Below are 53,886 nucleotides of genomic sequence, written 5' to 3'. Positions count from 1 at the left end.
CCAAGAGCCTGCAAAGCACGGTCGGCACCGACGTTGCCGCCCAGCCTTCGCGTCGCCAGGACATCGAGTTCATCTTCCTGGCGGTCACCCCGCAACTGGCCCAGCAGATCAAGCCGACCCTGAACTTCCAGTACGCCGGCGATGTGCCGGTCTACGCCACGTCCCATGTCTTCAGTGCCAGCGGCGACCGCAACCAGTACCTGGACATGACCAACGTGATGTTCTGCGAAACCCCTTGGCTGCTTGACACCACCGACCCGCTGCGCAACCAGGTCGCCGCGCAATGGCCGCAAGCCAATGGCAGCCTGGGCCGCCTGTACGCGATGGGCGTCGACGCCTACCGCCTGGCGCCGCGCCTGGGCCAACTCAAGGCATTGCCGGACACCCGTGTCGACGGTCTCTCGGGCAACCTGGGCATCAGCGCCAACCAGCGCGTTGACCGCCAGATGCCATGGGCGAAATTCGTCGGCGGCGCCATTCAGCGCCTGCCCGATACCCCACGCTGATGCCCGAGCGGTCCAGCGCACAAAGCGGCAAGGATGCCGAACTTCAAGCGCTGAAATATCTGCAACAACAGGGTCTGCGTCTTCTGGCGCAGAACTGGTTATGTAAACGCGGCGAGCTTGATCTGGTCATGCTTGACGGCGATACAGTAGTATTCGTCGAAGTCCGCTACAGAAAACACGCACAATGGGGTGGCGCGCTCGCCAGTATCGACGGGCGCAAGCGTCAGAAACTGATACTCGCCGCGCAGTTTTTTCTGCTAAAAGAGCATCGCTGGGCTGACAGCCCCTGCCGTTTCGATGTGGTCGCCATAGAAAGCACACCGTCGGGTCCTGCTGATCTGAACTGGCTCAAAGATGCCTTCGACAGCTGACGCACCCGGCACCTTCACCACACACTTTTGCTCTTTGCATTGCGGGCTGCACATTACCTGTGCCAAACAGCCGCGCTACTTAAGGTCACACAGATGGACATGCAATCCCGAATTCGCCAGCTTTTCCAGGCCAGCATCGACACCAAGCAACAGGCGATGGACGTACTTGCACCGCACATCGAGCAAGCCAGCCAGGTCATGGTCCACACCTTGCTCAACGGAGGCAAAATGCTTTCGTGCGGCAACGGTGGTTCGGCTGGCGATGCCCAGCATTTTTCTTCCGAACTGCTCAACCGCTTTGAGCGTGAACGCCCGAGCCTGCCGGCCATTGCCTTGACCACCGACTCATCGACGATCACCTCGATCGCCAACGACTACAGCTACAACGAAATATTCTCCAAGCAGATCCGCGCCCTCGGCCATTCGGGCGACGTGTTGCTGGCGATTTCCACCAGCGGCAACTCAGCGAATATTATTCAAGCGATCCAGGCCGCACATGATCGTGAAATGATTGTCGTAGCCTTGACCGGTCGCGATGGTGGCGGCATGGCTTCGCTGCTGCTGCCTGAGGACGTGGAGATTCGCGTCCCGGCCAATGTCACTGCACGTATTCAGGAAGTCCACCTGCTGGCGATCCACTGCCTGTGCGATCTGATCGACAGCCAACTGTTCGGGAGTGAAGAATGACCGTTAACCGCCTCAGCCTTTTGGCCATCACGCTGTGCCTTGCCATCAGCGGCTGCAGCTCGGCAATCACCGCTACACGGGACACCCCCATCCAGGACGACCGCGGCACACGTACTTTCGGCAGCACCATTGATGATTCGCTGATCGAAACCAAGGTCAAGGTCAATGTCGCCAAGGCCGCCACAGACCTGGGCAACGGCGCCTCGCGCATCGTGGTGACCAGCTTCAACGGCGTCGTCCTGCTGGCAGGGCAAACCCCACGTGCCGACCTCAAGGCCCAGGCTGAACAAGCCGCTGCGGGCGTGCAACGAGTCAAAAAGGTCCACAACGAATTGCAGGTCATGGACCCGATCACCCTGCTGGCCATCAGCAACGATGCGCTGCTGACCACCAAGATCAAGGCGCAGATGCTCACCGACAGCGCGGTGCCGGGCTCGCGCATCAAGATCGTTACCGATAACGGCATCGTCTACATGATGGGCCTGCTGACCCAGGCCGAAGCGACCCGCGCCGCCAACCTGGTGCAGGGCGTGTCGGGCGTACAGAAGATCGTGAAGGTGTTCGAATACATCGACTGATGTAGACACACAGCCACAAAAAAGGGCGCCGTGCATTGACTGCACGGCGCCCTTTTTAGTGCCTAGCGTTTACTGGTATTGCTGGTACGGATTGCCTTGGAACTGGTTGTTCTGCTGTGGCGCCTGCTGCTGACCAGGCTGGCCGTATTGCTGGCCAGGGATCGGGCCGAGGTTGACCTCGACACGACGGTTCTGGGCGCGGCCATTCACGTCGGCGTTGCTGGCAATCGGGTTATCCGGGCCGGCACCGCGCGCGCTCAGGTTGGCACCATTGACGCCTTGGGACGTCAGGTAGTTGGCCACGCTCTGCGCACGGCGCTGGGACAGGTCCATGTTCAGTTGGCGGCTGCCGGTGCTGTCGGTGTAGCCGACGATCTGAATAGTGTTCTGGTTGAACTGCTTGAGGGAGTTGGCCAGGTTGTTCAGCGGCTGGTAGAAGCTGCTGGAGATCGCATCGGAGTTGGTGGCGAAGGTGATGTTGCCCGGCATGATCAGCTTGATCTGGTCACCCTGGCGCTGCACTTCCACACCGGTGTTGGCCATGCTTTCACGCAGTTTTTTCTCTTGCTGGTCGGCGTAGTAGCCATAGCCTGCAGCACCGGCACCCGCAACGACGGCGCCAATCAGCGCGCCCTTGCCACGGTTGTTATGATCGATGGCCGCACCGGCCAATGCACCGGCCAGCGCGCCGAGGCCGCCGTACTTGGCAGTCTTGCTCATACCGCTTTCAGAACCATTGCCGGCCTGTCCCTGGCTGCCGTCATAAGGATTAGGTGAGGCACAGCCAGACAACAGGGCTACGGCGGTAGCGACAACAAGCAGACGACGCGGAGTAAACATGAAGGGAGCTCCTACTTTTGCATTCTGTGATGCAGAGGACATTGGCAATGGACCTGTGCCGAGTTTGGAACGCGACAAGCGGCAAAAATTCCGTGGGCACGCAAAGCATAGCTGTCTTTGGCTCGAGCCTGTGCCTGCGTGTCTGTACCGACTTGTATCAGAGCCGACAACCCATCACGCACGCACGAAAGGGTTCTCTCGCATCTCATCGCCCAGCAACGTATCCGGCCCATGCCCTGTCACCACTGTCGCGCGCTCATCCAGCGTGTATAAGCGCTGCTTGATCGACCGCACGATCGTCGCCTGGTCGCCGCCCCACAAATCCGTGCGCCCAACGCCGCGCCGGAACAAGGTGTCACCGGCAATCAGCAGCTGGGCATCAGCAAACCAGAAGCTCATCGAACCCGGCGTATGCCCAGGGGTGTGCAAGGCAACACCGCATCCACAGGCCAATTCTTCATCATGTTCCAGCCAGCGATCCGGCGACGGCACTGGCACATAGGGCACGCGAAACATCTGGCATTGCATTTCCAGGTTGTCCCATAGAAATTGATCATCTTTGTGCAGGTGCAGCGTGGCTCCGGTTTTTTCTTTCAATTGGCCAGAGGCCAGGAAGTGATCCAGGTGAGCATGGGTGTGGATAATGCTCACCACCTTCAGACCCAACGCATCAAGACGCGCCAGGATCAATTCGTGATTGCCGCCGGGGTCGACTACGATGGCTTTTTTCGTGATCGGGTCGCCAATGATGGTGCAGTTGCACTGCAACGGGCCGACGGGGAAGGTTTCGCGAATCAGTGGTGGTTTTTCGGTAGTCATGAGTGTCCTGCAAGCTCTCTGGCGCGTTCCAAGTGCAGTATGGTGGAGGTGCCCCCACTCTGGAAGGGATCGATTCGGCGGTGTATCCGCTGCTAAGCTACACAAGCGCCATCCCCCGCTGCAGTCAGTCGCATTTGGAGCAACACCCATGGCGAATCAACAGATCATCTGCGAGCACTGCGACTGCGTGTACGAAAAGGTCACGCTCGCCAAACATCAAAAAGCCCTGTGTGTGCGGTGTTCGGGTGTGCTGCAGCGCTATAACGGCCTGTCGGTGCAACAACGCCTCGCGCTGACGGTGACCGCAGCAGTGCTGTGGACCTTTGCCAACTTTTATCCGGTGATGAGCATCAGCCTGCAGGGCTTGAAAAACAGTGCGACGCTGTGGGATTCGGTGGTGGCGCTGAGTCTGGGGCCGATCACGTTCATTGCGTTGGTGGCGGCGATCTCCATCATCATCGCGCCGGTGTTTCAGCTGGTCTTGCTGATCTGGGTTTTGAGTTTTGCCTTGGCCGGCCAGCGTTCGCCGGCGTTCAAACTGTGCATGCGCTGGCTGGAAGCGCTCAGGCCCTGGAGTATGCTGGAAGTCTGCCTGCTGGGCGCCATGGTTGCCGTGTTCAAACTGGCGGGTATGCTGGATGTAATCCCCGGTACCGGCCTGTTTGCCTTGGCCGCCCTCAGCCTGTTGCTGATCCGCATTGCCGGGCGCGATGTCCGCGACCTGTGGGACACCGTATGAATTCACCGCCCACCGCCCGCGAGCTCAACCTGTGCCTGTGCCATACCTGCGGCCAGGCCTGCGACATGCGCCTGGAGCCCACTGAATGCGAGCGCTGCGGCGCGCCCTTGCACCGGCGCAAAACGCAATCGCTGACACGCACCTGGGCCTACTTGCTCACCGCCCTCGCCTTTTACATACCGGCCAATTTGCTGCCGGTGATGAACACCACCATGCTCGGCTCCGGCGCAGACAGCACCATCATGAGCGGCGTGCTGGAGTTCTGGCAGCATGGCGCCTGGGACATCGCCCTGATCATTTTCATCGCCAGCATTGCCGTGCCGGGCATCAAGTTCTTGTCACTGGGGTTGCTGCTGATCACCGTGCAGCGCAACAGCCAGTGGGCGCGCAAGGAACGCTCAAAGCTGTTTCGGTTTATCGAGCTGATCGGCTATTGGTCGATGCTGGACGTCATCGTGGTCGCACTGGTGGCCGCGCTGGTTAAGTTTCAAGCCCTGGGCACGATCGAACCGCGCCTGGGCATTCTGTTTTTTGGCTTGGTGGTGGTATTTACCATGCTCGCGGCCATGAGTTTTGATCCCCGGCTAATCTGGGAAAACCCACATAACGAGGAGACCTCGGATGAGCGCATCCAAGGCTGACACCCCTGCGGGGCAACCCGCGATCAAGACGCGTCGCTTCAGTGTCTCACTGGTCTGGATCGTGCCGATTGTCGCAGTGCTGGTGGGGATCTCGCTGGTGATTCACAGCGTCATGCAACAAGGGCCGACCATCGTCCTCAACTTCAAGACCGGCAGCGGGCTGGTCGCCAACAAGACCGAGGTCAAATACCGCAATGTGGTGATCGGCCAGGTGACCGCCGTGGCCTTGAGCGGTGACCAGAAAAGTGTCAACGCCACCATCGAGCTGTCCAAACAGGCCGAAAGCTTCACCCGCGAAGACTCCAAATTCTGGGTGGTGCGCCCACGTATCGGCGCAGGCGGCGTATCCGGTATCGACACGCTGCTGTCCGGCGACTACATCGGCGCGGATATCGGCCAGTCCGAAACCCGCGCCAAACATTTCACCGGCCTGGAAAACCCGCCACCCATCACCTATGGCGAGCCTGGCAAGCGTTTCACCCTGCACACGCAGACGCTCGGCTCCCTGGACATCGGCTCGCCGGTCTATTACCGCAAAATCCCGGTAGGCCAGGTGGTGGCTTATGAGTTGGACAGCGAAGGCAAGGGCGTGAATGTCGAAGTGTTCATACACGCACCCAATGATGGGTATGTGACCGAGAACACGCGGTTCTGGAATGCCAGTGGTGTCGATCTGAGCGTCGGCGCCAATGGCTTTGCACTGAAGACCGAATCGGTGTCGTCCATGCTGATGGGCGGGATCTCCTTCCAGGCCCCACCCTACAACCCCAACGACAAGCCGGCTGAGGAAAATCGCGGCTTTGAATTGTTCGAAGACCAGCAAAGCGCCCTCGCCCCGCCCAATGGCAAAGGGCAATACATGGTCCTGCGCTTTGATCAGGCCCTGCGTGGGCTGAAAGTCGACGCACCGGTGGAGTTCCTCGGCGTCGAGTTCGGCAAGGTGGTGTCGATCAATCTGGATTTCGATGCGAAGAAACGCAGCTTCCCGGTCAATGTCGGCATCGTGATCTACCCGCAACTGCTCGGCGCGGCCCACACCAAGCTGCTCAAGGCCATGCACAACAACCCTGACGATGAGGCGGCCGGCGTGCGCCTGATCGGCAGCTTCATTGAAAACGGCCTGCGCGCCCAGGCCCGCAGCGGTAACCTGCTGACCGGCCAGTTGTACATCGCCCTGGACTTCTACCCCAAGGCCGAGAAAGTGGCGTTCGATCCGAACCAGCGCCCCGTGGGTATTCCCACCATCCCGGGCAACCTGGAACAACTGCAGGAGAAGTTCGAAGGTATCGTCAACAAGCTCAGCCAACTGCCGGTCGAGCGGATTGCCGGCAACCTCGACGCCAGCCTGGTCGAACTGCGCAAGGGCCTGGCGCAATTCAACGCCAAGACACTGCCGGGTGTGCAGACGACACTGGCCGACGTGAGCAAGACCCTGCAATCGGCCAGCTCAACCCTGGCAGAAGACTCACCCCAGCGTGAACAACTGACCCAGACCCTGGATGAACTGGCACGCATGTCGCGCTCCTTGCGCGAGCTGTCCGATTACCTGGGCCGGCATCCGGAGTCGCTGATTCGCGGTCGTCCTGATAACGCCGCGCCGAACGACCTGCAAGGGCCACCCCGCAAATGACCATTGGAGCCGCCATGACGTCGCCGTTGAAGATCACCCTGCTGACCACGATGCTGTTGCTCGCGGCCTGTCGCAGTGACCCCATCGCCTTCCACACCCTGACCCCGGCACATGCGAGCAACAGCTCACGCGCAGATGCCGGTGGTGTACGGATTGAAAGCCTCAGCGTGCCGCCCCAGGTAGACCGCGCGCAGATAGTGGTGCGCCAGGGTGACAGTGGGTTGGCGATTCTTGAAACCCAGTGGTGGGCCGCCAGCCTCGCTGACGAACTCAGGAGCGCGTTGGTGGATCAATTGGCCAATAGCGATCCACGCCACGCTGTGGCCCTGCGCCTTGAAGTGCAGCGCTTTGACTCGGTCCCCGGGCAGTACGCGCTGCTCGACGTGCGCTGGCGCCTGCGCCAGATCAATGGCGACCGCCCACCCCTGACTTGTCGCAGCACCTTGCAGTCACCCGCAGGGCCAGGCATCGACGATCTGGTGGTGGCGCATCAGAACAACCTCAAGCGGTTCGCGGCACTGATCAATCAAACCATCGGCACGTCACTCAAAGGCTGCCCTGCCGCGCCATAAACTGCGCTGGGCTCAGACCAGCAAGCCCATGGCCTTGGCTCGCGCCACTGCCTGGGTTCGGCGCTCCACGCCGAGCTTGCTGTTGATATGGCTGGCGTGGGTCTTGACGGTGTGCAAGGAAATAAACAGCTGGTTGCTGATTTCCTGGTTTGAACAGCCTTGGGCAATCAGTTGCAGCACCGCCAGCTCTCGCGTACTCAGGGTTTCTTGATGAGCCGGGGCCTGGACCACGCTGACCTGGGGCAGCAGCGCCAGCAAGCTCTGGTTCAGCAGACCATGGGGATCTTTGCCCAACTGCTCACGCATCCAGTCCGGGTAGCCCTCCAGCAACCGCTGGAACGGCTGCAACGCGCCGCCCGAGCCGGCTTCAAGTGCACGGGCCAATACCTGTCCGGCCTTGGCCTCCTGGCCGCCCGCCAACAGAAGCTGCGCCTGCTGGGTCAGCGCCATCAAGGCAATCATCTGTCGCCCACTGTTCTGGGACTGTTGCGCCAATGCTTCCAGACATTGCAACGCGGTGTCGGGCTGATGGCGTATGGCATCGAGCGCGGCTTGTTGCAGTTCGATATGTTGTGGCAGGTGTGGGTGGAACTCCGGCGCGGCAGCGGCGTGCTCGCCGTTGTAGGTCTGCCCCAGCCTGGTCAGCCAGGCGTCCGCCAGCTCGGTACGGCCCTGGGCCAGCCATAGCTCGCATTTGATCAACGTAATCATCGCCAGGTAATAGATCGGCGGTACGTCCCAGATGTGCATCAAGCGCTCGGCCTCGGCCAGCTCGGCAAAGGCATTGGAAAACTGGCCGCGCCGCCCTTCAAAGTTGGCGATCACGCAATGCCCGATCAGCACGCTGATATCCCGGCAGGCACGGGCTTCGGCCAAGCCGGCGCGCAAACGCACAAGGCCGGCTTCGGGCTGGTAACGCGCCAACAACAGGTAACCTTCGTAGAGCGACAACCGCGCACGCACCGCATACAGGCGCTGGGGCGCCAGGCCGTGCAAGCGTTCCAGGCCCTGGCGCACTTCGTCCAGGGCGCGCAGGATTTCGCCGCGTGACTGCAACACCCGCGCCCGGTCGTAATGGGCCAAGGCTTCAAACAACGGATTACCGACGCGCTGCGCCAGCTCCAGGGATTCGCGGTTCAAACCGCGGGCGCGCCACAGGTCGGCATCGACAATCGCCAGGTTGGACAGGGTCGACAGGCACATCAGGCGCTGGCCGTAGCGCTTTTGCGGCAGGCTTTCCAATGCCTCGTTGCAATAGCGCAGGGTCAATTCGCGATCCCCGCGCCCACGGGCAATAATCCCGCTCAACGCCAGCCACTGGGCCAACATCGACCTTTGCGCGGTCGCCGAGGGTGCCGGCAGGAAGCGACTGAGGTAGCTGGAAAGCTCCTGGGCCGCGTCCAATTGGCACGCCAGCCCCAATGCCCAACTGTAGAGCACGATCAAGCGCGGCGTGCTGATCAGCAGGCTGTCGGGCAAGTCCATCTTCCAGCGCAGCAACATGCCAACATTCTGCTCTGCCAACAGTTGCTCTTCGGACAGGTTCTGGACCAGGTTCGCCGCCACGTCCAGATGGCCGGCCCGCAGCGCCTGCTCTACTGCCTCGTCGATCAAACCCTGGGCGTTGAACCAGCGGCAGGCGCGCAAATGCAAGCTGGCCGGCGGCAATGTGGTGCTCTTCTCGCGGCGGGTACGCAGCAGGTCGGAAAACAAATGGTGATAGCGGTACCAGTGGCCCTGTTCATCCAGCGGCACCAGGAAAACCTGATGGGCCTGCAAATAATTCAGGATTTCGGCGCTGTCATGGGCTTCGCGGACCGCGTCGCACAACTCGCTGCAAAAACGCTCCTGGGGAGCAGTGTCGTACAGGAACGCTCGCACGTCGGCAGGCAGGCAGTCGATGACTTCTTCAAGCAGGTAATCACGAATCAGCCCTTCGCCACCGTGCAGGCTTTGGGGCAAGGCCCCCTCATTGCCACCGGCTTCGGACGCTGCCAACAACCAGAAGCGCAGGCCGGCGACCCAGCCCTCGCTGCGGCGGATCAGGTTTTCCAACGCTTCGCCGCCTAATGCGCTGCTGTGTCCATCCAGCACGGCAAGGGATTCGTCGTGGGTCAGGCGCAGGTCTTGTTCATGCAGCTCCAGCAGGTGCCGCGACAAACGCAAGCGCGCCAAGTGCCAATCCGGACGCTGCCGGCTGGTGACCAGTACCAACAGACCGTCGGGCAAATGATTGAGGAAAAATTGCAGGCAACGATCCAGCACCGGGCCTTGGGCCAGGTGGTAGTCATCCAGCACCAGCAATAGCGGCGAGCGCGTGGACAGATGCTCCGCCAGCTCATCGAGCAGGCCATCCAGCCATTCTTCAAAGGCAAAGGGTTGATGACGCTGACGCATTTTCAGCAAACCCAGGGATTGGGCGCCCAACTGCGGAAAATAGTGCTGCAAGCCGTCGAGCAATCGCTCCAGGAAGCGGCCGGGGTCATTGTCCCGTGGGCTCAGGCCCAGCCACAGACTTTGCCAGTGGGCCGGCAGGCCCTGGCAGAACTCCACCGCCAACGAACTCTTGCCGAACCCCGCCGGTGCGCAGACCAGCAACAATCGCCCGTCCAGGCCCGCGTTCAACCGTTGGCACAGGCGCGGGCGCAGCACGTAGCCGTCAGGCAATGGGGGCCTGTAGAAGCGGCCTTCCAGGGTTGGTATCACCACACTGGCAGGCCCTTGGATTCGGGACAGATCAGTCATCGCCGGGCTCTTGTGGAAGGCTGTTGTCGGCATTGCAGATGTCCGCAGACTAGCGGTAAAAGCGGCGGGATTGTAGATCTTTGCAACAATTGGCTGAAAAAGAACTGCGACAAGAAATATCCCTACAAACAGCACACACAAAAAGTGGGAGGGGGCTTGCTCCCGATGGCGGTGGATCAGCCAATGTATCCATCGACTGTCAGACCGCTATCGGGGGCAAGCCCCCTCCCACAGGGGTGCACTAGTGTTGGTTAGCGAACACCGTCCTGACGCAGGGCCGCAGGGGTGAAGTCGCTGGTGGTGGCGGTGAAGCCGAAGTCATAAGCCTGTTTCTCTTCGTTCTTCATGCCCAGGGCCAGGTAACGGCCGGACTGCAGGTCGTACAGGGTTTCCAGGGCGTACCACGGCACTTGCTTGTCGTAGTAGTTCTCGGCATGGGCTTCGGCAACCCGCCACAGTTGGCCACGGCCGTCGTAGTGGTCGATCACCGCCGCTTGCCAGGTGTCTTCGTCGATGAAGAAGTCACGCTTGGCGTAGATGTGGCGCTGGCCTTCCTTCAAGGTGGCGACCACGTGCCAGACGCGGCGCAGCTCGTAGCGCGCCAGGTCCTGGTTGATGTGGCCGGCCTTGATGATGTCGGCGTACTTGAGCTTCGGATCGTCGATCTTGTAGCTGTTGGAGGCGATGTAGATTTCTTTCTTGCCTTCCAGCTTCCAGTCGTAGCGATCCGGCGCACCGTTGTACATGTCGAGGTTGTCGGAGGTGCGCAGGCCATCGGCAGCAGTACCCGGCCCGTCATAGGACACTTGCGGGGCCCGGCGCACACGGCGCTGGCCGGCGTTGTAGACCCACGCCGAACGCGGTTCCTTGACCTGGTCCAGGGTTTCGTGCACCAGCAGTACACCACCGGCCAGACGCGCTGGCGCGGTGACTTGCTGCTTGAAGTAGAACAGGATGTTGCCCGGGTTTTTCGGATCGAAATCCTTCATCTTGTCGCGGAACACAAACTGATCGCGGAAGTACACCAGGCTGTAGGAACCGTTGGTTTGCGGCGTGGCCTGGGTGACCAGACGGGTTACGCTGCCGCCGCGATAACGGGTGATGTGGTTCCAGATGACTTCAACGCCGGTTTTGGGAATCGGGAACGGCACGGCGGTCTCGAAGTTTTCCAGACCGTTGCCGCCGGACACCAGGTTGGTAGTGGTGGCGTTTTTCTTGATGGCGGCGAACACGTCAGCCGGCACCGTGGCCCCGCGATGAGTCGGGTAGACCGGCATCTTGAAGCTGTCCGGGTAACGCTTGAACATCGCGTACTGCCCTGGAGCCAGTTTGTCTTTGTACTGTTCGACGTTCTGCGCGGTGATGGTGAATTGCGGTTGTTCGCTGGCATATGGGTTGGCCAGGAAGCCACGGGCATCCACGGCGCCGGCGTTGGTTGGCAGGGGTGACCATTTTGGGATGGTGCCGGCCGCGTTGCCCGCCATCTCGGCGCCCATCGGGGTCAGGGTCGTACCGAGCTTGGCAGCTTCATCCGCCGAGACTGCCGCCATGACGTTGCTCGCCAGGATCGACAGCCCAAGCACACCGACGTGCAACAGACTTTTAGTTATTTTCATACTCTGGTCTTCCTGAATACATGCCACTTGAAAAGAGTGTGCTTAGAAGTTGGCGCCGAAGCTCAAGGCGACAAAGTCGCGGTCATCCACGGTGCTGAACTTGCCACCAAAGAAGTTGGTGTACGCCAGGCTCGCGGTGTAGGTGTTCTGGTATTCGGCATCCAGGCCAAGGCTGACCGCCTTGCGACCCTCTTCAAAGTTGCCGCCAGGACCTGGCGAGTAACCTTTGACGTCATGGGACCAGGCCACGTTGGGCTTGAGGTTCACGCCAGCGAACACGTCCGGGTATTCCCAGATGGCACGGGCGCGGTAGCCCCAGGACGTTGCAGTGGTGTAGCCGTCGTTGTTGCAGTTGGTGTTCAGGCCGGCAGCGTTGGGCAGCCCGGCGCCGTTGGCGGTGGAGTTGTTCAGCGCGGCGCAGAAGCCACCCGGCAAGGTGCCTGGGCCGAACACCGGATCGCGACCATAGCGAGCCTGGGACTTGCTTTCCAGGCCACCCACATGGGTCACACCGATTTCACCGACCGTGGTCAGGCGACTGGCGCCCATCACCTGGTCGAAGAAGTGCGTAAAGGTGGTCTGGAACTGGGTGACTTCCTTGCGGTTGTAGCCATGCAGGTCCTGGCCCGGCGAGCCCTTGAGCACCGAAGCATTGCCAAAGCCAGGGATCGGCGTGACACCGGCAAACAGAATGTCGGTGGTACTCAACTGCACCGGCGCATTCGGCCGATAGCTCAATTCACCACTCCAGGCGGTGCCGGTAGGCAGCGTGGTGGAGAAGCTCAAGCCGTAGAGACGAATATCTTCCGGGTACTCGACGAAGTAGTTCGAACTGCCCGCCACGATCAGTGGACGCAGTGCCCCCAGCGGGCCCAGTGGACGGGTATAGGCCGCAGACGGCGCACCCTGTGCACTGAAGATCGGCGCACGGCTGTGGTAGTTCATGAAGTAGGCGCCGAACTCGGTGTCCAGCGGTTCGAAGTTGTAGTGCATGGCCACGCCGAACTGGCCGCTGTCCCGTGCATCACGGTCCGGCCCACGGCGCACCAGCACGCCTTCGCTGTTCACGTCCACGCCCAGGGCACCCAGGGTCGGCAGTGCCGCAGCGGGAATGGTCGAGCGCTTGTTCAACACCCGCAGGTTATTGCTGCAACCATCGGAGATCACGTCTGGCTGGGAGAAGAAAGTGCCGCAGTTATCAGTGACGGTCTGGTCCCATTCCAGTTGATAGAACGCTTCGGCCGACAGGTTGTCGGTGAGCGTCTGGGACACGTAGAACATGTTGACCGGAATCAGGCCCTCCTTGATCTCGGCACCCGGGCGACGAAACGCCGACACGTCGATAGGGTTGATGGAGTTGATGCCGCCGCCGATGAAGGTACTTTCGCCCCAGCTCACGACCTGCTTGCCAAAACGCACGGAACCCGGCGCATCGGCAATCGAGTAGTTGTGGTAGACGAACGCATCGAGAATCTGACCGCCAGAAGACTTGGCGCCTTCCTTGCGGTTGTTGTCGCTGATGTCCTTGAACTGACGGCTCTCGTCCTTGAGTTCAAAGTCGTACCAGTACTTGCCGCGCACAAACACGCCGGTGTCGCCGTACTTCAGTTCCAGGTCATGAATACCCTTGAAGATCTTCGAGAACGTCTCGCCGCGCTTGAAGTTCAAGTGACCGTCATCGGAAGTCTGGGACAGGCCCTTACCGCCATTGTTGGCGCCGATCAGATCACGATTGGGCTTGGCCGTAGACCAACTCGCACCCACCGAAAGCGAGGAGTCAAAGCTCCCTTCGATTTCACCGATGTTGAAACTGACGCCGAATGCAGGCCCGGCGAGCGTAGAAGCGAGACTGACGGCCAGGGGCAGTCTTGCCCGGCGCCAGAACTGGTTTACTTGGGTCATCGACGCTACTCCATGTGCATATTTTATTGTTATGGCAGTGAGCCCTTTCTTCAGATGTAACGGCCGGGATACAACGATTCCAATGCCGAAACGCAACCAAGCCTCCCTGGCTCGATGCGCAACATCCGCGAAAAACTCTGAAAGGGACTATAGCCAGAGGGGGGTAGTGCTTGATCCCTCTAAAGTGTGATTTGCATCACCAACCTGTCTGCCACAACCCTTTCGCCACGCCGACGAAGGTCGACGCGGGAAGGATGGCTGAAATTCGGCAAATCACAAGTAGAGGCTTGAGATAGAGCAGCGCCGCGCCCGAAAGGGCGCGGCGAGGGGCGTCAAAGCGTAGACAGGAAGGTGCTGTTGTTGGCCTGCCATTCGATGATGTCGATACGGATACGTTTTTTGTCGAGCTTGCCTACGCTGGTCTTGGGAATTTCAGTAACAACGGCGATCTGGCTCGGAATCGCCCACTTGCTCAAATGCCCCAGTTCAACGTAAGGCTTGAGGTGCTCCTTGAGCTCCCGCGCCCCAATCACTTGGCCCTCATGCACCACCAGCAAGGCAAAGGGGCGCTCGCCCCATTGCGGATCGGCGATGCCCACCACCGCTACCTCGCGTACCGCCGGGTGGCGGCTGACCAGGTCTTCGAGGGCCAGGGACGAGATCCATTCCCCACCGGTCTTGATCACATCCTTGATGCGATCACGGATATCGATCACACCAAACGCGTCCAGGGTGGCAACGTCGCCGGTGTGCATCCAGCCGCCGGCCCACAGTTCGGCGCCCTTTTGCGGTTCGTTGTAATAACCCTCGGTCAGCCAGGGCGCGCGCAACACCAGTTCGCCCTGGGTTTCGCCGTCGGCGGGAAGAAAGTTGCCGTCGGTGTCCATGATTGCCGCCTCCACCAACGGCCCAGGCACACCGGCCTTGATGCGATAGGTGGTGCGTTCGTCTTCGCTGCCGGCCATCAGCTCTTCATTGAGGTGTGCGCACGACACCAGCGGCCCGGTCTCGGACATGCCATACGCGGCGGTCAATTGAATGCCGCGGGCCTTGGCGGCTTCGTACAGCGAGCGGTTGAGCGCGCTGCCACCAATGACGATTTTCCACCCACCAAAATCCACACCCTGGGCAGCCTTGGCGTTGAGCACCATTTGCAGGATGGTCGGCACGCAATGGGAGAACGTGACCTTCTCCTTGCGCCACAGCTGCACCAGGTATTCGGGGTCATAGCGCCCGGGGTAGACCTGCTTCAAGCCGAGCATGGTCGCCACATAGGGCAGGCCCCAGGCGTGTACGTGGAACATCGGTGTGATCGGCATATACACATCGTTGGTGCCCAACAGACGCACGCTGTCGACGCTGCCCATGATGGTCGCCACACCAATGGTGTGCAGCACCAATTGGCGATGGGTGAAATACACCCCCTTGGGGTTACCGGTGGTGCCGGTGGTGTAGAAGGTGGTGGCGACGGAGTTTTCGTCGAAGTCCTGGAAGTCGTACTGGGGGCTGGCGGCGGCCAGCAGGGTTTCGTACTCACCGACCAGGTTGGGTAGTTCGGCGGTGTGGGTGTCACCATCGGTAATCAACAGGGTCTTGTCGACGGTAGTGAGCTGCCCGGCAATCGCCTGATAGAGCCCCACGAACTCACTGTTGACCAGCACGAAGCGGTCTTCGGCGTGGTTCATGGTGTAGAGAATCTGTTCCGGCGACAGGCGCACATTGATGGTGTGGATCACCGCGCCGATCATCGGAATGGCGAACATGCATTCCAGGTAACGGTGGCTGTCCCAATCCATCACCGCCACGGTATCACCAGCCTTGACCCCGGCTTCGGTCAGCACATTGGCCAGGCGCGCAACGCGCTCGATCAGCGTCGGGTAGGTGTAGCGCAGCTTGTCGCGGTAGATAATTTCCCGGGTCTTCTCGTAGCGAGTCCCGGACATCAACAGGCGCTTGATCAGCAGCGGGTATTGGTACGCACCTTCGGCGGGCGGGATAACACGGGTCTGCAACATACGAATCCCTTTAATGACTGCACGGTCTTGGCTTGAAGACCTGCACTGTAGAGGGCTTATGTTTCAACCAAATCAGCCAAAGGAATGATTTGCGGAACTCAGCAAATGCTAGCTTTGCGCCAGTATCTGCGGCTTATGGAAGACCACTGTGGGAGGGGGCTTGCTCCCGATTGCTGGGCATCAGCCACTGTATTTGCTGGCTGATCCACCGCTATCGGGAGTAAGCCCCCTCCCACATTTGGAAAAAGTTCACGAGAAACCGAGGTTACTTCATGCTGGTAAAGGCCAGCTTCACCCCGATGGCAATCAACACCGCACCCATGGTCCGATCAAACCAATGCCCCATCCGCGCAAACCCGGCCCGCACGCGTTGCTGGCTGAACAACATGGCCACCAGGCAAAACCACAAGGCCGTCGCCACCGCAAGGTACACGCCATAACCGGCTTGTACCGCCAGCGGCGTGTGAGGGTTGATCACAACAGTGAACAGCGACAGGAAGAACAGCGTGGCCTTGGGGTTCAAGCCATTGGTCACAAAGCCTGCGGTAAACGCGCCGCGTGGAGTGCGCTCGCCCGCTTCGCGGTGCAACTCGCCCTCGGCGGCGGGCTTGGCCGGCTGCGCACGCAGGGCCTTGAAGCCGATATACAGCAGGTACGCTGCTGCGGCCCATTTGAGCGCATTGAACAACACGATGGACTGGGACACGATCAAACCGATCCCCAGCAACGAGTAACCCACATGCACGAAAATCGCCGTGCCGACGCCCAGGGCCGTCCAGGTGCCGGCGCGGCGACCGTGGGTCACGCTCTCACGGACCACCACGGCGAAATCCGGGCCGGGGCTGGCCACCGCCAACAAGTGAATCAAGGCTACGGTCAAAAACTCGGCGACGTACATGCTCACTCCATTAAGTAACTGATTATTTCATCTGATAGGCTCGGAAGATTACGCCTTCGAACCTCGTCGCAAAAGGTACAGTTGATCATGAACAATCGCCGCGCCGTCTTCCTCGACCACCCTTCGCTGGACTTGGGCGACCTCGACCTCAGCGGTTTGCGCGACTGCTTCAGCCAGTTGCAGCTGTTTGAGCAGACTACGCCACAGAATGTGCTGGAACGCTTGCAGGGCGCTCAAGTCGCGATCAGCAACAAAATACCGCTCACCGCGCAAACCCTGGCGGCGTGCCCCGAGCTCAAGCTGATCCTGGTTTCAGCCACCGGCACCAACAATATCGACCTTGAAGCCGCCCGCGCCCACGGCATCACCGTGAGCAACTGCCAGGGTTACGGCACGCCGTCGGTGGCCCAGCACACGATCATGCTGCTGCTCAACCTCGCCACGCGCTTGAAGGACTACCAACAGGATGTGGCCGCCGGCAAATGGCAGCAGGCCAGGCAGTTCTGTCTGCTGGACCATCCAATTGTCGAGCTGGAAGGCAAAACCCTCGGCCTGCTCGGCCATGGCGAACTGGGCAGCGCGGTGGCGCGCCTGGCCGAAGCCTTCGGCATGCGCGTGGTACTCGGCGCGATTCCCGGGCGCCCTGCCCGCGCCGACCGCGTGCCACTGGATCAACTGCTGGCCCAGGTCGATGCGCTGACCTTGCATTGCCCGCTCAATGAACACACCCGCGACTTTATCGGCGCCCGTGAACTGGCGCTGCTCAAGCCCGGCGCGTTTATCGTCAACACCGCCCGTGGTGGCTTGATCAACGAACAGGCGTTGGCGGACGCGTTGCGCAGTGGTCATCTGGGCGGCGCGGCGACCGACGTGTTGAGTGTGGAGCCGCCGATCAATGGTAACCCGCTGCTGGCCGGCGATATTCCTCGGTTGATTGTCACGCCCCACAATGCCTGGGGCAGTCGCGAAGCGCGGCAACGCATCGTCGGCCAATTGACGGAAAACGCCCGAGGCTTTTTCAGCGGTGCCCCGCTGCGCGTCGTCAGTTGATAAACTGCGCCCCTTTTCAAGGAGCAGACCATGGATCCGCGCAGTGAAGTACTGCTTCGTCAGGCCGAACTTTTTCAAGGCAACCTGCTGCTGGCAGGTTTGCCTGCCGACGATTTGCTCGGGCGCTTGCCCAACGCCCATGGCTGGTGCTGGCACGCCGGCGACCAGGCCGCGCTTGATGCACGGTTTCCCGAGCGCAGCCAGTTCGGGGTGAATGTGCCCGAGCGTGCCTTCGATGCCGCGGTGATCTTCCTGCCCAAGTCCAAGGACCTCACCGACTACCTGCTCAACGCCGTGGCCGCTCGCCTGCCTGGCGCCGAGCTGTTTTTGGTGGGTGAGAAAAAAGGTGGTATCGAAAGCGCTGCCAAGCAGATGACCCCCTTCGGCAAGCCGCGCAAGCTGGATAACGCGCGGCATTGCCAGCTATGGCAAGTCACCGTCGCCAACGCCCCGCAAGCGGTCGAACTGGAGAGCCTGGCACAGGTCTTCGATGTACCACTGGCCGAAGGCCCGCTGAAGGTGGTGAGCTTGCCGGGAGTGTTCAGCCATGGCCGCCTGGACCGCGGCACCGAGTTGCTGCTGGAGCACCTGGACAAGCTGCCCAGCGGGCATCTGCTCGATTTCGGTTGCGGCGCCGGGGTACTGGGGGCTGCGGTCAAGCGTCGCTACCCGCATAACACCGTGACAATGCTGGATGTGGATGCCTTCGCAGCTGCCAGCAGTCGGCTGACGTTGGCGGCGAACGGCCTGGAAGCCGAGGTACTGACCGGGGATGGAATCGATGCCGCGCCAATGGGGCTAAACGCGATTTTGAGCAACCCGCCGTTCCATGTCGGGGTGCATACCGATTACTTCGCCACTGAAAACCTGCTGCGAAAAGCAGCCAAACATCTGGCAAAAGGTGGCGAACTGCGTTTGGTTGCCAACAGCTTCCTGAAGTATCAGCCGCTGATCGAAGAGCATCTGGGTATCTGCGCAATCAAGGCTGAAGGCAATGGTTTTCGCATCTACCGCGCCAAGCGCCCCTGACGGCCGTTTGAAAAAGAAGGCTTGCCGAATGGGTTTTGCCTAGGCAGAATCCGCAGCGTCCTAGGGGAGTAGTCTCCCACGAGCCACACGCTCGTCCGGCATACGTCAACATACTTGGTCAGCAGATCATGGCGTATGCGACCCAGGAGTCCGCACAGACGGACCGGGGTTTGACAAGACCTATGACACGCACACCTTACCCGGGGCGGGAAGGCTGTACGTGTCATAGCCGTGTCGACCCGCCCCTGGAAACTACCTGATGCTGGATTCACTACTCGTTCCTACCGCAATCGTTGCCTTGGCCGAAATCGGCGACAAGACGCAGCTACTCGCGCTCATTCTTGCTGCCCGCTTTCGCAAACCCTGGCCGATCATTGCCGGCATTGTCGCCGCAACCCTGGCCAACCATGCGGCCGCCGGTGCCGTGGGCGCCTGGTTCGGGAGTTTCTTCTCGGATGCGGTGTTGCACTGGATCCTCGCGGCAAGCTTCTGTGCCACGGCACTCTGGACACTGGTGCCGGACAAACTCGATGATGACGAAGCCAGTACCACACGCAAGTTCGGGCCATTTCTGACCACGCTGATTGCGTTCTTCCTTGCGGAAATCGGTGACAAGACCCAGATCGCCACGGTGATGCTGGCAGCGCAGTATCCGGAGTTGTGGCTGGTGATTATCGGCACCACGCTGGGTATGTTGATTGCCAACGTACCGGTGGTTCTGGCGGGGAATTTCGCGGCGGAGAAACTGCCGCTGACCTTGATTCGTCGATTGGCGGCCACAGCGTTCTTTGTACTGGCGATTGTGGCGGTGTACAAAGCCATGCAAAGCAGTGGCTGGATCTAAACCGAACACCAGGGATGGTTGGCCCTGATGCCTGTAGGAGCGAGCTTGCTCGCTCCTACACGGCGTCCATCAGGATTTTTTGGCCTGTTGGTACAGCGGCATTACCTTTGGAATTGCCGCCTGCAGCGACGCGATGCGGCTGTCGGAAGCCGGGTGAGTACTCATGAATTCCGGCGGCGCGCCTTCGGAAGCCTTGGCCATTTTGTTCCACAAGGTAATCGCGGCGTTCGGGTTGTAGCCGGCACGCGCCGAAAGCTCCAGGCCGATCAGGTCGGCTTCGTTTTCGTTGCTGCGGCTGTTGGGCAAGGTCATGCCATAATTGGCCACGGTATCGGCCAGTGCCAGGCTGTCCTGGCCGAGACCGAATATTGCACCAGCGCCCTGCTTGGCCATTTCAATACCGTACGCCTTGGACATCGCTTCACGACCGTGCTCACGCAGGGCGTGGGCGATTTCATGGCCCATCACCGCAGCCAACTCGTCATCGGTGAGCTTGAGGTTGTCGATCAGCGCGCTGTACACCAGGATCTTGCCGCCAGGCCCGCAGTTGGCATTCATCTCGTCGCTTTTGATCAGGTTCACTTCCCAGTTCCACTGGGCGGCATCTGCGCGAAAGGTCGGCGCCTGGGCGATCAGGCGCTTGGCGATGGCCTGCACACGCTTGGCGTTGGCGCTGGTCTTGTCCAGAACGCCTTTGCCACTGGCTTCACCCAGGGTCTGCTGGTAAGACTGGGCGTACATCTGGTCGACTTCCTGGCTCGACAACATGCTGAACATGTATTGCTTGCGCTCAACCCCAACAGCACCGCCGCTGGTCGTGTTGACCGACTGGCAACCCGCCAGCAACATCGCTGCAACCAAACCGCTTACCGCCAATGACTTCTTCATGAACACGCTCCCTGAAAACATGGCGCGTATCGTAGGCGGTCGTTTGTATTGGCGCCAGATACATCAGACATTTAACCGCTGAATTTCGGATACATCCCACAGTGCAGGCTCAAGCCGGGGTCAGGCACTCCGGCCCATTGAGCTTGGGATCATTGACCATATTGGCCAGCACGCGCTCACGTAAAGCGCTGGGCTCACCGGCCAGCAGCCCCTGCAGCACATGCAACGGCGTCTCGGGGTCGAGCCAGGCGGCTTGCCCCGCCGCATCAAGAATCAACGGCCGACGTTGGCTTTGCGCTGCCTGGGTGACCACGGCGGTGCTCAGCCACACCTGCTCCTGCACGGGATACGCTTCCCAGATCGCAGCAAAAAACAGGGTGGAGCCCTCCCCCGGCGTCAACCAATACGGGCGCTTGCGCTGGGTACCGCGCCATTCGTAGAAACCGTTGGCTGGCAACAGGCAGCGGCGCTGGCGGAATGCCTCGCGGAACATCGGTTGCTCGGCGAGCGTTTCGGCGCGGGCATGGGCCGGAGTACGGGAAAGATCCGTCAGCCAGGGCGGCGTCAGCCCCCAACGGGCACGCGCCAGGGTGAGCTGGCCTTCGCTCAGGCGCTGGATCAGCACCGAATCATTGGGGGAAATGTTCCACTGGGCCTGCTGGTCGGCGGGGAAGCCGGGCAAGGCAGCAAAGGCAGGGTTCCAGCGAAACAGGGCATAACGTCCACACATGGGGCAACACGACTCTTGGGGTAAACCGACCGACAGCCTAACAGACCAATACGTCGGGGAAGTTGTCGGGTTCGTCGCCGGGCAAGGGTTGCGCGCCGATATAGGCCGTGATCAGCTCGCGGGCGTACGCCGCCTGATCATTATCGACCTCCAACCCCAGCAAGCCGAAGATCGGCAACTCGCCGGTACCACCGAGCAAGTGGCGGCCCATCAAGTGCGCTTCGATGCCCTCACTGGCCAGCATCTGTTGCAACAGCTCGCCTTCCATCAGGTTTTCCGGCTCATAGATTCGCTGCATGGGCGTACCTGTTATTCGTTTTCGCTACGCATCATTCATTTTCGCTGCGGGTTTCGAGCATCCACTCGTCACCATGCACTTGCAGGTCGAACGTGATCGGCCGGCAACACACCTGGCAGTCTTCTATATAGGTCTGGTCTCCGCCAGACAAATCCACTGTTGTCTCGACCACTTCGCCACAATAAGGACAATCGTACATCGCAGTTTCCAGCATCGCAGTCTCCAAGGTGACTTGTGCGTATAATCGCCGGTCTATTTACAGGGCTATTTCCGGCAGAGCCAGTTTACTCACGCCGCCCCTGCTATTTCCTTTACTTACCCTAGCCGTTTCTAACAAGAGAGCATGATGGGCGAATTCGATACCATCCGACCTTACAACGACAGCGAAGTCCCGGCAGTGCTGGCGCGTCTGTTCAGTGACAAGGCCTTTCTGGACATCCTGACCCACTTTCGCTTCCCGCGCTTTGCCGGCGCCCTGGGCTGGTTGCTCAAGCCGATGATCGCGCGTAAATTGCGCCGTGAGTTTGCCGGCGTCACCACCGTGGCGACGCTGCAAGACAAAGTCGAATACTACGTTGACCACACGATTGACCGGGCGACCGACGGCGTGACCTACACCGGCGTCGAGCGGCTCAAATCCGGCACCGCCTACCTGTTTCTGGCCAACCACCGCGACATCGTGATGGACCCGGCCTTCGTCAACTATGCCGTGTACCACGCCGGCCTGCCGACGCCACGCATCGCCATTGGTGACAACCTGCTGCAAAAGCCGTTTGTCAGCGACCTGATGCGCCTGAACAAGAGCTTCATCGTGCACCGTTCGATCACCGGGCGAAAGGAGAAGATGGCGGCCTACAACCTGCTGTCGGCCTATATCAACCATTCGATCCGCAACGACTGCCAGTCGATCTGGATCGCCCAGGCTGAAGGCCGGGCCAAGGATGGCGATGACCGTACCGAATCGGCGATTCTCAAGATGTTCCACGTCAGCCGCAAGGACGAGCCGTTTGCCGAGGTCATCCAGTCGTTGAACCTGACGCCGGTGTCCATCAGCTACGAGTACGACCCTTGCGATGCCGCCAAGGCCCGCGAGCTGTATATCCGCGCCACCACCGGCACCTACACCAAGGCACCGGGCGAGGACGACGTGAGCATCGCCCTGGGTATCACCGGCTACAAGGGCCGCGTACACGTGAACTTTGCGCCGCCGATTACCGAGCGTTTCGAAGATACCAAGCTGCTGGCAGTGGAAATGGATCGACAGATCCTCGGCGGTTACCGCTTGTTTCCGGTGCATTACCTGGCGTACGCACAGTGGGATGATGCCGATCCGCAGTTGCAAGTGCCTAAAGCCGCCGAAGTATTTCCGGCCGATGAGTTGGCCAAGGCGAAAGCTGAATGGGAGCGGCGCCTGAACGAATGCCCGGCCGAACACCGGCCTTATCTGGTGGTGCAGTATGCGACGCCGGTACGCAATCAATACCGAGTCAAGGCCGGGATCCCTCTGTAATATGTGACCCTACAGGGGATATGTGGCAGGCGCTGATTCTACGGGCAGTACATGGCCAGTGTGGGAGCTGGCTCGCCTGCGATAGCGGTGGTTCAGTTAAAGATTCAGTGGCTGATCCACCGCCTTCGCGGGCAAGCCCGCTCCCACATTTGGTTTTGCAGTGAAATTAGAAATGGGTGCTGAACCAGGAGGCGGCCAGGGCCAGGCCAAGGCAGCCGAACCCCACACGGTAAGCCTGACGATGCGCCCGTTCAGTGTGCGTTTCCAGAAAAAGCATCGGCTGATCAATCGCGCGCTCTTCGCTACGCATGGCGAGTTCGGCCATCGCACGTTGCGCGTGCAGGCGGGTGATGAACAGCACCAAGGCGCCCGAGCAGGCAACCAACAGGGCAACAGCATTGATGAGCAGCGCCATCGCAAACCTCGGCGAATCAGTATTCGGATATCAGTCCAGATACCAACCTGAACGATAGTCGCCTCCTGCGCCTTTAATGCTCCTTCTCCGTTGACGGCTAATGTATCCAGTAATTTACAGCGTCACCTGAACGTCACCTTAACAAGTCACTCTGTTGCCCTTCGATGCTTGAGGAGCTAGTCATGTTGCACGCGCAAAACCAGGATCGGCTGTATCTGATCGCCCCAAACGATGAGCAAGAGGCGCTGGTCGGCAGCCTTGCGTTCAACGTCCAGGATCGCCACTGGCTGGTGTATTGCGCGCTCGGCGGCCACCAACATGCGGACTTGCCGGAACTGGATTTGCTCACCGGCGTGAGTGTGCTGGACTTCTATGTCGATACGGCGGCATGACCAAACCACGGGCATAAAAAAACCGGGCTCATCACTGAGCCCGGTTTTTTGTGCACGGTTTATTGCGAACTGAGCAACTGGCCGATGCTTGGATCCTTGAACAGGCGGGTCAAGGCATCGCTGAGCACATCGCTGACCAGCTTGGTGTTGGTTTCCTGGTTGGGCGACATGCCGAAGCGCTGGTTCAGCGATGCGGCGTAGCGGCCACTGTAGCGACGGGTACCGGCGCTGACGTCAGACTTGAAGGTCGCACCGATGGAGGCTTCGGTCACATACAGCCCCTCTTTGGGCGACTGGTACTTCAGCTCGGCCAGGGTCACGGTCAGTTGCGGCACACCTGGCGAGTTGGTCGGTGTAAAGCCCAGCAAGCGCACAGCGGCTTCAGCCTGGGCCTGCAGTTTGGGCAGCACATCCTGACCGGTTACCGAAATCAGCGCAGTCTCCGGATACAGGCCGCCACGCGAGCCCAGGGTTGGCGACGGACGACCGTCGACCACACGTACCGACACCGCCTGGCCATGGCCTACCGCAGCCAACGGCGCGGTGACTTTAGGTTGCGGGCTGAGTTGTTGCGGGCTGTTGGCGCAGCCAACCAGGGTCAAACTGGTCACAGTGATCAAACCGAACAACAGGCGTTGCAACATACTCATTTCTCCAGGACTAGGTGCAGACAGGTCGCCAGTATAACGGTGCACGCACGCCACTCACCAGCAATCCTGAACGGTGGCTGAAGCCATGGGCAAATTACAAATTCGCATAAATTGGTCACCGCAGTGTCATGCCACACTGGCAATCTTCAAGCATGTAACACACCAGGTACACAGCCATGCGCCTTCTCAAGACACTGTTCATGTCACACACCCGTCACCGCCACTTCGCCCTGCTCGACGCCCAGGGCCATTGCCAGGCATTCAAGCAATGCAGCCTGCCGCCCGTCGGTGAAGGCTGGGTGGAAGTGACCGAGACTCATCTGGGCTGGATGCACCGCCCTCTGCCGGCCAGCGCCCGGGTCAAGCCGCAGGTTTTTCGCGCACAACACCGGCAAGCGTTGGCCTCCTGACCGGGACCCGAATAAAAGTCATAAAACACGCCCATTTCCTTGGCGTTCTTCGCTACAATCTCCCCCCGATTATAAGGACGTCTCCTGATCGGGCCCCGCAGCATCGTTAATGCCCAGGCATTAGCCCCAAAATCGCCCACAGAGAGCCGCCCACACAGATCAAGTGAAGCTGGCGTGCTTGCTGTTTCCTTTGCAAACCACCCCGCCTTTATCGGATCTGCCAGAGCTGCCATTGCGCTCGGCCACTTGTGTTGTTTGCCCGTTTTGCCGCATGTCGGCAGAGGTTTACGGGCCAGGTGCCAGGCTGGGGCAGCCCTTTTTTGAGGTTCACGTCTTCAAAAGAGCGTGAAAAAACGGGTTTTCACAACTTCACAAGAGTGTGGCGAGCAAATGAATAGTTTGGCGTTTGTACAAGCACCATCAGCGTCTGGGGCAGCCCAATTACACAGGATCGAGCCTTCCTCAAAAACCGGAGCTTGAGCCTGTCCGCTACGGATTGGTTGCACGAATCGCACGCTTTGACCATAAGTCGAATTGCCACAGGCGCCCATGAATGCGTTCATAGGCAGATTAGCCCGGCAGGAAGCGTGTGCTGAAGTTGCAAAGAATTGCGAAACGGACATGGCGATCCTGGCCATGGGTAACCTGGGGCAACACGTGAACCGCCCCGTCACTCCTGGCAGCCATGCCGTCAATTTGGTGCTGCAGATTTTGGAGACGCGTTAAATGGCGCATAACGAAGCAGTCGACGTAGTTCTGGTAGGGGCCGGCATCATGAGTGCCACCCTGGCCGTACTGCTCAAGGAGCTCGACCCCGGCCTCAAGCTGGAAGTCGTTGAGCTGATGGATTCGGGTGCCGCGGAGAGTTCCAACCCGTGGAACAACGCCGGTACCGGCCACGCCGGGCTGTGTGAGCTGAACTACACGCCACAGGCCGCCGATGGCTCCATCGACATCAAGAAAGCCGTGCACATCAACACCCAGTTCGAGGTGTCGAAACAGTTCTGGGCGTACCTGACTAAGAAGGGCACCTTTGGCTCGTCCAAGTCGTTCATCAGCCCGGTCCCGCACCTGAGCTTCGTGCAGGGCGACAAAGGCGTTTCCTTCCTCAAGAAACGCTTTGAGACCCTCAGCCAGCACCACGCGTTTTCGGACATGCACTACACCGAAGACCGCAGCGAAATGGCCGAGTGGATGCCGCTGATGATGCCGGGCCGCCCGCTTGACGAAAAAATCGCCGCGACCCGCGTGATGAACGGCACCGACGTCAACTTCGGCGCCCTGACCAATCAGTTGCTCAGCCACCTGACCAGTTCGCCTGATGCCCAGGTCAAATACTGCAAGCGCGTCACCGGCCTCAAGCGTAACGGCGCCGGCTGGACCGTGAGCATCAAGGACGTCAACAGCGGCAACAGCCGCGAGGTGGACGCCAAGTTCGTGTTCCTCGGCGCCGGTGGTGCGGCCCTGCCGCTGCTGCAAGCCTCGGGCATCGAAGAAAGCAAAGGCTTCGGCGGTTTCCCGGTCAGTGGCCAGTGGCTGCGTTGCGACAACCCTGAAGTGGTCAAACAGCACCAGGCCAAGGTCTATAGCCAGGCTGCCGTGGGTTCGCCGCCCATGTCCGTGCCGCACCTGGACACCCGCGTGGTGGATGGCAAGAAGTCGCTGTTGTTCGGGCCATACGCAGGCTTTACCACCAAGTTCCTCAAGCACGGCTCGTTCCTTGACCTGCCGATGTCGATTCGCGCTGGCAATATTGGCCCGATGCTGGCCGTGGCCCGCGACAACATGGACCTGACCAAGTACCTGGTCAGCGAAGTGCGCCAATCCATGGAGCAGCGCCTGGAATCCCTGCGTCGCTTCTACCCCGAGGCGAAAGCCGAAGACTGGCGCCTGGAAGTGGCCGGCCAGCGGGTGCAGATCATCAAGAAAGACCCGAAGAAAGGCGGCGTGCTGCAATTCGGCACCGAGCTGGTGGCGGCCAAGGACGGTTCGCTCGCGGCGCTGCTGGGCGCATCTCCGGGTGCCTCGGTGACCGTATCGATCATGCTGGAGCTGATTGAACGCTGCTTCCCGCAGAAGGCTGCCGGTGAATGGGCGAGCAAGCTGCACGAGATCTTCCCGGCGCGGGAAAAGGTCCTGGAGACGGATGCCGAGCTGTATCGCAAGATCAACACGCAGAACAACATCAGCCTTGAGCTGGTGGAGCAAAGCAACGAAGCCCAAAGCTACGCTTAAGGTTTGAATGCAAAAAAAAACGCCCCTCGGGGCGTTTTTTGTGGCTCGGATAATCAGCCGCGTGCTTTGTCGATCAGCTCGATGTATTCAGCGGCGTTGCGCTGGTCCTTGATCAGATCAACGAAGGTCTGGCCATGCTCGTCCTGGCCATCCAGGTCCAGGCCTGCTTCTTGGAAAAAGCCCAGGAAACGCTCGAAGTCGTCGATACGCAGGCCGCGATAGGCCTTGATCAGTTTGTGCAGGGACGGCGAAGTCGCATCAACCGGCTCGAAGTCCAGGAACAACTTGATTTGGTCGTCACCGATCTCGTCACCAATCACCTGTTTCTTATCTTTACGCATTACCGACTCCAGCCTGCAGACATTTACACGGGGTTTGAAGTCTACCTGCGCGACGCAGGATGTGGGAGGGGCTCAATCGAACTGGGCAAGCATCCAGCGGTGATACTCCGCCATACCCGCCTCGCCTTCACGGGGCGCCCAGCTTGCCAGCTCACCTTCGCCAACAGGACGGTAAGGGCCAGCCTTGCATTCAAACATCACGCTGTCCGGCTCCAGCACCACCAGGCTATGAAAAACACCTGGCGAAAGGTCTACGCCCTGGCACTCTCCGCCGGCTTGCAACACACGCTTGCTGAGTAGCTCGCCGACCTCGCTGAAAATCAAGATTCCCAAGCGCCCCTTGAGCACCAGCAGAGTTTCAGCTTTATCAGCGCTCAGGTGACAATGAGGCTGCACATAGGTGCTGGGTTGCAAGCCGACCGCCATGCGATGACAAGGCTCTTGCATCTCATGGAAGTTGACGTTCTGACGCCCACGGGGGCTGGCGGCCGCTTTCTCGGCCAATTCGGCAAACAGGGTCTGATCAAGAAAGCGGGCCATCGATTACATTCCTTTAACGGCAAAGATGCCATTGGCGTTACGCCAGTAGCCTTTGTAGTCCATGCCATACCCGAAGATATAGCGGTCGACGCACGGCAGCCCAACAAAATCGGCTTTCAATTCAGGACGGGCTTTGCGGTCGTGGTCTTTGTCGATCAGCACAGCGGTATGCACTTTGCGCGCGCCGGCATGTTTGCAGAAATCGATGATCGCGCCCAGGGTATGACCTTCATCGAGGATGTCATCGATGATCAGCACATCGCGGTCAATGAACGAAACTTCCGGCTTGGCCTTCCAGAACAGATCGCCGCCGCTGGTTTCGTTGCGATAACGGGTGGCGTGCAGGTAAGAGGCTTCCAGTGGGAATTGCAGGTGGGTGAGCAATTTACCGGCGAAGATCAGGCCACCGTTCATCACACAAAAGACCACCGGGTTGGTGTCGGCCATTTCGCGGGTGATGTGCTCGCCGACCTTGGCGATTGCTGCTTCGACCTGCGCTTCGGTGTACAGGCAGTCAGCCTCGTGCATGATTTGACGGATATGCTCGAGATCAGCAGACATGGCGCTCTCCAAGGGGGTGCTGTGGCAAGAAAAGCGGGCGAAGGTACGCTTCTCGTGCGCTCCAATCAAGCCTTTATGGACTAACGTACTTGATGTCTATAGGACAACACTCTCGGATAGATTAATCTAGGCCGGTTTTTTTGCCCGCCGCCGGAGCCTTTCCCATGCCCACTCGCGAGATCCGCCACCCGCTGATCCGACACAAACTCGGCCTTATGCGCCGTGCCGACATTAGCACGAAGAATTTCCGTGAGCTTGCTCAGGAAGTCGGAGCGCTGCTGACTTACGAAGCCACCAAGGATTTACCCCTGGAAACCTACGAGATCCCCGGTTGGGCCGGTCCCGTACAAGTGGAAAAAATCGCCGGTAAGAAAATTACCGTCGTCCCTATCCTGCGCGCCGGTATCGGCATGCTCGAAGGTGTACTCAGCCTGATCCCGGGCGCCAAGGTCAGCGCCGTGGGCGTTGCCCGCAATGAAGAAACACTGCAGGCCCACACCTACCTGGAGAAGCTCGTTCCGGAAATCAACGAGCGCCTGGCCATGATCATCGACCCGATGCTCGCCACCGGTAGCTCCATGGTCGCGACCATCGACCTGCTGAAAAAAGCCGGCTGCCGGGACATCCGTGCCATGGTGCTGGTGGCCGCGCCCGAAGGCATCGCCGCCGTCGAGAAAGCCCATCCGGATGTGCAGATCTACACCGCATCCATTGATGAGCGCCTGAATGAACACGGCTACATCATCCCAGGCCTTGGCGATGCCGGTGACAAGATCTTCGGCACCAAGCAGAAGGACGCGTGAACATGCAGGATGAATTCAACGACCCGCTTTGGCGCCAGATCCTGTCTGGCGCACAGATGCTCTTCGTAGCATTTGGCGCGCTGGTGTTGATGCCGCTGATCACAGGTCTTGATCCAAACGTCGCACTGTTCACCGCCGGCCTGGGCACATTGTTGTTCCAGGTGGTGACAGGGCGGCAGGTGCCGGTATTTTTGGCATCGAGCTTCGCGTTTATCACCCCGATCATCCTCGCCAAAGGCCAATTCGGCCTGGCGGCGACCATGGGCGGGGTGATGGCGGCCGGTTTCGTCTATACGTTCCTGGGCCTGGCCGTGAAGGTCAAGGGCACCGGCTTTATCGACCGGCTGTTGCCGCCAGTGGTGATCGGCCCGGTGATTATTTCCATCGGCCTGGCCATGGCACCGATTGCCGCCAATATGGCCATGGGCAAGTCCGGCGACGGAGCCGAGTTGATCCATTACCAGACGGCGATGCTGATCTCGATGCCCGCACTGCTGACCACCTTGATCGTGGCCGTGTTCGGCAAAGGCATTTTCCGCCTGGTGCCGATCATCTCCGGCGTACTGGTGGGTTTTGCCATGTCGTTCTACTTTGGCGTGGTCGACACGGCAAAGATCGCGGCTGCGCCGTGGTTCGCCCTGCCCCACTTTACCGCGCCAGAGTTCAACTGGCAGGCGATCCTGTTTATCGTCCCGGTGGCCCTGGCCCCGGCGATCGAACATATCGGCGGTGTGATTGCGGTGGGCAGCGTGACCGGTCGCGACTACCTGAAAAAGCCCGGCCTGCACCGCACCTTGCTGGGTGACGGTATCGCCACTACGGCTGCCGGCATGTTTGGCGGCCCGCCGAACACCACCTACGCCGAGGTGACCGGCGCAGTGATGCTGACCAAGAACTACAACCCGAAAATCATGACCTGGGCGGCAGTGTTTGCTATCAGCCTGGCGTTTATCGGCAAGTTCGGCGCACTGCTGCAGAGCATCCCCGTGCCGGTGATGGGCGGGATTCTGTGCCTGCTGTTCGGCTCGATTGCTGCGGTGGGGATGAACACGCTGATTCGCCACAGGATCGACCTGGGTGAAGCACGCAACCTGGTGATTGTGTCGGTAACCCTGGTATTCGGGATTGGCGGTGTGCTGGTCGGCACCGGCACCGGCCCGGACGATTTCGGCCTCAAGGGCATCGCCCTGTGTGCCGTGGTGGCGATTGGTTTGAACCTGTTGCTGCCGGGCAATGATGGCTGGAAGAACAAGAAGCCGGATGAGCCGCTGATCTAAGCCCTCCAGTTTTCTGGTGTAGCTGGTGGCCTCATCGCGGGCAAGCCCGGCTCCCACAGGGAAATGCAGTTTCCTGTGGGAGCCGGGCTTGCCCGCGATGAGGCCCTTACTGCCTGCAAAGAATTAGAGCTCGCCGAGCCCATCAATCAGCGCCTGGTTCTGCTCAGGCGTACCGATACTGATCCGCAGGAATTGGGCAATCCGCTCCTGCTTGAAGTGCCGCACGATAACCCCCTGCTCACGCAACTTGGCTGCCAATCCAGCAGCGTCATGCCGTGAGTGGCGCGCAAAGATGAAGTTCGCCGCCGAGGGCAACACTTCAAACCCTTTGCCTTCCAGTTGCGCGACCACCTTGTTGCGGCTGTCGATCACCATCTGGCAGGTCTGCTCGAAGTATTCACGGTCTTCGAACGCCGCCGCCGCGCCAACAATCGCCAGGCGATCCAGCGGGTAGGAGTTGAAGCTGTTCTTGACCCGCTCCAGCGCCTCGATCAGGTCTGGGTGACCCACGGCCAGGCCCACACGCAAACCGGCCAGTGAGCGCGATTTGGACAGGGTCTGGGTTACCAGCAGGTTCGGGTAACGGTCCACCAGGCTGATGGCGGTTTCGCCACCGAAGTCGATGTAGGCTTCGTCGACCACCACCACCGAATCCGGGCTGGCCTTGAGGATCTGCTCCACCGCATCCAGCGCCAGTAAGCAGCCGGTGGGTGCGTTCGGGTTGGGGAAGATGATCCCGCCGTTAGGCCTGGCATAGTCAGATGCACGAATCTGGAACTGCTCGTCCAACGCCAGCGCGTCGTACTTGATGCCGTAGAGGCCGCAGTACACGGGGTAAAAGCTGTAACTGATATCCGGGAACAGAAGTGGCAGATCGTGCTGGAACAGGCCATGAAAGATGTGCGCCAGGACCTCATCGGAACCGTTGCCAAGGAATACCTTGCCGGCGTCGATCCCGTAATACCTGGCCACGGCTTGTTTGAGCAGGTCGCTGTTGGGGTCCGGGTACAGGCGCAAGTTGTCGTTCAACTCGGCCTGCATCGCTGCCAATGCCTTGGGCGATGGGCCGTATGGGTTTTCGTTGGTGTTGAGCTTGACCAGCTTGGTCAGCTTCGGTTGCTCACCGGGTACGTAAGGCACGAGGTCCTTGACGAAAGGGCTCCAGAATTTGCTCATGCCTTACTCTCCCTTGACGATGCGGTATTCAGCGCTGCGTGCGTGAGCGCTGAGGGATTCACCACGGGCCAGCACCGAGGCAGTCTTGCCCAGCTCGGAAGCACCTTGTGGCGAGCAGAAGATAATCGACGAACGCTTCTGGAAGTCATACACCCCCAGCGGCGATGAAAAACGCGCAGTGCCGGAGGTCGGCAACACGTGGTTAGGCCCGGCGCAGTAGTCGCCCAGGGCTTCGCTGGTGTGACGCCCCATGAAGATGGCACCGGCGTGACGAATCGACGGCAACCAGGCCTGTGGGTCCGCTACGGACAGCTCCAGGTGTTCCGGCGCGATGCGGTTGGCCACTTCGATGGCTTGCTCCATATCACGCACCAGAATCAGTGCGCCGCGGCCATTGATCGACTTCTCGATGATTTCGGCACGCTCCATGGTCGGCAGCAGCTTATTGATGCTGGCGGCGACCTTGTCGAGGAACTCGGCATCGGGGCTGACCAGGATCGCCTGGGCATCTTCGTCGTGCTCAGCCTGGGAGAACAGGTCCATGGCAATCCAGTCCGGATCGGTCTGGCCGTCACACACCACCAGAATTTCCGAAGGGCCGGCGATCATGTCGATGCCGACCTGGCCGAACACATGGCGCTTGGCGGTGGCGACGTAGATGTTGCCTGGGCCAACAACCTTGTCGACCTTCGGCACGCTTTCGGTGCCATAGGCCAGGGCCGCGACGGCCTGGGCGCCACCGATGGTGAACACCCGGTCGACACCCGCGATGCAGGCGGCAGCCAGTACCAGCTCGTTGATTTCACCACGAGGGGTCGGCACCACCATGACCACTTCAGTGACACCCGCCACTTTGGCCGGAATCGCGTTCATTAACACGGACGACGGATAAGAGGCTTTACCGCCCGGCACGTAAAGGCCGGCACGGTCCAACGGCGTGACCTTCTGGCCCAGTACGGTGCCATCGGCTTCGGTGTAGCTCCAGGAGTCCTGCTTCTGCTTTTCGTGGTAGCTGCGTACCCGCGCCGCTGCGACTTCCAGGGCTTCGCGCTGGGGCGCGGTGATACGCGTCAGGGCCAGCTCAAGGCGCTCGCGGGGCAGGATCAGGTCCGCCATCGACTTGACGTCCAGGCCGTCGAACTGACGAGTGAAGTCCACCAGCGCCGCATCACCGCGCTCGCGCACGGCCTTGATAATGTCGAGCACCCGCTGGTTGACCGAGTCGTCGGACACGCTTTCCCAGCTCAGCAGATGATCCAGATGATGGGCGAAATCCGGGTCGGCAGCGTTGAGTCGGGCAATTGCAGTGGACGTGGTCATAGCGAGGGCCTCAATAGAATTGGCAAAAACTCAGGCGCCCTAAACTAGCAGTCGTTTCCGCTTGGGCACCTGAGAATTCTGGCTATGAGGCGGATAGACGGGCGCAGCCTTTGGGCTACGCGGGTGAGTCAACCGCGGTGTCGAGACTCCACTGCCTTGCGCAGGGTGTCGATCAACGCCTGGATACGGGCGTGTTGCATCTTCATGGAAGCTTTGTTGACGATCAGGCGAGAGCTGATGTCGGCGATGAAATCCTGTGGCTCCAAACCGTTGGCGCGCAGGGTGTTGCCGGTGTCGACCACGTCGATGATCTTGTCGGCCAGGCCGATCAGCGGCGCCAGCTCCATCGAGCCGTAGAGCTTGATGATATCGACCTGGCGGCCTTGTTCGGCGTAGTAGCGCTTGGCGACGTTGACAAACTTGGTCGCCACCCGCAGGCGGCCCTTGGGCTCGACATCACCGACACGGCCAGCGGTCATCAGCTTGCACAGGGCGATACGCAGGTCCAGTGGCTCATACAAGCCCTGGCCACCGTATTCCATCAGCACATCCTTACCCGCGACACCGAGGTCGGCGGCACCATGTTCAACGTAGGTCGGCACGTCGGTAGCCCGCACGATCAGCAGGCGAACGTCGTCCTGGGTCGTGGGGATGATCAGCTTGCGGCTCTTGTCCGGATTCTCGGTCGGCACGATGCCCGCTTCAGCCAGAAGCGGCAACGTGTCGTCAAGGATGCGGCCCTTGGACAGTGCGATGGTCAACATGGGAACGTCAGTCCTTCATCAGGCTATTGCTGTCCGGTCACAAACAGTGCCAGACACAGATCGAGGCCATGACAGCCTCGATTTGAAACAAACCAGTGTGTAGGAGCGAGCTTGCTCACCCCTACAGGGCAGCGGGGGTTAGCCCGGTACGCGGCGGATTTTAGCGCCGAGCATCTGCAGTTTTTCTTCGATGCACTCGTAGCCACGGTCTATGTGGTAGATGCGGTCGATCAGGGTGTCGCCTTCGGCGCACAGTGCCGAGATTACCAGGCTGGCGGAAGCACGCAGGTCGGTAGCCATTACTGGCGCGCCCTTGAGCTTGTCGATGCCGGTGACGATGGCGGTATTGCCTTCGACCTGGATCTTGGCGCCCATGCGGTGCAGTTCGTACACGTGCATGAAGCGGTTTTCGAAGATGGTCTCGATCACGGCACCAGTGCCTTCGGCAATCGCGTTCAGGGAGATGAACTGCGCTTGCATGTCGGTCGGGAACGCCGGGTATGGAGCGGTACGCACGTTGACGGCTTTTGGCCGCTTGCCGTGCATGTTCAGCTCGATCCAGTCTTCGCCGGTGGTGATCTCTGCGCCGGCTTCCTTGAGTTTTTCCAAGACGGCTTCAAGGATGGTCGGATCGGTGTCCTTGACCTTCACGCGGCCACCGGTCACGGCAGCGGCAACCAGGTAGGTACCGGTCTCGATGCGGTCAGGCATGACTTTGTAGGTGGCGGTGTGCAGACGCTCTACACCATCAATGGTGATGGTGTCGGTGCCAGCACCGGAAACTTTGGCGCCCATGGCGTTGAGGAAGTTGGCCAGGTCGACCACTTCCGGCTCACGCGCGGCGTTTTGCAGCACGCTGCGGCCTTTGGCCAGGGCAGCGGCCATCATGATGTTTTCGGTACCGGTCACACTGACGGTATCAAAGAAGAAGTTCGCGCCACGCAGGCCGCCTTCCGGCGCCTTGGCCTTGATGTAGCCGCCTTCGACGTCGATGACTGCGCCCATGGCCTCAAGGCCACGGATGTGCAGGTCGACCGGACGCGAACCAATGGCACAACCGCCAGGCAAGGCCACTTCGGCTTCGCCGAAACGAGCAACCATCGGGCCCAGCACCAGGATCGACGCACGCATGGTTTTCACCAGTTCGTACGGGGCGATCAGGGTCTTGATGGTGCGCGGGTCGATTTCGACGGCCAGCTTCTCGTCGATCACCGGCTCAATGCCCATGCGGCCGAACAGCTCGATCATGGTGGTAATGTCGTGCAGGTGCGGCAGGTTGGCTACAGTCACCGGGCCATCGCACAGCAGGGTCGCTGCCAGGATCGGCAAGGCGGAGTTTTTCGCACCAGAAATGCGGATCTCGCCATCAAGGCGGGCACCACCGGTAATAATCAATTTATCCATAAGAATCTCGACGCCTTGGGGGCTCAGGTGCGCTCGGCCCAGGCCGCGCGGCTGAAAAATTTCATAGTGACCGCATGGATGCTGCCATCGGTGATCCATGGGTTCAAATGGGCATAGATCTGCTGCTGACGCTTGACCGGGCTCAATGCCGCCAGTTCATCGCTAATCACGTTCAGCTGGAAATTGCAGCCTTCGCCTTCAACTTCAACAGTCGTTTCCGGCAGCTTTCCTTCAAGGAAGCTCTTAACTTCTAGGGCCTGCATGCTCAACCTCTATCGGCGCCCAGTGCGCACGGGTCGCACATCATACAAAAAAGCCCCGCGCCTGCGAACCCCGCATAGCAGGACTCTGACGGGGGGCTTTTCTGATAAATGTGTATTAAGGGTGTGCCAACAGCTCGGTCAGGCCGGAAACTTCGGCAATCTCGCGCATGTCTTCAGGCAAGGCACGGATACTGAGCGGCTTTTTTGCCGCTTCGGCATCGCGCATGAAGCACAGCAGCAACGACAGACCGACGCTGCTGGACTTGGTCACCGCCGAACAGTCAACCACCAGCGCAGGCGCATTGCTGGCCTTGATCAGTGCCTGGCCCTGCTTGCGCAGGTCAGGCCCGGTACGGTAATCGAGCACGCCGCTGAGCAACAGCTCGCCGGCGTCGCCGATACGAACAGCCGCCTCGGTCATTGCGCAGGCTTCCCGGCAGCTTTGTCGGTTTCTTCCTTGGCCTTGGCCACTTCACCGGCCCAACCATTGATGGTCTTGTCCAGGTTATTGCCATTGCGCTGCATCGCATCGGCGAACTGGTCACGGAACAGCTTGCCGATGTTGATGCCGTTGATGACCACGTTGCGCAGCTTCCATTCACCGTTGATTTTCGTCAGGGTGTAGGACACCGGATAGATCGCGCCATTGCTGCCCGAGACTTTCATCCCGACCTCGGCACGGTCGCCCGACTCCTCCCTGGCAGGGTCAACGACGATGCCCTGGTTGTTGTATTCCAGCAGAGCGTTGCCGTAAAACTGGAACAGACCACGCTTGAAGTTTTCCTGGAACGTCTGCATCTGCGCAGGTGTTGCCTTGCGCGAATACTTGACCGTCATGATGCTGCGCGAAATGCCCTCGGCATCGACTACCGGGCCGACAATGGTATTGAGCGCGTTATAAAACTGACTCGGGTCTTGCTTGTACTTTTCTTTGTTGGCAGTCAGGTCAGCCAACATTTTGTTGGTCGTGTCCTGCACCAGGTCGTGAGCAGAACCTGCCGCGTTAGCCATCAGCGGCAGCGCCGCCAGCAGCACCAGCAGGCCACGTCGCAAGGTAGAGATCATGAACAGATTCCTCATTTAGCGTCTTTATTGACCGTATTGAGCAGGAATTTACCGATCAGGTCTTCAAGTACCAACGACGACTGTGTGTCGTGGATTGTAGAGCCATCCTTGAGCAAGGCTGTTTCCCCGCCCACGCTGACACCGATGTATTTCTCGCCCAGCAGCCCCGCAGTGAGGATAGATGCCGTGGAGTCAGTCGGCAGGTTATCTACCTTCTTGTCCACCTGCATGGTCACTCGCCCGGTGAAGCTGTCGCGATCCAGATCGATTGCCGTGACCTTGCCGATGGTAACGCCGGCCATGGTCACTTTGGCTCTGACCGTCAAACCGGCGATATTGTCGAAATACGCGTAAAGTTTATAGGTATCGGCGGTGGGGCTGGCCGACAGGCCGCTGACTCGCAGGGCCAACAACAGTAAAGCCAGGATGCCAGCCAGCAAGAAAAGGCCGACACCGATCTCCACAGTGCGGTTTTGCATCAGAAATCTCCAAACATCAAGGCGGTCAAAATGAAGTCAAGGCCCAGTACCGCCAGCGAGGCGTACACAACGGTCTTGGTAGTGGCACGACTGATCCCTTCTGAGGTGGGCTCGCAGTCATAGCCTTGGAATACGGCAATCCACGTCACTACAAAGGCAAAGACAATGCTCTTTATGATGCCGTTGAGCACGTCACCGGTGAAGGTCACGCTGTTTTGCATGTTGGCCCAGTAGGAACCGTCATAGACGCCCAACCAGTCAACCGCCACCCACGAACCGCCCCAGATACCCACCACGCTGAAAATCATCGCCAGCAATGGCAGGGAAATGAAGCCGGCCCACAGGCGCGGGGCAACAATGTACTTGAGCGGGTCCACACCGATCATTTCCAGGCTGGACAGCTGCTCGGTGGACTTCATGTTGCCGATTTCGGCGGTCAGCGCCGAACCTGCACGCCCCGCGAACAGCAAGGCAGTAACCACCGGGCCGAGCTCACGCAGCAGGGTCAAGGCCACCATCTGGCCTACCGCCTGCTCGGAACCGTAGCTGGACAGGATGTTGAAGCCCTGCAGCGCCAGCACCATGCCGATGAACACCCCGGAGACCACAATGATCACCAGAGACATCACACCCACTGCGTGCAGCTGCTTGAGCAGCAGGCCGAAGCCCCCACCGATGCCGCCGCGGCCCAGCAAGGCGTGGAACAGGAAAATGGTCGAACGCCCCAGGACTTCGATGATGTCGATGCCCGAGCGACCGAAAAGGCGAACCTTTTCGATAAGAGATGTCTTGCGCATCAGCGCTTCCCCAGAAGATCTGAGCGGTAGTCCGCTGCCGGAAAGTGAAAAGGCACCGGGCCATCGGGATCGCCGGTCATGAATTGGCGGATACGCGGGTTATCGGCGTTCATCAGCTCTTCAGGCGTACCCTGCCCCAGCACCTGGCCATCACCCACTACATACAGGTAGTCGGCGATGCTCGCGGTTTCGGCCAGATCGTGGGAGACCACAATGCTGGTGATACCCAATGCATCATTGAGCAGGCGGATCAGACGCACCAGTACACCCATGGCGATCGGGTCCTGCCCCACGAATGGCTCGTCGTACATAAGGATCTGCGGGTCGAGGGCAATGGCCCGCGCCAGGGCGACACGGCGCTTCATACCGCCGGACAATTCGTCCGGCATCAGGTCGATGGCACCGCGAAGGCCAACGGCCTGCAGCTTCAGCAACACAATGTCACGAATCATTTCATCGGACAGCTGGGTATGCACCCGCAGCGGGAAGGCTACGTTTTCGAAAACATCGAGGTCGGTAAACAGCGCGCCGCTCTGGAACAGCACGCCCATATGCTTGCGCGCATCGAACAGATCGCTGCGCGACAGCGTCGGCAGGTTCTGGCCGTTGACCCACACTTCGCCGGCACTGGGGCGCAATTGCATGCCCATCAGGCGTAACAGGGTGGTCTTGCCGCAACCGGAAGGCCCCATGATGCCCGTGACCTTGCCGCGAGGAATGCGAATATCGACGTTATTGAAGATGCTGCGCGAACCGCGCTTGAAGGTAAGGCCCTTCAGCTCGACCGCGTAGGCGTTATCGGCACTCATCTAATCTCCTTGGGATGCAGCCTTTCACTCAGACACCATGTGTGCGACTTTGGTTTGCAACGGATGCGCAATAATTAGGCACATGGGTTGGGCGGACCGAACTGGCGGCGAACTATATCACCGCTGGTGCGGCGCCCCCAAGGCCGGAACAGCGCTCGTTCAGATTTAGGACAGGGAATAACCGTTACCGAAGGTGATTGGCTGGAACTTCGCGCACAAAGCCTGACGAACTTACGTGAGGGAATTGATCATTACCGCTATAATCGCCGCCTTTTCGTCAGGCTATACGATTTCAGACATGAGCCAATCCAGCGAACTTGTTCAATCCGCACAACGCACCATCCGCCTAGAGCTTGAAGCCGTAGAAGGCTTGCTGGCCCATATCAACGCGGATTTCGTGCGCGCCTGCGAGATGATCCTGGCCAGCAAGGGCCGCGTTGTCGTGGTCGGCATGGGTAAATCCGGCCACATCGGCAACAAGATCGCCGCCACCCTGGCAAGCACTGGGACCACCGCTTTTTTCGTGCATCCGGCCGAAGCCAGCCACGGCGACATGGGCATGATCACCAAGGATGACGTGATTCTGGCGCTGTCCAATTCCGGCACCACCAACGAAATCGTGACCCTGTTGCCGTTGATCAAGCGCCTGGGTATCCAGATGATCAGCCTCACGGGCAACCCGGAATCGACCCTGGCCAAGGCCGCCGACGTCAACCTCAACGTGCACGTGGCCCATGAGGCCTGCCCGTTGAACCTGGCGCCGACCTCCTCCACCACCGCTGCACTGGTCATGGGCGATGCCCTGGCGGTGGCGCTGCTGGAGGCCCGCGGGTTTACCGCAGAAGACTTCGCATTTTCCCATCCAGGTGGTGCCCTCGGCCGTCGCCTGCTGCTGAAAGTTGAAAATGTCATGCATTCGGGCGCCGAACTGCCAAGCGTTCCACGCGGTACCCTGCTCAGGGATGCGCTGATGGAAATGACCCGCAAGGGCCTGGGCATGACGGCAATCCTGGAGGCCGACGGACGCCTTGCCGGGATATTCACCGACGGTGATCTGCGCCGCACCCTGGACCGCACCATTGATATTCACACCGCCACCATCGACGCGGTGATGACACCCCACGGCAAGACCGCCCGCGCTGAAATGCTCGCGGCTGAAGCGCTGAAAATCATGGAAGACCACCGGATCGGCGCGCTGATCGTCGTCGATAACGATGATCGACCGATCGGAGCCCTTAACCTTGGCGACTTGCTGCGCGCAGGAGTGATGTAAATGACCAGCGATCTGTTGCAACGCGGTAAAAACATCAAGCTGGCGATTTTCGACGTTGACGGCGTGCTGACCGACGGCCGCCTGTACTTTCTCGAAGACGGCAGCGAATTCAAGACATTCAATACGCTCGATGGCCAGGGCATCAAGATGCTGATGGCAGCGGGCGTGCAAACGGCGATTATCAGTGGTCGAAAGACGCCGGTTGTGGAACGCCGCGCACAAAACCTCGGAATTGCTCACCTGTATCAGGGCCGCGAGGATAAACTGGTGGTGCTGGACGAGCTTCTTGGCCAACTCAACCTAAGCTATGAACAAGTCGCCTATCTGGGTGACGACCTGCCCGACCTGCCGGTGATTCGCCGGGTGGGCCTGGGCATGGCGGTCGCGAATGCCGCGGCGTTTGTGCGCGAACACGCCCATGGCATCACCACCGCCCGTGGCGGCGAAGGTGCTGCCCGCGAGTTCTGCGAGTTGATCCTGCGTGCCCAGGGCAGCCTTGAAGCGGCCCACGCCGCCTACCTATAGAGCGTTATATGCTGAGCAAAAAGATTCGCAACTTCCTGCTATTCGGGGTCATTGCCGCGCTGTTCCTGGCGGTGGGCTACTGGAATATCAGCCCGGAGCGCTTTCTCGACAAGCCTGTTGCGCAGGTTGACGAAGGTGTTATCGACTATTACGCCACCAACGCCTACAGCATTCAGTTCCTGCCAGACGGCAAGGTGCAGTATGAAATGACGTCGGACAAGGTCGAGCACTTGAAATCCTCTGAAGTCAGCCTGCTGACCAATCCGGACCTGAACCTGTATCGCGGCACCGAATTCCCGTGGCATGTCACCAGCAAACGTGGCGAGGTCAACCCGGACGGCACCGAAGTTGAACTGATCGACTCGGTCCGCGTCGCACGTACAGACGCGCAGAACCGCGACACCATCATTACCAGCAGTCGCATGACGGTATTCCCACAGAAGCAATATGCGCAGACCGAGCAAGACGTTAGAATCGACGGCGCTGGCGGTGTATCGACTGGCAAGGGAATGAAAGCGTATTTGAAAGAAAGCAGGATACACCTGCTATCGAACGTAAGAGGACAGTATGAGGCTCGTTAAAACCCTCCCTATTTTGCTCGGTCTGGGCGCAGCACTGGGAAGCGTGAGCGCCTGGGCTCTGCCGAACGATAGCCAGCAACCGATCCACATCTCGGCTGACGATGCGCAGCTCGATGACAAGCAAGGTGTTGCCACCTACACCGGCGGCGTCATCATCACCCAGGGTTCGATGAAGATCACCGGCAATACGGTGACCTTGACGCGTACCCAGGCCGGCGATATCGATGTCGTGACCTCAGTGGGCAACCTGGCTTACTTCGAACAGAAGCAAAAGGCAGAAGATCCAGGCCCGATGAAGGGCTATGGCAAGACCATTCAGTATCATGCCCTGCAGAATCGCATCGTCCTGATCGACCAGGCCAAAGTGCTCAGCGCCGACGGCAATTCGACTGAAGGCGAGAAAATCGTCTACAACACCAAGACCCAGGTCGCTCAGGCCGGTCGCGCCAATGGCAACAAGGTCACCGCACCTCGTCCACGTATCGACATGGTTATCCAGCCGAAGAAGAAGGCCGAGTAATGGCAACCCTGAAAGCCCAGCATCTGGCCAAGGCCTATAAAAGCCGCCAGGTGGTACGTGATGTCAGCCTGTCGATCGACAGCGGCCAGATCGTCGGTTTGCTCGGCCCCAACGGTGCCGGCAAGACCACCTGCTTCTATATGATCGTCGGGCTGGTCCAGGCGGATCAGGGTCGCGTATTGATCGACGACCTGGACGTCAGCCACCAGCCCATGCACGGTCGTGCACGCGCCGGTATCGGCTATCTTCCCCAGGAAGCGTCGATCTTCCGTAAACTGTCGGTAGCCGACAACATCATGGCGATCCTCGAGACCCGCAAGGAACTCGACCGCGACGGCCGCCGCAAAGAGCTGGAAAGCCTGTTGCAGGAGTTCCACATCAACCATATTCGCGACAACCTCGGCATGAGCCTGTCCGGTGGTGAGCGCCGCCGCGTGGAAATCGCCCGCGCCCTGGCCACCGCACCGAAGTTCATCCTGCTGGATGAGCCGTTTGCCGGCGTTGACCCGATTTCGGTCGGCGATATCAAGCAGATCATTCACCACCTCAAGGCCAAGGGTATTGGCGTGCTGATCACCGACCACAACGTCCGTGAGACGCTGGATATCTGTGAAACCGCCTATATCGTCAACGATGGTCAGTTGATTGCTGAAGGCGACGCCGAGACCATCCTGGCCAATGAACTGGTCAAGGAAGTTTACCTGGGTCACGAGTTCCGCCTGTAGACGGAGTGGTATCGCGCCTTTCGCCGGAGCGCGCAGGAGTCAATAGAAACCTTGGTTTTTTATTGTTACCGCGCTCTAGGCAAAGGCCCTGATATCAGGCATATAATTTGCTTATGTTGGCGCTCACGCGCCCTGTCGTGGATGGCGCATTGCGCCGGCGAATAAGGTGTTAAGCCCCTGCCATGAAACCATCGCTAGTCCTGAGAATGGGCCAGCAGCTGACGATGACACCGCAGCTGCAACAGGCCATCCGCCTGCTCCAATTGTCGACCCTGGACCTGCAGCAGGAAATCCAGGAGGCCCTGGAGTCCAATCCGATGCTCGAACGCCAGGAAGAAGGCGACGACTTCGACAATGCCGACCCACTGGCCGACAACATCGAGCAAAAACCCAATCCCGACGTGCAGGAACCCTCCTACCAGGAAACCGCCCCTACGGTGGACAACCTGGAAGAAGGCGAATGGAACGAACGCATTCCCAACGAGCTTCCCGTGGATACCGCATGGGAAGACGTGTACCAGACCAGCGCCAGCAGCCTGCCGAGCAATGATGATGACGAGTGGGACTTCACCACCCGCACCTCGGCTGGCGAGAGCCTGCAGAGCCACTTGCTGTGGCAACTCAACCTGGCGCCGATGTCGGACACTGATCGCCTGATCGCAGTTACGCTCATCGATTGCATCAATAACCAGGGTTACCTGGACGAAACCCTCGACGAGATCCTCGAAGCCTTCGACCCGGAACTGGACATCGAGCTGGACGAAATCGAAGCCGTCCTGCACCGCATCCAGCAATTCGAGCCCGCCGGCATCGGCGCCCGCACGCTCAGCGAGTGCCTGCTGCTGCAACTGCGCCAGTTGCCTGCCAAGACGCCATGGCTCGCCGAGGCCCAGCGCCTGGTCAGCGACTACATCGATCTGCTGGGTAGCCGCGACTATAGCCAGTTGATGCGCCGCATGAAGCTCAAGGAAGACGACTTGCGCCAGGTCATCGAGCTGGTGCAAAGCCTCAACCCGCGTCCCGGTTCGCAGATTGAATCCAGCGAAGCCGAATACGTGGTTCCCGACGTGATCGTGCGCAAGGACAACGAGCGCTGGCTGGTGGAGTTGAACCAGGAATCGGTGCCGCGCCTGCGGGTCAACCCGCAATACGCGGGCTTTGTGCGCCGCGCCGATACCAGCGCCGACAACACCTTCATGCGCAACCAGTTGCAGGAAGCGCGGTGGTTCATCAAGAGCCTGCAAAGCCGCAACGAAACCCTGATGAAAGTCGCCACCCAGATCGTCGAGCACCAGCGCGGCTTCCTGGAATACGGCGACGAAGCCATGAAGCCTCTGGTGCTGCACGATATCGCCGAAGCGGTAGGCATGCATGAATCGACGATTTCCCGGGTAACCACGCAAAAATTCATGCATACCCCCCGTGGTATTTATGAGCTGAAATACTTTTTCTCCAGCCACGTCAGCACCTCCGAAGGCGGCGAATGCTCGTCCACGGCGATCCGCGCGATCATCAAAAAACTGGTTGCCGCGGAAAATCAGAAAAAGCCGTTGAGTGACAGCAAGATCGCTGGTTTACTGGAGGCACAAGGCATTCAGGTCGCCCGTCGAACCGTCGCCAAGTACCGCGAGTCCCTTGGGATCGCGCCTTCCAGCGAGCGTAAGCGGTTGATGTGACGGGCGGGCCACAGCGTTCCAGTGGTGGGTATTCCTGCCCACCGCTTTATGCACTGGCAACGAAGGAGAAGCTGTATGCAAGTCAACATCAGTGGACACCAGCTGGAAGTCACCAAGCCCCTGCGTGAATACACCGAGAGCAAGCTGAACAAGCTTGCGGGGCATTTTGACAAGATCACCAACGTGCAGGTCATCATGGAGGTCGATAAGCTCAAGCAGAAAATCGAGGCCACCCTGCACGTACCGAATGCCAAGCTCGTTGCCAATGCAGAACATGAAGACATGTACGCGGCGATTGACTCGCTCTACGACAAGCTCGACCGCCAACTCATAAAGCATAAGGAAAAGAATCTGCACCTGATGCAAGGTACAGGTCGTTAACCCTCCCCCATGATCCAACTTCAAACCATCCTGACCCCCGGCCGTTCCCTTGTGAACGTGCCGGGCGGCAGTAAAAAGCGCGCCCTGGAACAAATTGCCAACCTGATCAGCAGCCAAGTGCCTGAGCTGGAGATGCAAGATGTTTTCGAGGCTCTGATTGCCCGTGAAAAACTCGGCTCCACCGGTTTTGGCAACGGCATCGCTATTCCTCACTGCCGTCTCGAAGGCTGCGAGACCCCGGTCAGCGCCTTGCTGCACCTGGAAAAACCCATCGACTTCGACGCCATCGACGGTGCTCCGGTTGACCTGCTATTCGTGCTGCTGGTCCCGCAAGCCGCCACAGATGCGCATCTGGAACTGCTCCGGCAGATAGCCAGTATGCTCGACCGCAAGGAAGTACGTGACAAGTTGCGCAGTGCCAAAAGCAACGAGGCGCTGTATCAGGTCGTCCTGGATGAACAAAACGGGCAGTAATCATGCGTTTGATCATCGTCAGCGGCCGCTCCGGCTCAGGTAAAAGCACCGCCCTCAATGTGCTTGAGGACAACGGTTTCTATTGTATCGACAACCTGCCGGCCGGCCTGCTGCCGGAGCTGGCGGAGCGCGCCCTTATCCACACCGAGCTGGCGCAGCCGCTGGTCGCTGTGTCTATCGACGCCCGCAACCTGCCCAGCCACCTCTCGCGATTCCCGGAACTGCTGGAAGAAGTGCGCGCCAAGCACATTCATTGCGATGTGCTGTACCTGGATGCCGATGAAGAAACCCTGCTCAAGCGTTTCTCCGAAACCCGTCGACGCCACCCACTCAGCAGCGCCAACCGCTCCCTGGCCGAAGCCATTGAAGACGAGACCAAACTGCTGGGGCCGATCATTGATCTGGCCGACCTGAAGATCAACACCACCAGCCTGAACCTGTACCAGTTGCGTGACGCGATCAAGTTGCGCCTGCTGAATCAGCCCGAGCCGGGCACGGCGTTCCTGGTCGAGTCGTTTGGCTTCAAGCGTGGCATGCCGGTCGATGCCGACCTGGTGTTCGATGTGCGCTGCCTGCCCAACCCTTACTGGAAGCCGGAATTGCGCGATCAGTCGGGGCTGGATCAGCCCGTCGCCGACTACCTCGCCGCGCAGCCAGATGTGGAAGAGATGTTCCAGGACATCTCCAGCTACCTGCTTAAATGGTTGCCGCGTTTTGCCGCGAGCAATCGGGCGTATGTCACCATTGCCATTGGCTGCACGGGTGGCCATCACCGCTCGGTTTACCTGACTGAGCGGCTAGGCCAGGTGCTGCAACAAACCCTCAAGAATGTACAGGTTCGCCACCGCGACCTTAGCTGAAAGGAACACCTGCGCGATGCCCGCTCTGGAAATTGAAATCATCAACAAGCTGGGCCTGCACGCCCGGGCGTCGGCAAAGTTCGTCGGCGTGGCTGGAAAGTTTCCCTGCCAGATCCGCGCCGGGCGCACCCCGGAGTCCATGGTCGATGGCAAGAGCATCATGGCGATGATGATGCTGGCAGCTGGCAAGGGCACCACGATTCATCTGCGCACTGAAGGCGAGCAAGAGCAGGAAGCGATGGACGCTTTGGTTGGGCTGATCAACAACAAGTTCGATGAAGGCGAATAACCGCCGATGCGAGAGCTGGCTTCAGCCCAACGCCGTATCCATCACCATCATCAGGCAAAACCCGATACACAACCCCAGGCTGGCGAGCTTTTCGTGACCGTTGCGACGCGATTCGGGGATCACTTCATGGGTCACTACCAACAACATCGCACCGGCGGCCAGCGCCAACCCCAAGGGAAGCAACACCTCGGCCAGGCTCACCAGCCAGGCGCAGAGCACCGCAAATACCGGTTCAACCAATCCTGATGCGGCGCCGATCAGGAACGCCTTGATCCGCGACATCCCCGCCCCAGCCAATACCAGCGCGATCACCAAGCCCTCGGGTACATCCTGCAAGGCAATGCCCATGGCGAGACTGTCAGCATCCGCCATCCCTCCTCCCGCGGAGACGCCCACTGCCATGCCCTCGGGAATGTTGTGCGCAATGATGGCGAACACAAACAGCCAGATGCGCGGCGGGATCACCGGCTTATCCGGCGTCCCCACCAGCATCTCCGGGCTGGCGCCGGAGACCTTGCGATCCACCAGATACAACCCGAATGCGCCCAGCATGATGCCGAAGCTGATCAGCCCACCCGCCCCCCACGGCGAAAGCCCCAGGCCTTCAGCCGCTGCGATACCCGGCACGACCAGGGAAAAAGCGGTCGCTGCGAGCATCACACCTGCACCGAAGCCCAGCAAGGTATCGCTCAACGCTACCGGCATCCGCCGAATCACCAGGACCGGCACCGCGCCCAGCGCCGTACCGAGCGCGCAAATCGCGCCGCCCTGCAACGCGCGCAGGATACGCGGCTCAAGGTCCAACCAGGCCAGCCCATGGGCCACCAGCAATGCAGTCCCTGCCAATAACAGCAGTGAACCGAACGCATAACGGAACATTCGCACGCTGCTGATCGCCAGTGTTTCAGTGCCCATAATCGCCCTTAGATCTTGTTTTAGAGTGAATGTCAGGCCAAGGCGGCCTGGTAGCGGGCAGCAACTTCCGGCCAGTTAATTACGCTGTAGAACGCATTGATGTATTCAGGGCGACGGTTCTGGTAACGCAAATAGTAGGCATGTTCCCAGACGTCCAGACCGAGGATTGGCGTGTTGCCACTCATCAGCGGGCTGTCCTGGTTGCCGCTGCTTTCCACGACCAGTGTGTTTTGCGGGGTGACGCTCAACCAGGCCCAGCCACTGCCGAAGCGGGTCAGCGCAGCCTTGGTGAATGCCTCCTTGAAACTGTCAAAACCGCCCAATTGCTCATCGATAGCCTTGCCCAGCGCGCCTTCGGGTTTACCACCCCCTGTAGGTGACATGACCGCCCAGAACAACGAATGGTTTGCATGGCCGCCTCCTTGATTGACCACGGCAACGCGTAACTTCTCCGGTAGTTTCTGCACGCTGGACACCAGCTTCTCCACCGGCCAACCAGCGAATTCCGTGCCCTCCACGGCAGCATTCAGATTATTGATGTAAGTCTGGTGATGCTTGGTGTAGTGAATCTCCATGGTTTGCGCGTCGATATGCGGCTCAAGGGCGTCATAGGCGTAAGGCAGGGCCGGCAGGGTGTAAGTCATATCAATGTGCTCCATAGTGAGACGAGGTCGACTGCGGCGCAGCATCGCCCAGCAACCGGTGGGTGCGGGGGTACTCGCCGTGATCGCTGATGAAATTCAACAGCTCGACGTAGGTCTTGCTGCTCTGGCGCAACGCCGCCTCGCGCAACTGCGGGTTAAGGCGCGGGTCCTGCATGGTCTGCAACAATCGCTGGTGAATGGCGCAGAGGTATTCCGCGCTTTCCTCAGGTTGATTCAGGCGCAAGTGCAGGTCCGCCAGGTTGTGATGGGAAATGACACAAGCCGCCACTGCTTCGTCGGCATCCGCCCAGCGTTCGAACAACACTTGGGCCAGGGCCAGGGCTTGCAGATAAGCCTCGCGAGCATCCACCAGCTCGCCCGCCATAAAGCAGCGATTGGCCCGTTCGATCGTACGTTTCCAGTGCTCCATGGTGAGCCTCCAAAGCAGGGTGGTTAATTACACGCCGCCAGCCGTGAGCTTTTCCGGGTCCAGCAGGACTTCCAGTTGGCTGCGCGGCAGGTCGGTGTGCTCAAGGGCGACCTCGATGACCGGGCGGCCTTGCTGGTAAGCCTTCTTGGCAATTTCAGCGGCCTTCTGGTAACCAATGATCGGGTTAAGGGCGGTGACCAGGATCGGGTTGCGCGACAGTGCTTCTTTGAGCTTGGCTTGGTTGACCTTGAAGCTGGCAATGGCCTTGTCCGCCAGCAAACGACTGGAGTTGGCCAGCAACTCGAGGCTGCTGAGCAGGTTCTGGGCGATGATCGGCAGCATCACGTTCAGCTCGAAGTTGCCCGATTGACCGGCAACTGTGATGACGGTGTCATTGCCGATGATCTGCGCGGCCACCATTGCCGTAGCTTCCGGGATCACAGGGTTGACCTTGCCGGGCATGATCGACGAGCCCGGCTGCAACCCCTCCAGCTCGATTTCACCGAGGCCGGCCAAGGGGCCGGAGTTCATCCAGCGCAGGTCGTTGGCAATCTTCATCAGCGATACAGCCGTGGCCTTCAACTGGCCTGAGACTGCGACGGCAGTGTCCTGGGAGCCAATCAATGCAAAGAGGTCCTTGCCGGGCGTGAACTTCACCCCGGTCAAATGGCTCAGTTGCTGGCTGAAACGCCCGGCAAATTCAGGATGCGCGTTGATCCCGGTGCCCACCGCTGTGCCGCCCTGGGCCAGTGCCTGCAAGGCCGGAAGCAGGTCCTGCAAGTGCCCGATATTGGCCTTGAGCTGCTGCGCCCAGCCATGGAGCACCTGGCTCATGCGCACCGGCATGGCGTCCATCAAGTGGGTACGGCCGGTCTTGATGAACGGATGCACCTCTTCGGCCTTCTGCTCGATCACCTGCACCAGGTGCAGCAGGGCTGGCAGCGTTTGCTCATGCAGTACCAAGGCGGCGCTGACGTGAATGGTGGTGGGGATAATGTCGTTGCTGCTTTGGCCGCAGTTGACGTGATCGTTAGGGTTGACCACCTCGCCAAGCAAACGGCTGGCAAGGGTCGCAATCACTTCATTGGCGTTCATGTTGGAGCTGGTGCCGGAACCGGTCTGGAAGATATCCACCGGGAAGTGCTGCATGTAGTCGCCTTCGAGCAAGCCTTGGGCGGCGTCGACAATGGCCTTGCCCTGCCCTTCGCTGATCTGCTTGAGGTCGACGTTGACCTTGGCCGCGGCTGTCTTGGCCAGGATCAGGGCGCGGATGAATTGCGCCGGCATACGCTGATGACTGATCGGGAAGTTGTTCACCGCTCGCTGGGTTTGCGCGCCATACAACGCGTTTTGCGGCACATGCAGCTCGCCCATGCTGTCGCGTTCGATACGGGTGTTACTCATCATTAGATCCTTGCACCAAGTCAGAAACGGAAATCGAAGGCAGTAATTCACAGGTAGCCAACTGCCAGGCAAAGGTCTGCCAGCGCTTGAGGCGGCAGGCACACTGGGAGAGCTTTTCCAGGTCGCGCAGCGGGCGCCACGCTTGATCCAGGCACATCGAACGCCAATGCCAGGGCAGCGCGATATCGCTGGCGGTGTCGATCAGCAGGCGGAATGAAGTTTCGGCGATCGTCCACGGATGGGTCGCGGTGCAGCAGGCCAGGTATCGACCTTCATTGAGGTAATGTTCGATCAGGCGAGGTTCATTGGGATCGAAGCCACAGCGAATCTGGCGGCTCATCCAGCGCCAGCTTTCCAGATACGGATCCTCATGCAGGACAGAACTCATGATCCACACTCATTCGGTAATGATACTTATTATTAAATGATATTGAGAATCAAAACAAGAGTGGCCGATTAATACCCCTGTGACATGGGCAATAAAAAAGGCGCGCCATCCTTGGGATGGCGCGCCTTTCCTTGAGTGCCGGAGAGGTTAGCTACCGGCGACCGTCATTCGCTCGATCAGCACAGACCCCGTGCGGATATTGCTGCGCAACTCCAGATCATTACCCACAGCGACAATCTGCTTGAACATATCGCGCATGTTGCCGGCGATCGTCACTTCCTGGACGGCGAATTGAATTTCGCCATTTTCCACCCAGAAACCTGCCGCGCCCCGTGAGTAATCACCTGTGACCATATTCAGGCCCTGGCCCATCAACTCAGTCACCAGCAAGCCGCGCCCCATGCGCCGCAGCAATGCAGCCTGGTCCTCGTCGCCATGGGTCACGAACAGGTTATGCACGCCACCGGAGTTGGCGGTACTCGGCAGGCCAAGCTTGCGACCGGCATAGGTACCCAACACATAGGAGACCAGCTCACCATTTTCGACAAACGGCTTGGCATAGGTCGCCAGGCCATCACCGTCGAACGACGAACTGCCCATCGCACGCATCAAATGCGGGCGCTCATCGATGGTCAGCCACTCAGGAAACAGCTTTTGGCCGATTGCGCCTTCAAGGAATGACGATTTGCGATAGAGGTTGCCACCGGAAATCGCCCCCAGGAAGCTACCGAACAAACCACCGGCCAGTTCCGCAGAAAACAGCACCGGCACTTCGCACGTCGGCACCGGGCGCGCGCCCAGGCGACTGGCGGCACGCTGTGCAGCCCGTTGGCCAATGCTGACGGGGTCCGCCAGCAAATCGCCCTGGCGGTTCACGTCGTACCAGTAGTCACGCTGCATCTGGCCGTTGGCTTCGGCGATCATCACGCAACTGAGGCTGTGACGCGTGGACGCATAACCGCCGATGAAACCATGGCTGTTGCCGTACACACGGCAGCCCTGGTGAGTGCTCAGCGTGGTGCCATCAGCATTCTTGATCCGAGGGTCGGTATCGAAGGCCGCCGCTTCGCAGATCAGCGCTTGTTCAATGGCTTGCTCCGGGGTGATGTCCCAGGCGTGGAACAGGTCGAAATCCTGCACGTCCCTGGCCATCAGCGCCTTGTCGGCCAGCCCCGAGCTTTCATCCTCGGAGGTGTGCTTGGCAATCGCCAACGCAGCGGCGACGGTCTCGCGAATCGCTTCCGGGCCGCTGGCCGAGGTGCTGGCCGAGCCTTTGCGCTGGCCTGCGTACAAGGTGATGCCAAACCCCTGGTCGCGGTTGAACTCGACCGTTTCCACTTCCCGCTGGCGCACCGAAGTCGACAGCCCCTGCTCCAGCGACACCGCCACTTCACAGGCGCTGGCCCCCTGGCGCTTGGCCTCGGCGAGGATCTGCTCGACTTGTTCCTGCAGTGCCGGTAACGCTTGCGGACCGACGCTTTGGGCTGCACTCATGGTTTTCTCCACTCAAATTCTGCTTTCGGTTAAGGCCATCGAGCGACCGGGCCGGACAAGCGGCCCCCGACTGGTTATCATGGCGGCGTTTCTTTGCGGACTGCCACCATGGTTGATTCTTACGACGACTCCCTCGATGGGGAGAAAAGCAAAACCCAGGTCAAACGCGAGCTGCATGCTCTGGTTGACCTCGGCGAGCGCCTTACAACGCTCAAAAAGGATTTGATTGCCAAACTGCCATTGACCGACGAAATGCGCCGGGCCCTGGCTGATGCGCCCAAGCACACCGCGAATATCGCGCGCAAACGGCACATCTCGTTTATCGGCAAACTGATGCGCGATCAGGACATTGACGCCATTCTGACCTTGCTTGATCAAACCGATGCCTCCACTCGCCAGTACAACGAACGCTTCCATAACCTGGAACGTTGGCGTGACCGCCTGATCGCGGGCGATGACGCCGTGCTGGAGAAATTCGTGATGGACTACCCGGATGCGGACCGCCAGCAATTGCGCTCCCTGATCCGTCAGGCCCAGCACGAGCAGGCGCACAACAAAGCGCCGGCCACCAGCCGTAAAATCTTCAAGTACATCCGTGAGCTGGACGAGACTCAACGCGGCCTGCGCTGATCCTCTTCCCCGGGTGGCGGCCTTCGCCACCCGAAGCTCCGTCCTTACGACCCCGTGCCACCCACGGTGATCGCATCAATTTTCAGGGTTGGCTGCCCCACGCCTACCGGCACTGACTGCCCATCCTTCCCGCATGTGCCCACGCCGCTGTCCAGCGACAGGTCGTTACCGACCATCGAAACCTTGCTCATGGCCTCCGGCCCGTTACCAATCAAGGTCGCCCCTTTGACCGGCGCGGTAATCTTGCCGTCTTCGATCAGGTACGCCTCGCTGGTGGAGAACACGAACTTGCCGCTGGTGATGTCGACCTGGCCACCGCCCAGATTGGCGCAATAGATGCCGCGTTTCACCGAGGCGATGATTTCCGCCGGATCGCTTTCGCCACCGAGCATGTAGGTATTGGTCATGCGTGGCATCGGCAAATGCGCGTAGGACTCACGACGGCCGTTACCGGTGCGCGCCACGCCCATCAGGCGAGCGTTGAGCTTGTCTTGCATATAGCCCTTGAGCACGCCGTTTTCGATCAGGGTGGTGCATTCGGTCGGTGTGCCTTCGTCATCGACGCTCAGCGAACCACGGCGCCCGGCCAGCGTGCCGTCGTCCACGATGGTGCAGAGCTTGGACGCAACCATCTCACCCATTCGCCCGCTGTAGGCCGAACTGCCCTTGCGGTTGAAGTCGCCTTCCAGCCCGTGGCCGACGGCTTCGTGGAGCAACACGCCAGACCAACCCGAGCCCAGCACCACCGGCAAGGTGCCGGCCGGTGCAGGGATGGCTTCGAGGTTGACCAATGCCTGACGCAGCGCCTCACGGGCATAGCCCATGGCACGGTCGTCAGCAAGGAAGTAACGGTAGTCGGTGCGCCCGCCGCCGCCATGGCCACCGCGCTCGCGGCGACCGTTCTGTTCAACGATCACACTCACATTGAAACGCACCAGCGGCCGTACATCCGCCGCCAGCCCGCCGTCGGTGGAGGCAACGAGGATGCGCTCCCACACACCGGCCATGCTTACGGTTACCTGCTGGATACGCGGGTCCAGGGCACGGGTAGCCGCGTCCACACGCTTGAGCAGCTCGACCTTTTCCGCACGGCTGATCACTTCCAACGGGTTATCCGGCGCATACAACTGCGCTACATCCTGGGTGCTGAACGCCTGTACCGTGCCATTTTGCCCGGCACGGGAGATCGAGCGTGCCGCACGCGCCGCCAGGCCCAGGGCTTCAAGAGTGATTGCATTGCTGTAGGCAAAGCCGGTTTTTTCACCCGATTGCGCACGCACGCCAACGCCCTGATCAAGGTTGAAACTGCCTTCCTTGACGATGCCATCTTCCAGGGCCCAGGACTCGGAAATCTGTCCCTGGAAATACAGGTCGGCCGCATCGATACCTGGCCCGGCCAGGTCGCCCAGCACGGTCTGCAGACTTTCGATGGTCACGCCACCGGGCGCCAGGAGGTGTTCACTGACTGAGGACAACAACTCGCTCATAGGTTTGGCCTTAAATTCATCGTTCTGAAGCAGGCCGCTGCGCGCCCTGCGAGAAAAAGCGCCGGTGGTTCGCCACCGGCATGCGCGTCCGTATCGACGCTTGTTCACCGCTATCGCGTTCGGCCAGTAGCACCGCTTCGCCTTGATCCTGTTGCGCCAGCACCCGACCCCAAGGGTCGATGATCGCCGCGTGGCCAAAGGTTTCACGTGGGCCTGGGTGCACACCGCCTTGGGCCGCTGCCAGCAGGTAGCACTGGGTTTCAATGGCCCGCGCCCGAATCAGCACATCCCAATGGGCGGCCCCAGTCACCGCCGTAAAGGCCGAGGGCGCGGTAATCAATTCAGCCCCCGCAGCGCGTAATTCGCTGTACAGCTCGGGAAAGCGCAAGTCATAGCACACCGTCAGCCCCACGCGGCCCACTGGCGTATCCGCCACCACTACATTGCTTCCAAAAGCATAGTCGTCGGATTCGCGGTAGCGACCGCGAGCATCCGCTACGTCCACATCAAACAAGTGGAGCTTGTCATAGCGAGCGACGATTTCACCCTGATCATTGATCAGCAGCGAGCAAGCGTTGGCC

The 53,886-nt window shown here is 59.9% G+C and carries 62 protein-coding genes and 1 riboswitch (2 of these 63 running past the window's edge); of the genes, 28 read left to right on the top strand and 34 right to left on the bottom strand.

Annotated elements, in window-relative coordinates:
• The 4 genes from PSEBG33_RS22125 to PSEBG33_RS22140 all read left to right on the top strand — a co-directional run.
• Positions 1-506 carry the 3' end of a penicillin-binding protein activator gene (locus tag PSEBG33_RS22125; RefSeq protein WP_005784928.1) on the top strand. Its footprint begins 1,306 nt before the window's first position, so the window shows 506 of its 1,812 coding nt (coding positions 1,307-1,812); its start codon lies beyond the left edge, outside the window; it ends in the stop codon at positions 504-506.
• The gene (locus PSEBG33_RS22130) at positions 506-877 is read left to right on the top strand and encodes a YraN family protein (RefSeq protein WP_005784926.1); all 372 of its coding nucleotides are present in this window, start codon (positions 506-508) and stop codon (positions 875-877) included. Before PSEBG33_RS22125 ends, PSEBG33_RS22130 begins: the two co-directional genes overlap by 1 nt.
• 93 nt (positions 878-970) lie before the next feature.
• Complete coding sequence (locus PSEBG33_RS22135; protein ID WP_032803260.1) at positions 971-1,564, top strand: phosphoheptose isomerase; 594 nt, start codon at positions 971-973, stop codon at positions 1,562-1,564.
• A complete protein-coding gene (locus tag PSEBG33_RS22140) occupies positions 1,561-2,142 on the top strand; it encodes a BON domain-containing protein (RefSeq protein ID WP_005784922.1) in 582 nt (193 codons plus the stop codon). The genes PSEBG33_RS22135 and PSEBG33_RS22140 overlap by 4 nt, the downstream gene beginning before the upstream one ends.
• Before the next feature lie 69 nt (positions 2,143-2,211).
• Here the strand turns inward: PSEBG33_RS22140 and PSEBG33_RS22145 are convergent, their stop codons facing one another.
• Positions 2,212-2,982 carry an OmpA family protein gene (locus PSEBG33_RS22145; protein WP_005784920.1) on the bottom strand — a complete coding sequence of 257 codons (771 nt, stop codon included), beginning with the start codon at positions 2,980-2,982 and terminating at the stop codon, positions 2,212-2,214.
• Positions 2,983-3,156: 174 nt separating this feature from the next.
• Positions 3,157-3,801: an MBL fold metallo-hydrolase gene (locus PSEBG33_RS22150; RefSeq protein ID WP_005784918.1), complete on the bottom strand. Its 645-nt coding sequence runs from the start codon at positions 3,799-3,801 to the stop codon at positions 3,157-3,159.
• Between the two features lie 148 nt (positions 3,802-3,949).
• Between PSEBG33_RS22150 and PSEBG33_RS22155 the strand changes: the two genes are divergently transcribed.
• Genes PSEBG33_RS22155 through PSEBG33_RS22170 form a run of 4 tightly spaced genes read left to right on the top strand, consistent with a single transcriptional unit; the run spans position 3,950 to position 7,383 of the window.
• Positions 3,950-4,540, top strand: coding sequence for a paraquat-inducible protein A (locus PSEBG33_RS22155; RefSeq protein ID WP_005784917.1), 591 nt, complete (start codon positions 3,950-3,952; stop codon positions 4,538-4,540).
• The gene (locus PSEBG33_RS22160; protein ID WP_005784915.1) at positions 4,537-5,181 is read left to right on the top strand and encodes a paraquat-inducible protein A; all 645 of its coding nucleotides are present in this window, start codon (positions 4,537-4,539) and stop codon (positions 5,179-5,181) included. Before PSEBG33_RS22155 ends, PSEBG33_RS22160 begins: the two co-directional genes overlap by 4 nt.
• Entirely contained in the window at positions 5,162-6,811 is a 1,650-nt protein-coding gene (locus tag PSEBG33_RS22165) for an intermembrane transport protein PqiB (protein WP_005784913.1), read from the top strand. Before PSEBG33_RS22160 ends, PSEBG33_RS22165 begins: the two co-directional genes overlap by 20 nt.
• A gap of 14 nt (positions 6,812-6,825) precedes the next feature.
• Positions 6,826-7,383, top strand: a complete 558-nt coding sequence (locus PSEBG33_RS22170) for a PqiC family protein (RefSeq protein WP_032803258.1) — start codon at positions 6,826-6,828, stop codon at positions 7,381-7,383.
• Between the two features lie 12 nt (positions 7,384-7,395).
• On the opposite strand, the gene PSEBG33_RS22175 is transcribed toward PSEBG33_RS22170, so the two are convergent.
• From PSEBG33_RS22175 to PSEBG33_RS22195, 5 genes are all read right to left on the bottom strand, one after another.
• Entirely contained in the window at positions 7,396-10,128 is a 2,733-nt protein-coding gene (locus PSEBG33_RS22175) for a LuxR C-terminal-related transcriptional regulator (RefSeq protein WP_005784909.1), read from the bottom strand.
• 251 nt (positions 10,129-10,379) lie between these two features.
• A complete protein-coding gene (locus PSEBG33_RS22180; RefSeq protein ID WP_005784906.1) occupies positions 10,380-11,744 on the bottom strand; it encodes a DUF1329 domain-containing protein in 1,365 nt (454 codons plus the stop codon).
• Between the two features lie 42 nt (positions 11,745-11,786).
• Complete coding sequence (locus PSEBG33_RS22185; RefSeq protein WP_005784904.1) at positions 11,787-13,646, bottom strand: DUF1302 domain-containing protein; 1,860 nt, start codon at positions 13,644-13,646, stop codon at positions 11,787-11,789.
• Positions 13,647-13,978: 332 nt separating this feature from the next.
• A complete protein-coding gene (locus tag PSEBG33_RS22190) occupies positions 13,979-15,661 on the bottom strand; it encodes a fatty acid--CoA ligase (protein ID WP_005784903.1) in 1,683 nt (560 codons plus the stop codon).
• A gap of 265 nt (positions 15,662-15,926) precedes the next feature.
• The gene (locus PSEBG33_RS22195) at positions 15,927-16,559 is read right to left on the bottom strand and encodes a LysE family translocator (RefSeq protein WP_005784901.1); all 633 of its coding nucleotides are present in this window, start codon (positions 16,557-16,559) and stop codon (positions 15,927-15,929) included.
• An 87-nt stretch (positions 16,560-16,646) separates the two neighbouring features.
• On the opposite strand from PSEBG33_RS22195, the gene PSEBG33_RS22200 reads away from it, so the two are divergent.
• The 3 genes from PSEBG33_RS22200 to PSEBG33_RS22210 all read left to right on the top strand — a co-directional run bounded on the left by PSEBG33_RS22200 (position 16,647) and on the right by PSEBG33_RS22210 (position 19,482).
• Positions 16,647-17,609, top strand: coding sequence for a 2-hydroxyacid dehydrogenase (locus tag PSEBG33_RS22200; protein ID WP_005784899.1), 963 nt, complete (start codon positions 16,647-16,649; stop codon positions 17,607-17,609).
• Positions 17,610-17,639: 30 nt separating this feature from the next.
• Positions 17,640-18,638, top strand: coding sequence for a class I SAM-dependent methyltransferase (locus PSEBG33_RS22205; RefSeq protein WP_005784897.1), 999 nt, complete (start codon positions 17,640-17,642; stop codon positions 18,636-18,638).
• 51 nt (positions 18,639-18,689) lie between these two features.
• A riboswitch (yybP-ykoY riboswitch) is annotated at positions 18,690-18,809 on the top strand.
• An 88-nt stretch (positions 18,810-18,897) separates the two neighbouring features.
• Positions 18,898-19,482 carry a TMEM165/GDT1 family protein gene (locus PSEBG33_RS22210; protein ID WP_005784895.1) on the top strand — a complete coding sequence of 195 codons (585 nt, stop codon included), beginning with the start codon at positions 18,898-18,900 and terminating at the stop codon, positions 19,480-19,482.
• Positions 19,483-19,551: 69 nt separating this feature from the next.
• Here the strand turns inward: PSEBG33_RS22210 and PSEBG33_RS22215 are convergent, their stop codons facing one another.
• The 4 genes from PSEBG33_RS22215 to PSEBG33_RS22230 form a co-directional block, all read right to left on the bottom strand.
• The gene (locus tag PSEBG33_RS22215) at positions 19,552-20,370 is read right to left on the bottom strand and encodes a M48 family metallopeptidase (RefSeq protein ID WP_005784894.1); all 819 of its coding nucleotides are present in this window, start codon (positions 20,368-20,370) and stop codon (positions 19,552-19,554) included.
• Positions 20,371-20,479: 109 nt separating this feature from the next.
• Positions 20,480-21,100, bottom strand: coding sequence for an SOS response-associated peptidase (locus tag PSEBG33_RS22220; protein WP_005784892.1), 621 nt, complete (start codon positions 21,098-21,100; stop codon positions 20,480-20,482).
• Positions 21,101-21,137: 37 nt separating this feature from the next.
• Complete coding sequence (locus tag PSEBG33_RS22225) at positions 21,138-21,398, bottom strand: putative signal transducing protein (protein ID WP_005784889.1); 261 nt, start codon at positions 21,396-21,398, stop codon at positions 21,138-21,140.
• A 31-nt stretch (positions 21,399-21,429) separates the two neighbouring features.
• Entirely contained in the window at positions 21,430-21,612 is a 183-nt protein-coding gene (locus PSEBG33_RS22230) for a CPXCG motif-containing cysteine-rich protein (protein WP_005784887.1), read from the bottom strand.
• Positions 21,613-21,744: 132 nt separating this feature from the next.
• Here PSEBG33_RS22230 and PSEBG33_RS22235 point away from each other — a divergent pair, with 132 nt between their 5' ends.
• Entirely contained in the window at positions 21,745-22,908 is a 1,164-nt protein-coding gene (locus tag PSEBG33_RS22235; protein ID WP_005784885.1) for a 1-acyl-sn-glycerol-3-phosphate acyltransferase, read from the top strand.
• Positions 22,909-23,074: 166 nt separating this feature from the next.
• Here PSEBG33_RS22235 and PSEBG33_RS22240 read toward each other — a convergent pair whose 3' ends face one another.
• Positions 23,075-23,323, bottom strand: coding sequence for a hypothetical protein (locus PSEBG33_RS22240; RefSeq protein WP_005784883.1), 249 nt, complete (start codon positions 23,321-23,323; stop codon positions 23,075-23,077).
• A 182-nt stretch (positions 23,324-23,505) separates the two neighbouring features.
• Here PSEBG33_RS22240 and PSEBG33_RS22245 point away from each other — a divergent pair, with 182 nt between their 5' ends.
• Positions 23,506-23,715 carry a hypothetical protein gene (locus tag PSEBG33_RS22245; RefSeq protein WP_005784881.1) on the top strand — a complete coding sequence of 70 codons (210 nt, stop codon included), beginning with the start codon at positions 23,506-23,508 and terminating at the stop codon, positions 23,713-23,715.
• Between the two features lie 59 nt (positions 23,716-23,774).
• Here the strand turns inward: PSEBG33_RS22245 and PSEBG33_RS22250 are convergent, their stop codons facing one another.
• Positions 23,775-24,359, bottom strand: a complete 585-nt coding sequence (locus tag PSEBG33_RS22250) for a YajG family lipoprotein (RefSeq protein WP_005784879.1) — start codon at positions 24,357-24,359, stop codon at positions 23,775-23,777.
• Between the two features lie 182 nt (positions 24,360-24,541).
• Between PSEBG33_RS22250 and PSEBG33_RS22255 the strand changes: the two genes are divergently transcribed.
• Together PSEBG33_RS22255 and mqo are read left to right on the top strand one after the other, a co-directional pair.
• Complete coding sequence (locus tag PSEBG33_RS22255) at positions 24,542-24,775, top strand: hypothetical protein (RefSeq protein ID WP_005784877.1); 234 nt, start codon at positions 24,542-24,544, stop codon at positions 24,773-24,775.
• 726 nt (positions 24,776-25,501) lie between these two features.
• Entirely contained in the window at positions 25,502-27,010 is a 1,509-nt protein-coding gene (mqo, locus tag PSEBG33_RS22260) for a malate dehydrogenase (quinone) (protein WP_005784875.1), read from the top strand.
• A 53-nt stretch (positions 27,011-27,063) separates the two neighbouring features.
• On the opposite strand, the gene PSEBG33_RS22265 is transcribed toward mqo, so the two are convergent.
• From PSEBG33_RS22265 to PSEBG33_RS22275, 3 genes are all read right to left on the bottom strand, one after another.
• Complete coding sequence (locus PSEBG33_RS22265) at positions 27,064-27,351, bottom strand: PA4642 family protein (protein WP_005784873.1); 288 nt, start codon at positions 27,349-27,351, stop codon at positions 27,064-27,066.
• Positions 27,352-27,423: 72 nt separating this feature from the next.
• Positions 27,424-27,891, bottom strand: coding sequence for a WbuC family cupin fold metalloprotein (locus tag PSEBG33_RS22270; protein ID WP_005784871.1), 468 nt, complete (start codon positions 27,889-27,891; stop codon positions 27,424-27,426).
• A gap of 3 nt (positions 27,892-27,894) precedes the next feature.
• The gene (locus PSEBG33_RS22275; RefSeq protein WP_005784869.1) at positions 27,895-28,452 is read right to left on the bottom strand and encodes a hypoxanthine-guanine phosphoribosyltransferase; all 558 of its coding nucleotides are present in this window, start codon (positions 28,450-28,452) and stop codon (positions 27,895-27,897) included.
• 164 nt (positions 28,453-28,616) lie between these two features.
• Here PSEBG33_RS22275 and upp point away from each other — a divergent pair, with 164 nt between their 5' ends.
• Together upp and PSEBG33_RS22285 are read left to right on the top strand one after the other, a co-directional pair.
• Complete coding sequence (gene upp, locus PSEBG33_RS22280) at positions 28,617-29,255, top strand: uracil phosphoribosyltransferase (protein WP_003188608.1); 639 nt, start codon at positions 28,617-28,619, stop codon at positions 29,253-29,255.
• A gap of 2 nt (positions 29,256-29,257) precedes the next feature.
• On the top strand, positions 29,258-30,532 hold the full coding sequence (locus PSEBG33_RS22285) for a uracil-xanthine permease family protein (RefSeq protein WP_005784866.1): 1,275 nt from the start codon (positions 29,258-29,260) through the stop codon (positions 30,530-30,532).
• A gap of 123 nt (positions 30,533-30,655) precedes the next feature.
• On the opposite strand, the gene hisC is transcribed toward PSEBG33_RS22285, so the two are convergent.
• The 10 genes from hisC to PSEBG33_RS22335 form a co-directional block, all read right to left on the bottom strand.
• Entirely contained in the window at positions 30,656-31,708 is a 1,053-nt protein-coding gene (gene hisC, locus PSEBG33_RS22290) for a histidinol-phosphate transaminase (protein ID WP_005784865.1), read from the bottom strand.
• 3 nt (positions 31,709-31,711) lie between these two features.
• Complete coding sequence (gene hisD, locus PSEBG33_RS22295) at positions 31,712-33,028, bottom strand: histidinol dehydrogenase (RefSeq protein ID WP_003188601.1); 1,317 nt, start codon at positions 33,026-33,028, stop codon at positions 31,712-31,714.
• Positions 33,029-33,156: 128 nt separating this feature from the next.
• On the bottom strand, positions 33,157-33,792 hold the full coding sequence (gene hisG / locus PSEBG33_RS22300; RefSeq protein WP_003188599.1) for an ATP phosphoribosyltransferase: 636 nt from the start codon (positions 33,790-33,792) through the stop codon (positions 33,157-33,159).
• Positions 33,793-33,930: 138 nt separating this feature from the next.
• A complete protein-coding gene (gene murA, locus PSEBG33_RS22305) occupies positions 33,931-35,196 on the bottom strand; it encodes a UDP-N-acetylglucosamine 1-carboxyvinyltransferase (protein WP_005784861.1) in 1,266 nt (421 codons plus the stop codon).
• A 23-nt stretch (positions 35,197-35,219) separates the two neighbouring features.
• Complete coding sequence (locus PSEBG33_RS22310) at positions 35,220-35,459, bottom strand: BolA family protein (RefSeq protein WP_003188597.1); 240 nt, start codon at positions 35,457-35,459, stop codon at positions 35,220-35,222.
• A gap of 115 nt (positions 35,460-35,574) precedes the next feature.
• Complete coding sequence (locus PSEBG33_RS22315) at positions 35,575-35,880, bottom strand: STAS domain-containing protein (protein WP_005784859.1); 306 nt, start codon at positions 35,878-35,880, stop codon at positions 35,575-35,577.
• Positions 35,877-36,524 carry an MlaC/ttg2D family ABC transporter substrate-binding protein gene (locus PSEBG33_RS22320; RefSeq protein ID WP_005784857.1) on the bottom strand — a complete coding sequence of 216 codons (648 nt, stop codon included), beginning with the start codon at positions 36,522-36,524 and terminating at the stop codon, positions 35,877-35,879. The genes PSEBG33_RS22315 and PSEBG33_RS22320 overlap by 4 nt, the downstream gene beginning before the upstream one ends.
• An 11-nt stretch (positions 36,525-36,535) precedes the next feature.
• Complete coding sequence (gene mlaD, locus PSEBG33_RS22325; RefSeq protein WP_005784855.1) at positions 36,536-37,003, bottom strand: outer membrane lipid asymmetry maintenance protein MlaD; 468 nt, start codon at positions 37,001-37,003, stop codon at positions 36,536-36,538.
• Positions 37,003-37,800 carry a lipid asymmetry maintenance ABC transporter permease subunit MlaE gene (gene mlaE, locus PSEBG33_RS22330; protein WP_005784853.1) on the bottom strand — a complete coding sequence of 266 codons (798 nt, stop codon included), beginning with the start codon at positions 37,798-37,800 and terminating at the stop codon, positions 37,003-37,005. The genes mlaD and mlaE overlap by 1 nt, the downstream gene beginning before the upstream one ends.
• On the bottom strand, positions 37,800-38,609 hold the full coding sequence (locus PSEBG33_RS22335; RefSeq protein ID WP_005784851.1) for an ATP-binding cassette domain-containing protein: 810 nt from the start codon (positions 38,607-38,609) through the stop codon (positions 37,800-37,802). Before PSEBG33_RS22335 ends, mlaE begins: the two co-directional genes overlap by 1 nt.
• Before the next feature lie 298 nt (positions 38,610-38,907).
• On the opposite strand from PSEBG33_RS22335, the gene PSEBG33_RS22340 reads away from it, so the two are divergent.
• The 10 genes from PSEBG33_RS22340 (at position 38,908) to PSEBG33_RS22385 (ending at position 45,913) form a co-directional block, all read left to right on the top strand.
• The gene (locus PSEBG33_RS22340; RefSeq protein WP_005784849.1) at positions 38,908-39,882 is read left to right on the top strand and encodes a KpsF/GutQ family sugar-phosphate isomerase; all 975 of its coding nucleotides are present in this window, start codon (positions 38,908-38,910) and stop codon (positions 39,880-39,882) included.
• Positions 39,883-40,407 (top strand): KdsC family phosphatase, encoded by a 525-nt coding sequence (locus PSEBG33_RS22345; protein ID WP_005784847.1) that lies wholly within the window; start codon positions 39,883-39,885, stop codon positions 40,405-40,407.
• An 8-nt stretch (positions 40,408-40,415) separates the two neighbouring features.
• The gene (gene lptC, locus PSEBG33_RS22350) at positions 40,416-40,988 is read left to right on the top strand and encodes an LPS export ABC transporter periplasmic protein LptC (protein WP_005784845.1); all 573 of its coding nucleotides are present in this window, start codon (positions 40,416-40,418) and stop codon (positions 40,986-40,988) included.
• A complete protein-coding gene (lptA, locus tag PSEBG33_RS22355) occupies positions 40,975-41,508 on the top strand; it encodes a lipopolysaccharide transport periplasmic protein LptA (RefSeq protein WP_005784843.1) in 534 nt (177 codons plus the stop codon). Before lptC ends, lptA begins: the two co-directional genes overlap by 14 nt.
• Positions 41,508-42,233, top strand: a complete 726-nt coding sequence (gene lptB / locus PSEBG33_RS22360; RefSeq protein ID WP_005784841.1) for an LPS export ABC transporter ATP-binding protein — start codon at positions 41,508-41,510, stop codon at positions 42,231-42,233. The genes lptA and lptB overlap by 1 nt, the downstream gene beginning before the upstream one ends.
• Before the next feature lie 182 nt (positions 42,234-42,415).
• Complete coding sequence (locus PSEBG33_RS22365; RefSeq protein WP_005784839.1) at positions 42,416-43,909, top strand: RNA polymerase factor sigma-54; 1,494 nt, start codon at positions 42,416-42,418, stop codon at positions 43,907-43,909.
• Positions 43,910-43,984: 75 nt separating this feature from the next.
• Positions 43,985-44,290, top strand: a complete 306-nt coding sequence (hpf, locus tag PSEBG33_RS22370; protein WP_003171804.1) for a ribosome hibernation-promoting factor, HPF/YfiA family — start codon at positions 43,985-43,987, stop codon at positions 44,288-44,290.
• A gap of 9 nt (positions 44,291-44,299) precedes the next feature.
• Positions 44,300-44,764, top strand: coding sequence for a PTS IIA-like nitrogen regulatory protein PtsN (ptsN, locus tag PSEBG33_RS22375; protein ID WP_005784836.1), 465 nt, complete (start codon positions 44,300-44,302; stop codon positions 44,762-44,764).
• 2 nt (positions 44,765-44,766) lie between these two features.
• Complete coding sequence (rapZ, locus tag PSEBG33_RS22380; RefSeq protein ID WP_005784834.1) at positions 44,767-45,624, top strand: RNase adapter RapZ; 858 nt, start codon at positions 44,767-44,769, stop codon at positions 45,622-45,624.
• A 16-nt stretch (positions 45,625-45,640) separates the two neighbouring features.
• The gene (locus tag PSEBG33_RS22385) at positions 45,641-45,913 is read left to right on the top strand and encodes an HPr family phosphocarrier protein (RefSeq protein WP_005784832.1); all 273 of its coding nucleotides are present in this window, start codon (positions 45,641-45,643) and stop codon (positions 45,911-45,913) included.
• Between the two features lie 21 nt (positions 45,914-45,934).
• Here the strand turns inward: PSEBG33_RS22385 and PSEBG33_RS22390 are convergent, their stop codons facing one another.
• The 6 genes from PSEBG33_RS22390 to pmbA form a co-directional block, all read right to left on the bottom strand.
• Complete coding sequence (locus PSEBG33_RS22390) at positions 45,935-46,828, bottom strand: ZIP family metal transporter (RefSeq protein WP_005784830.1); 894 nt, start codon at positions 46,826-46,828, stop codon at positions 45,935-45,937.
• A 32-nt stretch (positions 46,829-46,860) separates the two neighbouring features.
• Positions 46,861-47,472, bottom strand: coding sequence for a superoxide dismutase (locus tag PSEBG33_RS22395; RefSeq protein WP_005784828.1), 612 nt, complete (start codon positions 47,470-47,472; stop codon positions 46,861-46,863).
• A gap of 1 nt (position 47,473) precedes the next feature.
• Entirely contained in the window at positions 47,474-47,902 is a 429-nt protein-coding gene (locus PSEBG33_RS22400) for a hypothetical protein (RefSeq protein WP_005784824.1), read from the bottom strand.
• A gap of 27 nt (positions 47,903-47,929) precedes the next feature.
• Positions 47,930-49,306, bottom strand: coding sequence for a class II fumarate hydratase (locus tag PSEBG33_RS22405; protein WP_005784822.1), 1,377 nt, complete (start codon positions 49,304-49,306; stop codon positions 47,930-47,932).
• Positions 49,299-49,694 (bottom strand): hypothetical protein, encoded by a 396-nt coding sequence (locus PSEBG33_RS22410; protein WP_005784820.1) that lies wholly within the window; start codon positions 49,692-49,694, stop codon positions 49,299-49,301. Before PSEBG33_RS22410 ends, PSEBG33_RS22405 begins: the two co-directional genes overlap by 8 nt.
• Positions 49,695-49,841: 147 nt before the next feature.
• Positions 49,842-51,188, bottom strand: coding sequence for a metalloprotease PmbA (pmbA, locus tag PSEBG33_RS22415; RefSeq protein ID WP_005784818.1), 1,347 nt, complete (start codon positions 51,186-51,188; stop codon positions 49,842-49,844).
• Between the two features lie 108 nt (positions 51,189-51,296).
• On the opposite strand from pmbA, the gene yjgA reads away from it, so the two are divergent.
• Positions 51,297-51,818, top strand: a complete 522-nt coding sequence (gene yjgA / locus PSEBG33_RS22420; RefSeq protein WP_005784816.1) for a ribosome biogenesis factor YjgA — start codon at positions 51,297-51,299, stop codon at positions 51,816-51,818.
• Between the two features lie 44 nt (positions 51,819-51,862).
• Here yjgA and tldD read toward each other — a convergent pair whose 3' ends face one another.
• The gene (tldD, locus tag PSEBG33_RS22425) at positions 51,863-53,305 is read right to left on the bottom strand and encodes a metalloprotease TldD (RefSeq protein WP_005784814.1); all 1,443 of its coding nucleotides are present in this window, start codon (positions 53,303-53,305) and stop codon (positions 51,863-51,865) included.
• Between the two features lie 16 nt (positions 53,306-53,321).
• Positions 53,322-53,886, bottom strand: partial view of a carbon-nitrogen hydrolase family protein gene (locus PSEBG33_RS22430; RefSeq protein WP_005784812.1) — the 3' portion only. It continues 284 nt past the right edge of the window; 565 of the gene's 849 nt are visible here — the last part of the coding sequence; the start codon falls outside the window, past its right edge; it ends in the stop codon at positions 53,322-53,324.

It is taken from the genome of Pseudomonas synxantha BG33R, from assembly GCF_000263715.2.
Classification (GTDB): Bacteria; Pseudomonadota; Gammaproteobacteria; order Pseudomonadales; family Pseudomonadaceae; genus Aquipseudomonas; species Aquipseudomonas synxantha_A.
This window is presented reverse-complemented; position numbering and strand designations above follow the sequence as displayed.

Bases quoted from the DNA above. Each gene is read 5' to 3' on its own strand.
- PSEBG33_RS22130 (WP_005784926.1), top strand. From the start codon at position 506: ATGCCCGAGCGGTCCAGCGCACAAAGCGGCAAGGATGCCGAACTTCAA.
- PSEBG33_RS22135 (WP_032803260.1), top strand. From the start codon at position 971: ATGGACATGCAATCCCGAATTCGCCAGCTTTTCCAGGCCAGCATCGAC.
- PSEBG33_RS22140 (WP_005784922.1), top strand. From the start codon at position 1,561: ATGACCGTTAACCGCCTCAGCCTTTTGGCCATCACGCTGTGCCTTGCC.
- PSEBG33_RS22145 (WP_005784920.1), bottom strand. From the start codon at position 2,982: ATGTTTACTCCGCGTCGTCTGCTTGTTGTCGCTACCGCCGTAGCCCTG.
- PSEBG33_RS22150 (WP_005784918.1), bottom strand. From the start codon at position 3,801: ATGACTACCGAAAAACCACCACTGATTCGCGAAACCTTCCCCGTCGGC.
- PSEBG33_RS22155 (WP_005784917.1), top strand. From the start codon at position 3,950: ATGGCGAATCAACAGATCATCTGCGAGCACTGCGACTGCGTGTACGAA.
- PSEBG33_RS22160 (WP_005784915.1), top strand. From the start codon at position 4,537: ATGAATTCACCGCCCACCGCCCGCGAGCTCAACCTGTGCCTGTGCCAT.
- PSEBG33_RS22165 (WP_005784913.1), top strand. From the start codon at position 5,162: ATGAGCGCATCCAAGGCTGACACCCCTGCGGGGCAACCCGCGATCAAG.
- PSEBG33_RS22170 (WP_032803258.1), top strand. From the start codon at position 6,826: ATGACGTCGCCGTTGAAGATCACCCTGCTGACCACGATGCTGTTGCTC.
- PSEBG33_RS22175 (WP_005784909.1), bottom strand. From the start codon at position 10,128: ATGACTGATCTGTCCCGAATCCAAGGGCCTGCCAGTGTGGTGATACCA.
- PSEBG33_RS22180 (WP_005784906.1), bottom strand. From the start codon at position 11,744: ATGAAAATAACTAAAAGTCTGTTGCACGTCGGTGTGCTTGGGCTGTCG.
- PSEBG33_RS22185 (WP_005784904.1), bottom strand. From the start codon at position 13,646: ATGACCCAAGTAAACCAGTTCTGGCGCCGGGCAAGACTGCCCCTGGCC.
- PSEBG33_RS22190 (WP_005784903.1), bottom strand. From the start codon at position 15,661: ATGTTGCAGACCCGTGTTATCCCGCCCGCCGAAGGTGCGTACCAATAC.
- PSEBG33_RS22195 (WP_005784901.1), bottom strand. From the start codon at position 16,559: ATGTACGTCGCCGAGTTTTTGACCGTAGCCTTGATTCACTTGTTGGCG.
- PSEBG33_RS22200 (WP_005784899.1), top strand. From the start codon at position 16,647: ATGAACAATCGCCGCGCCGTCTTCCTCGACCACCCTTCGCTGGACTTG.
- PSEBG33_RS22205 (WP_005784897.1), top strand. From the start codon at position 17,640: ATGGATCCGCGCAGTGAAGTACTGCTTCGTCAGGCCGAACTTTTTCAA.
- PSEBG33_RS22210 (WP_005784895.1), top strand. From the start codon at position 18,898: ATGCTGGATTCACTACTCGTTCCTACCGCAATCGTTGCCTTGGCCGAA.
- PSEBG33_RS22215 (WP_005784894.1), bottom strand. From the start codon at position 20,370: ATGAAGAAGTCATTGGCGGTAAGCGGTTTGGTTGCAGCGATGTTGCTG.
- PSEBG33_RS22220 (WP_005784892.1), bottom strand. From the start codon at position 21,100: ATGTGTGGACGTTATGCCCTGTTTCGCTGGAACCCTGCCTTTGCTGCC.
- PSEBG33_RS22225 (WP_005784889.1), bottom strand. From the start codon at position 21,398: ATGCAGCGAATCTATGAGCCGGAAAACCTGATGGAAGGCGAGCTGTTG.
- PSEBG33_RS22230 (WP_005784887.1), bottom strand. From the start codon at position 21,612: ATGCTGGAAACTGCGATGTACGATTGTCCTTATTGTGGCGAAGTGGTC.
- PSEBG33_RS22235 (WP_005784885.1), top strand. From the start codon at position 21,745: ATGGGCGAATTCGATACCATCCGACCTTACAACGACAGCGAAGTCCCG.
- PSEBG33_RS22240 (WP_005784883.1), bottom strand. From the start codon at position 23,323: ATGGCGCTGCTCATCAATGCTGTTGCCCTGTTGGTTGCCTGCTCGGGC.
- PSEBG33_RS22245 (WP_005784881.1), top strand. From the start codon at position 23,506: ATGTTGCACGCGCAAAACCAGGATCGGCTGTATCTGATCGCCCCAAAC.
- PSEBG33_RS22250 (WP_005784879.1), bottom strand. From the start codon at position 24,359: ATGTTGCAACGCCTGTTGTTCGGTTTGATCACTGTGACCAGTTTGACC.
- PSEBG33_RS22255 (WP_005784877.1), top strand. From the start codon at position 24,542: ATGCGCCTTCTCAAGACACTGTTCATGTCACACACCCGTCACCGCCAC.
- mqo (WP_005784875.1), top strand. From the start codon at position 25,502: ATGGCGCATAACGAAGCAGTCGACGTAGTTCTGGTAGGGGCCGGCATC.
- PSEBG33_RS22265 (WP_005784873.1), bottom strand. From the start codon at position 27,351: ATGCGTAAAGATAAGAAACAGGTGATTGGTGACGAGATCGGTGACGAC.
- PSEBG33_RS22270 (WP_005784871.1), bottom strand. From the start codon at position 27,891: ATGGCCCGCTTTCTTGATCAGACCCTGTTTGCCGAATTGGCCGAGAAA.
- PSEBG33_RS22275 (WP_005784869.1), bottom strand. From the start codon at position 28,452: ATGTCTGCTGATCTCGAGCATATCCGTCAAATCATGCACGAGGCTGAC.
- upp (WP_003188608.1), top strand. From the start codon at position 28,617: ATGCCCACTCGCGAGATCCGCCACCCGCTGATCCGACACAAACTCGGC.
- PSEBG33_RS22285 (WP_005784866.1), top strand. From the start codon at position 29,258: ATGCAGGATGAATTCAACGACCCGCTTTGGCGCCAGATCCTGTCTGGC.
- hisC (WP_005784865.1), bottom strand. From the start codon at position 31,708: ATGAGCAAATTCTGGAGCCCTTTCGTCAAGGACCTCGTGCCTTACGTA.
- hisD (WP_003188601.1), bottom strand. From the start codon at position 33,028: ATGACCACGTCCACTGCAATTGCCCGACTCAACGCTGCCGACCCGGAT.
- hisG (WP_003188599.1), bottom strand. From the start codon at position 33,792: ATGTTGACCATCGCACTGTCCAAGGGCCGCATCCTTGACGACACGTTG.
- murA (WP_005784861.1), bottom strand. From the start codon at position 35,196: ATGGATAAATTGATTATTACCGGTGGTGCCCGCCTTGATGGCGAGATC.
- PSEBG33_RS22310 (WP_003188597.1), bottom strand. From the start codon at position 35,459: ATGCAGGCCCTAGAAGTTAAGAGCTTCCTTGAAGGAAAGCTGCCGGAA.
- PSEBG33_RS22315 (WP_005784859.1), bottom strand. From the start codon at position 35,880: ATGACCGAGGCGGCTGTTCGTATCGGCGACGCCGGCGAGCTGTTGCTC.
- PSEBG33_RS22320 (WP_005784857.1), bottom strand. From the start codon at position 36,524: ATGATCTCTACCTTGCGACGTGGCCTGCTGGTGCTGCTGGCGGCGCTG.
- mlaD (WP_005784855.1), bottom strand. From the start codon at position 37,003: ATGCAAAACCGCACTGTGGAGATCGGTGTCGGCCTTTTCTTGCTGGCT.
- mlaE (WP_005784853.1), bottom strand. From the start codon at position 37,800: ATGCGCAAGACATCTCTTATCGAAAAGGTTCGCCTTTTCGGTCGCTCG.
- PSEBG33_RS22335 (WP_005784851.1), bottom strand. From the start codon at position 38,609: ATGAGTGCCGATAACGCCTACGCGGTCGAGCTGAAGGGCCTTACCTTC.
- PSEBG33_RS22340 (WP_005784849.1), top strand. From the start codon at position 38,908: ATGAGCCAATCCAGCGAACTTGTTCAATCCGCACAACGCACCATCCGC.
- PSEBG33_RS22345 (WP_005784847.1), top strand. From the start codon at position 39,883: ATGACCAGCGATCTGTTGCAACGCGGTAAAAACATCAAGCTGGCGATT.
- lptC (WP_005784845.1), top strand. From the start codon at position 40,416: ATGCTGAGCAAAAAGATTCGCAACTTCCTGCTATTCGGGGTCATTGCC.
- lptA (WP_005784843.1), top strand. From the start codon at position 40,975: ATGAGGCTCGTTAAAACCCTCCCTATTTTGCTCGGTCTGGGCGCAGCA.
- lptB (WP_005784841.1), top strand. From the start codon at position 41,508: ATGGCAACCCTGAAAGCCCAGCATCTGGCCAAGGCCTATAAAAGCCGC.
- PSEBG33_RS22365 (WP_005784839.1), top strand. From the start codon at position 42,416: ATGAAACCATCGCTAGTCCTGAGAATGGGCCAGCAGCTGACGATGACA.
- hpf (WP_003171804.1), top strand. From the start codon at position 43,985: ATGCAAGTCAACATCAGTGGACACCAGCTGGAAGTCACCAAGCCCCTG.
- ptsN (WP_005784836.1), top strand. From the start codon at position 44,300: ATGATCCAACTTCAAACCATCCTGACCCCCGGCCGTTCCCTTGTGAAC.
- rapZ (WP_005784834.1), top strand. From the start codon at position 44,767: ATGCGTTTGATCATCGTCAGCGGCCGCTCCGGCTCAGGTAAAAGCACC.
- PSEBG33_RS22385 (WP_005784832.1), top strand. From the start codon at position 45,641: ATGCCCGCTCTGGAAATTGAAATCATCAACAAGCTGGGCCTGCACGCC.
- PSEBG33_RS22390 (WP_005784830.1), bottom strand. From the start codon at position 46,828: ATGGGCACTGAAACACTGGCGATCAGCAGCGTGCGAATGTTCCGTTAT.
- PSEBG33_RS22395 (WP_005784828.1), bottom strand. From the start codon at position 47,472: ATGACTTACACCCTGCCGGCCCTGCCTTACGCCTATGACGCCCTTGAG.
- PSEBG33_RS22400 (WP_005784824.1), bottom strand. From the start codon at position 47,902: ATGGAGCACTGGAAACGTACGATCGAACGGGCCAATCGCTGCTTTATG.
- PSEBG33_RS22405 (WP_005784822.1), bottom strand. From the start codon at position 49,306: ATGAGTAACACCCGTATCGAACGCGACAGCATGGGCGAGCTGCATGTG.
- PSEBG33_RS22410 (WP_005784820.1), bottom strand. From the start codon at position 49,694: ATGAGTTCTGTCCTGCATGAGGATCCGTATCTGGAAAGCTGGCGCTGG.
- pmbA (WP_005784818.1), bottom strand. From the start codon at position 51,188: ATGAGTGCAGCCCAAAGCGTCGGTCCGCAAGCGTTACCGGCACTGCAG.
- yjgA (WP_005784816.1), top strand. From the start codon at position 51,297: ATGGTTGATTCTTACGACGACTCCCTCGATGGGGAGAAAAGCAAAACC.
- tldD (WP_005784814.1), bottom strand. From the start codon at position 53,305: ATGAGCGAGTTGTTGTCCTCAGTCAGTGAACACCTCCTGGCGCCCGGT.